This window comes from Nonomuraea sp. NPDC005730, assembly GCF_040630865.1.
In the GTDB taxonomy this organism is placed as follows: domain Bacteria; phylum Actinomycetota; class Actinomycetes; order Streptosporangiales; family Streptosporangiaceae; genus Nonomuraea.
In genome coordinates, this window is the sequence record NZ_JBEXYK010000013.1 from 110,508 (window position 1) to 167,023 (window position 56,516).

Below are 56,516 nucleotides of genomic sequence, written 5' to 3' on the forward strand. Positions count from 1 at the left end.
CCTCCTCGACCGCCGCGTGCACGGCAAGGCGGTGCTCGACCTGGGGTGACAGCAGGCCGGACGAGTGAGGTACGTCAACGCCAAGGCGATCGGCCTGGAGCACGAGGGTTTCCTGGCCGCCGGCGGCACCTGGTACACCGAGACGATGTCCGCACCACATCGGCTGCGACGGGGACCACCCCGAAGCGGACTGCCCGGCGCACGGAGCGGGCTCGGTCTGGCTGCACACCGAGCCGGGCGAGGGGGCGCCCCTGGTGGTGTGCTCGGGCGGCCCGGAGCCGGATCAGCCGATCGGTGGGGCGAGGTATTGCAGCGCGTAACCCTCGCCGGAGGGGGTCACGCGGGCGATGCCGGGTGAGTCGAGATGGGCGCCGGCCACGAAGTGGTGTGGCCGGCTCAGTCGTTCGAGCAGCGCCGCTCGCGCGGCGCGGGCCCGGGGCTGGTCGCCGTCGAACTCCCAGGACACCTTCGGCTGGTCGAACTGGAGCGTGGGGACGTGAACGGTGTCGCCCCAGACGAGAAGGTGGCCGGCGTCGCTCCTGATCTCGTAGACGGTGTGCCCGGGGGTGTGGCCCGGCGTCGGGAGCGCGGTGGCCCACTCGTTGATCGCCACCTTCTCCGACACGGGGACGACCCGGTCGCGGATCGGCTCCAGCCGCCGCCCGGTGAAGACGGAGGTGTCGCCCGCGCCGATCCACACGCGCTCGAGTTTCGGGAACGCCTCTGAGTCGTCCGGCGCGATCAGGCCGCTCACGTGGTCTTCGTGGTTGTGGGTGATGGCCGCATCGGTCACCTCCGCGCGGTCGACCCCCGCTTCGTCGAGCGCGTCGTAGATCAACCCCATGGTGGGGTCGTGCCAGGCGTTGGACGCGCCGGTGTCGATGAGCACCGACCGCGTGCCGTCGGTGACGTAGAAGGCGTTGACCGACAGCCGCAGGTTGTCGCCGGCCAGCGGGACGGCGGCCGGCAACTCGTCGAGCGTGCGCCCGTCCTCGTCGCGGAGCCGTGTGGGCGGCATGTCGATGTACCCGTCCCGCAGCGAGATCACCTGCAGCTCGCCGAATTCGAACGTGGCATGGAGCCGGCCACTCGAGATGAAACGCATGGAACCTCCGTCATGTCGGGCACGCATCGCCCGTCTTCGATAGAAGACTCTATCTCCTTTAGAAGAAACCCTACAATGTGGGACAGCGAGGTACCAATCGATCGAGGAGCACGGTGGTCGAGAAAGACGGAAGCGTGGCCGAACCACAGCACGGTGACGACCTGGCCGGCGCGTTCGGCGTCAACGTGCGGCGACGTCGCGAGGAGGCGGGCCTGACGCTGGAGCAGCTGTCCGCGCAGTCGTCGGTCAGCCGGGCGATGTTGTCCAAGGTCGAGCGCGGTGAGAAGAGCCCGACGATCGGGGTGGCGTCCAGGATCGCCCACGCGCTCGACGCGTCGCTCTCGGACCTGATCGGTGCGCCGGCCGGGACCGCGTCCGGCGTGGCCGTCGTCATGCGCAAGAACCATCGTCCCGTGTTCCGTGACCCGGAAACCGGCTTCGAGCGGCACATGGTGTCCGCGGTACCGGGCGCGGGAGGGGCGGAGATGGTCGTCCACCACCTTCCCGCGCAGGTGTCCACCGGGCTGCTGCCCGCCTATCCGCCGGGTACGGAGAAGCAGCTCGTGGTGCTCGAAGGCACCCTCACCGTCGCGATCGGCGGCATCAACGAGACCCTGGACACAGGCGACTCCCTGTTCTTCCAGGCCGATGCCGACCACGGCTTCGCCAACCGGACGAACGCTCCGTGCGAGTACATCATGTTCATCTCGCGCCGAACCTGACGGCTCAGGAGCGCGGCCACCAGCACCCGGTCATCCACCGGCGACCGGCTACAGGCGACGGCAGTTCTGCGGGCGCTGCGGGCGGTCGTCGGTCCAGCCCGTCGTGGGCGTCCAGGTCTGGGAGTTCACGGTCTGTCCCTTGGACAGGCCCACGGTGTCCTCTCCGGCCTTGGTGACCTCCGCCAGGATCTCGCCGGTCGCCGGGTCGAGGACGGTCGTATGGTCCTCGGTCACCTCGTCGTCCGTGCCGAACTCCATGAAATACCGCTTGCCCTTGTCGAAGTCCACGGCCAGGCCCTCGCGGCTCAGCGGGTCCCTGATCACTCCCCGCACGTCGGTCGTCGGCAGGTCGGCCAGCAGGCGCAGGACGGTGGCCCGGACCGCCGGGCGCAGGGGCATCGCGCATCCTGTGCTCCGGGTTCCGGCCCGTCCCGGACCAGCAGCCGTCGGAGGGCTGATGTTGTTCATGGTGATCGAACGATTCCGCGGTCAGGACGCGAAGGCCGTCTATCGGCGATTCCGCGAGAAGGGCCGCATGACCGAAGAGGGTCTGGTGTTCGTCTCCAGTTGGGTGGCGGCCGATCTGAGCCGGTGCTTCCAGCTCATGGAATGTGACGACATCGCACTCCTGCAGCGCTGGGTCGCCGAATGGTCGGACCTCACCGAGTTCGAGATCGTGCCGGTGGTGCCCGGTGCCACGACCGCCGCAGCGCTCGACGACTGATCCGGACGTCGCCGGTCAGAGCATCGGACGTGGGTAACCGGCCGGGGGAGTGCTCAGCCGCCACGGCTGGTGGACGTCGGCGGCCGGTACGCCGTCGAGCTCGGGGACGTGGCGGCGTACGTAGTCGCCCGCCGGGTCGAACCGCTGCGCCTGGCGCAACGGGTTGAAGCCGCGGTCGGGACGCGTGTCGTTGCCGGTCCCGGCGATCCACTGCCAGTTGCCCGAGTTGATGGCCACGTCGCCGTCGAGGAGGTGCTCGAAGAAGTGCCGGGCGCCGGCGCGCCAGTCGACCCCGAGGACCTTGACCAGGTAGGAGGCCACGATGAGGCGGGCCCGGTTGTGCATCCAGCCCTCGGCGAGTAGCTGGCGCATGCCGGCGTCCACGATGGGGAGCCCGGTCATGCCCTCCCGCCAGGCCTGCAGCGCGTCCTCGTCGTCGCGCCAGCGGTGGCCGCGGGGGCGGTAGTCCTCCCGGTTGATGCGCGGGAAGGCGTAGGTGACCTGGTGGTAGAAGTCGCGCCAGCACAGCTGGCGGACGAACGGCTCGCTGCCCGCGGCCAGGTGGGCCAGTTCCAGCGGGGACAGGCAGCCGAACCTCAGGTACGGGCTCAGGCGGGAGGTGCGGTCACCGGCCAGATCGTCGTGGCCGTCGGCGTACCCCGGCAGGGCACGGCGGATCCACCGCCGGGCGCGGTCACGGGCGGCGGTCTCGCCGCCGGGCACGGGTCCCGGCCGGGCCGGGGCCGGCAGCCGCCCGGGGTCGAGGTCGTGGGGCGTCGGCACGTGGCGAGGGGCCGCGAGCAGGGGACGGCGCCGGTACCGGCTCCAGGAACGCCAGTACGGCGTGAAGACCCGGTAGTGATCCCCGCCCCCGGACGGGGTGAGCGTGCCGGGCGGCACCACCGTGACCCCGGGGAAGAGCTGGTAGGAGAGGCGTTCGCGGGCCAGCCGGTCCTGCCTGCGCCTGGCCAGCAGGCTGACGTCGGCACTGGCGAAGACCGCCTCGGCTCCGGTTCCGTGGACGAGCTTCATGGTCTCGGTCACGACGTCGCCGTGCCGTACGACCAGGTCCCCGCCGCGTGCCCGGAAGGACGCCCGCAGGTCGGCCAGGCACTCCAGCAGGAAACCGCGGCGGCGGCCGGCGGGGACGGCCTCGTCCAGCACGAACAGGGGGAGCACGGCGCGGGCGCGCTCGCAGGCGGCCGTCAGTGCCGGGTGGTCGTGCACCCGCAGGTCCCTGTTGAGCAGGACGATCACCGTGTCCATCGACGGTCCCTTCACGACGAGACGGGACGCGGTCGCGGGCCGGTGCGGCGGCGGGCGCGGCTGTGGTCGCCGTCGTGCCGGACCGGCTCGCCGGGCGGGCAGCTCGGCGGCGCCGCCACCCGCGGCCATCCACAACCATGCACCTCAGCCATGCCTCACAGATGCCCCGCCGGCCGCGCCCGCACGCGCGCGCGCGCGGGGACAGTACTTGCGGGAGGGGCGGTGACCAGACCGCTCCGGCATGAGCCCCGAGGGACGGGGAAGGTGCGTGGGCATGGCATTGTGCCTGGTCACCGGGGCAACGGGGTACATCGGCGGGCGGCTGGCGCCTGAGCTGCTGGCCGCCGGTCACGACGTGCGCTGCATGGTGCGCTCGGCCGGACGCCTGCGCGATCTGCCGTGGGCGAACCGGGTGGAGGCCGTCGAGGCCGACGCCACCGACGCCGAGCGCACGCGCCGGGCGCTGGACGGGGTGGACGTCGCGTACTACCTGATCCACGCGATGGGGACGAGCGGCCGGTTCGCTGAGCGGGACCGGCTGGCGGCGCGCACGTTCGCGGCCGCGGCGGCCGAGGCGGGAGTGCGGCGGATCGTCTATCTGGGCGGGTCGACCGCGGACGAGAGGCTCTCGCCGCACCTGTCGTCGCGGGCCGAGGTGGGGGAGATCTTCCTGCGGGGCGCGGTGCCGGCGGTGGTGCTGCGTGCCGCGGTGATCATCGGGTCGGGGTCGGCCTCGTTCGAGATGCTGCGTTACCTGACCGAGCGGTTGCCGGTGATGACGACGCCGCGCTGGGTGCGCAGCCGTACGCAGCCGATCGCGGTGCGGGACGTGCTGCGATATCTGGTGGCGTGGGCGGAGGTGCCGGGAACGGTCAACCGGGGGTTCGACATCGGCGGCCCTGATGTCCTCACGTATGCCGACATGATGCACGGCTATGCCGCGGTGGCCGGGTTGCCGCCGAGGTTGATCATTCCGGTGCCGCTGCTCACCCCCCGGCTGTCGAGCCTGTGGGTGGGGCTGGTCACGCCCGTCCCCGCGAGCATCGCCCGCCCGCTGGTGGAGTCGCTGCGCAACGAGGCCGTGTGCGGCGAGCACGACATCGCCCGCCACGTACCCGACCCCGAGGGCGGGCTGGTCGGCTTCCACCAGGCGGTGTCCCTGGCGCTGATGAAGATCAAGGAGGCCGACGTCGCCACGCGCTGGTCCTCGGCGTCCACGCCGGGCGCGCCGAGCGACCCGCTGCCCACCGATCCCGACTGGGCGGGCGGCAGCCTGTTCGTGGACGATCGCCGCCTGGCCGTGCAGGCGAGCCCGGAGGCGTTGTGGCAGGTGATCGAGGGCATCGGCGGCCGTAACGGCTGGTACTCGCTGCCGGTGGCGTGGCAGTTGCGGGGCTTGGCCGACCGGCTGGTGGGCGGGGTCGGGCTGCGGCGCGGCCGGCGCGATCAGGCCCGGCTGCGGGTGGGCGACTCGATCGACTTCTGGCGGGTGGAGGAGGTGCTTCCCGGACGGCTGCTGCGGCTGCGCGCCGAGATGCGGCTGCCCGGACTGGCCTGGCTGGAGCTCGGCGTCACCCGCTCCGGCGGCCGGACGATCTACACCCAGCGTGCCGTCTTCCATCCGCACGGCCTGCTCGGCCATCTGTACTGGTGGGCGATCTCGCCCTTCCACGGCCTGATCTTCGGCCGGATGCCGGTCAACGTGGCCGCCGCGGCCCGGCGCAGGGATCAGTCCCCGGCTACGAGCTGACCAGCGCCAGATCGAGCACGTCGATGCCGACCGGGGTGCGCTCGGTCGCGAGCCGGCCCAGCGACCACCGACCGGGGAACCGGTGCAGCAGTGCGTGCACCGCTGTCGCGACCTCGTGCCGGGCCAGGTGCGCGCCGAGGCAGAAGTGCACACCGTGGCCGAAGGAGAGGTGCTCGTTGGGCGTCCGGTCCAGCCGGAACTCCTGCGGCTCGGCGAACACCCGGGGATCCCGGTTGGCCGAGAGCACCATGGCGACCACCCGCCGGCCGGCCTCCACGGGGTGCCCGGCGATGCCGGTCGGGCCGGTGGTGAACCGGTCGGTGCCGCCGATCGGGGGCAGGAACCGCAGCACCTCCTCGACGGCGGCGGGCACCAGCCAAGGGGCGGCACGCAGCCGGGCCGGCGCCTCCGGGTGGGCGGCCAGGCACAACACGAGGTTGACGAGCAGGGTCCTGGTCGTCTCGTGGCCGTTGACGAGCAGCAGCGTGCAGAAGTCGAGCAGTTCCTCGTCGGAGAGCCGGCTGCCGTCCGGTTCGGCGGCCAGCAGGGTGTCGATCACGTCGCCTCGGGGGCGGGCGCGGTGTTCGGCGAACACCTGGCCGAAGTACTCGGCCAGTTCGGCGTGCGCGGCGCGGAAGGCGGCCCGGCGCGCCGGGTCCTCGCTGAACGCGCCCGCGAAGGAGGTGATCGCCTCGGTCCAGCGCACGAAGTCCGGCTGCCGGTCCGCTTCCACGCCGAGCAGCGCGGAGATGGTGCGCACAGGCAACGGTCGACCGAGCCGGCCGATCACGTCCAGCTCACCGTCCACCCCGGCCAGTTGCGTCCGCACGGTATCGGTGATCGAGGGCAGCAACGCCTGGATCGCGCGGGGCGTGAAGGCCCGGCTGACCAGCCGGCGCAGCAGGTGGTGCCGGGGCGGGTCGATCGCCGACAGGCTGCCGAGAAGCGGGTTGTCCCGGTGCGGCGGGGGTTGCGCGCTGTGGCGCAGCTCGTCGGACGAGAACGTCCGGTAGTCGGTGAGCACCTGTTTCACCTCGGTGTAACCGTGCACCAGCCAGGCCCGCAACGGCTCGGCGTAGCGCACCCCGTCCCCGGCCAGACCGTCCTGTGCGGTCTGCCGGTACCAGTCGAGGATCTCCTTGACGACGTCATCGGTCATGCGCCGAGTGTGTTAGCCCCGGCTGGTCACGGCTTGGAGAAAACGGCCATCCGGCGAGCAACGCGGTCGGCGGCGCGCCCACCGCGTGCCGGAACTCGGCGAGCAGGTGTGACTGGTCGTAGCAGCCGCTGCGCACGGCGATGGCCGCCCAGTCCGGGCGCTCGCCCCTGGCCACCGCGGCACGTGCGGCGGCGAGCGCGTGGTGCAGCCGCACCACCCGCGCGTAGGACTTGGGCCGCAGCCCGACCGCCACCCCGAACCGCCGCCGTAGCTGCCGCTCGGACAACCCGGCCCGGGCGGCATGCTGCTCCACGGGCGCACCTGGCGCCGCGTGCATCGCCGCCAGGACGACGCGCACCCGCTCGTCGACCCGGCATCGCCCGGCGCGCGCCCGTACCAGGGCCAGCGCCCCGGCCAGCCGCTCACCCACCGCCCCGGCCGGCCGCCCGACCTCGATGGGCCACCCGGCCGGCGTCCCGGCCTCGATGGGCGCCCCGGACAGCGGCACCTCGTCGGCCGCGACCCCGAACAGCCCGGTCACCGTCCCCGGTCGCAGCCGCACTCCGACCAGGGGCCCGCCCCCGGGCAGCGGTCCCTGCCGGACGCGTGTCTCAGGACCGGCCAGCCGGTATTCACCGTCAGGCATGACCAGCAGGTCGACAGCCGGGTGCGGCAACCCTCTCGGCACCGCGTCGCCGTCCAGCGCCCAACTCCCGGCCACGAGGTGGGCCAGGTCGGCGGGCACGGGCAACGCGGTCACCCGTGCAGTCAACCCGGCGACCCCCGCGTCCGCCACCGGTTAACCGGGCCGCGGACGCGCGACGGGTGCCCAGCCGCGGGACTCGGCGAGGCCCGCCTGATCAGTCGTGCGAGCTCTGCGGAGCGGCGTCCAGCTTGACCTCGTTCAGCCGGCCCGTGGCCACGTCGTAGACGAACCCGCGGACGGAGTCCTTGTGCGGGATGAACGGGTCGGCCTGGATGCGCCTGACCGACTGGCGCACGTCCGCCTCCAGGTCCTGGAACGCCTCGGCGGACCAGTCGGGCTTGACGCCGACCTCCTGGTAGATGTCGTGCTTGAAGCCGTCGTCGGTGAAGGTCAGCATGCCGCAGTCGGTGTGGTGGATGAGGATGATCTCGCGGGTGCCCAGGAGGCGCTGGCTGATGGCCAGGCTGCGACGTTCGCCGGCGGTGACGACGCCGCCGGCGTTGCGGATCACGTGCGCGTCGCCCTCGCGCAGGCCGAGCAGGCCGTAGACGTTGAGCCGGGCGTCCATGCAGGCCACCACGGCCACCCCCTGGGCGGGCGGCAGCGGCAGGTCGCCGGAGTCGAAGGCGGCGGCATAGCGTTCGGAGTTGGCGATCAGCTGGTCGGTGACGCTCATGGGGGACGCCCTCCTGTCACGTGCCGCGGCCCGCGGCCATAGTCCACATTCCCTACTGACTGTACATGTTATTGCCTCGCTGTGTAGCCCTGTCGGCGACGGCGGAGGCGGACAGGAGGGTCGCGGCGGAGAGGGGGCCCCAGAGGGCGGTCGGGCCGTGGGAGGCGAGTGTGGTGATGACCGCAGGGGAGACGGCGAGGCCGAAGCCGGTGGAGAGCTGGAAGCGGGCGAGGGCGCGTCCCAGGAGATGGGCCGGCGCGAGGGCGGTGACGAGCGCCGTCGCGCTGCCGGCGTAGATGATCTCGCCGATGGTGCAGACCACGGACACCATGGCGACGGCCGGGGCACCCCAGCCGGGTCCCAGTGAGGTGGCCGCGAGGAAGCCGAGGTAGGACGCGGCGAGCACCACGCCGGCGAGAGCCAGCACGGTCCGCCGGGAGAAGCGGGACAGCAGGACGGTGACCGGCACCTGCAGGGTGACCACCAGCACCGTGTTGGCCACGAAGACGGCTGCCGGCCACACCGGGGACGCGTGCAGCTGTGTCACCAGGATCAGGGGCACCGCGATCTCGGGGACGTTGAGGCAGAAGACGTACACCACGTTGGCGGCCAGCAGCGCCCGCATCCGGGGCGCGGGCCCGCCGATCATGTCCTTGGCCGGAGCGGCGGCCGGACGCGCACGCAGGTGGACCGACCACGCCAAGGCCGCCGCGGCGAGATAGGCGAGCCCGGTGACGGCCGCCAGCGCCCGCAACGCGGTGGTGCCGCCCGCCAGGCACGCGGTGGCGAGGAGGGCGCCCGCCCCCAGAGCGGCGTTGCGCAGGGCGCGGCCTGCGGCGAGGGCGGCATCGCGTTCGCGGCCGTGGGCGACCGTGGCCACGAGGGCCGCGTGGGCGGCCGGCCAGGCCTGGTTGCCGATGCCGAGGAAGAGCGCCGCCGTCGCGAACAGCCAGACGTGCCCCGCGGGGGCGGCCAGCAGCAGCGCCACGCCCAGCACCCGCACCAGCATCGACGCCGCCACGACCGTGCTGCGTGCGCCCCGGTCCAGCCATCGGCCGACCGCGGGCATGCACACCAGACCCACGACCACGCCGGCCGTCATGGCGATGCCGGTGACCGGCGCGGACAGCTTCAGCACCGTCACCCCGTAGAGCAGCAGGAAGGGCCGCAACAGGCCGGTGCCGAGCGCGTCCACGGCCAGGGCCACGGCATAGCGGGGGCCTCCGGAGGCGCGGACGAGGGCGCGCGGCCGGATCTTGGTGGTGGTTGCCATGGCGTCAACGATGCGTTCGGCCGCCGGGGCGGCTCCGTCAGTTGACGGACACCGTCAATCGACGCGGTCGTCGGCCGCCCGACCAGCGATGATGTGGGGATGACGCTGAGGATCGACATCGGCGGCCTGCCGTCCGGGCGGCTGCGGTTCGCCGCCTCCCCGCTGGCCGAGCTGACCGCGATGCTGCACGTGCTGGCCGAACCGGGGCATCACCCGCAGCTCGCCGGCTGGGCCGGGGACGTCTGGGCCGGGCTGCGGCCGGAGCTGGCCGAGCGGCTCAGGGAGGCGGAGTTCCTCTGGCGTTCCTCCCGCGCCGACTTCCTGGTCCCCGCGCGTCCCCGGCCGACCCTCGCCGAGGAGCTGGACGATGTCGACCGGATCGACGACGAGACCTACGTGACCGCCGCGCTCATCACCACGTGCGGCAGCAACCGGGTCCACTTCGGCGCGCCGTCGCCGCTCACCGACGCGACGGCGCGCGAGCGGGCGCTCGACCTGGCCCAGGCGCGCGGCGCGCTCCAGGAGGCCTTCGCGGAACGGCTGCTCGCGGACCCGGCCGCCGTGCGGGCGCGGGTGCGTGACACGCTCGAACAGTGCGCCGGGGCCTTCTTCGACGCCGCCTGGACGGGCGTCGCCGCACAACTCGCCACCGACCTGCGCCTGAAGAACGACCTGCTGAAGCGCCAGGGCATCGGGGCGGCACTCGCGTCCGTCTCCGGCGCCGTCACCCTGGCGCCGGACGGAAACCGCATCATCGTGGACAAGCTGCAGGACAACGCGACCACCGCCCACGGCGCCGGGGTCACCTTCCTCCCCAGCGTCTTCGGCCGCCCGCACCTGGTGGTGGTCCACGCGCCCGGATGGCAGCCGGTGGTGCAGTACCCCGTGGCCGAGGCGGGCCCGTCCGAGCCGGTGTCGCTGGAAACGGTCACGCTGCGGCTGGAGGCGCTCGCGCATCCGGTACGACTGCGGCTGCTGCGCACCCTCGCCCGCGGCCCGCACACCACCGGCGAGCTGGCCCACGCCTGGGAACTCTCACCTCCGGAGGTCTCCCGACACCTCGCCGTCCTGCGCCGCGCGGGCCTGCTCACGGCCCGGCGGCACGGCCGTTACGTCCGCTACACCGTCAATGTCGCCGATCTGACGGCGCTGGGCGCGGACCTGCTGACGGCCGTACTGCGCTGAGCGGCTTCGGCTGTCAGGCTGAGTACGTTCGAGTCGACCGTTCGGTGGAGGTCTGATGCGTGCAGGCGTCGTGGTCACCGCACACCCCGGTGTGGAGGATCTCGCCGTGCGGGCCGAGGAGCTGGGCCTGCACAGTTTCTGGGTCAACGACAGCCCGATGGTCCACGGCGACCCCTTCGTCGCCCTGGGATTGTGCGCGAAGGCCACCAGCCGCATCAGGCTGGGCGTCGGCGTGACGTCACCGGCGCTGCGCTCGGCCCCGGCCGCGGCGAGCGGGCTGGCCAGCCTCAACGCGCTGGCGCCGGGCCGGATCAGCTGCGGGGTCGGCACCGGGAACACCGCCCGGCGCACGCTGGGCATGCGGCCGACCACGGCGGCGACGGTGGAGTCCTTCACCGCCGCGCTGCAGGACCTGTGCGCCGGGCGGAGCATCGAGTACCGCGAGGGCGACCGGGCCCGCGACGTCCGGTTCCTGCACGCCGGGGCGCACGTGAACACGGACGACCCGATCGAGTTCGTCGTGGCCGCGCTGACCGGGCCGAAGGCCGCCGCCGTCGCCGGCCGCCGCGGCACCGGCCTGATCTCCTTCGGCCTGCTCGACCCCGCCGCCTGGCGCGCACTGCACGACGCCCGCCGCGACGCCGCGCACGGCGCACCCCGCAACGCCGCCTCCTACGTGGTCACCGCACTGCACGTACGGGAGGAGGACGAAGACCCCCACAGTGACGCGGCCCGGGACGCGACCGGCCATCTCGTCCTGTCACTGCTGACCTTCGCCGCCGACACGGCCGCCGACACCGCCGCTTTCGCCGAGCGTCTCGGCCCCGGGGAACGCGAGGCCGTACGGCGACTTCTCGACCGGCGCGGCACCACCGCCACCGCACCCGACCGGCACACCAAGCTCTACACCGGCTACCTCGGACGCATCGCGCCCGAGGACCGCGACCTGATCCTGCCCTCACTGATGGACACCCTGGCCCTGGTCGGCACCCGCGACGACCTCCGCGCCCGCATCGCCACCCTGGAACAGGCCGGCGTCGACGAACTGCTCATCCAGCCGGTGATCGACCCACCCACCGAGATGGCCCGGCTGGCCGAACTCCTCACCTGAACGGCCCCGCCGTGAACGGGATCGAGGACGACCAGTTCGAGCCGCTGGGCCTGCCCGAGGCGCCGGACGGCTGGGTGTTCACCAACGCGAACCTGCCCGGCGACCAGGACACCGTGGACATCGGATGGACATCGGCCCCAAGGACAAACGACCGCGGTGCGGGCGGTGCGTCCACCGTCACCGTCTTGTGCGGCGACGGCGAATGCGGTGGACTCGCTTGATCACGACAAACCGCGGATGTGTGCCGGCGGCGGGCCAGATCCGAGAAGGGACACGCAACAATGAAGTTATCGCGGAGCGGCCAGAAGATGTCTGACATGTCGGGCCTGCGGAGCATCATGGAGGACGTCGCGACCTCCACCGCCTCAGGCGCGTCCGACTGGCTGAACCTGAGCATCGGCAACCCCGCCCAGATCAAAGAGGTCATCGACGCCTGGAGAGACCTGACCGCAACCGTCGTGGCCGAGGACTTCACCGCGACCAGCAGCCGCTACGGCCCCTCCCGCGGCATGCCCACCCTGGTCGAGGAGATCGTCACCTCCTTCAACACCCGCTACGGCTGGGGCATCACCGCCGACAACGTCGTGGTGGGACCGGGCAGCCAGATGCTCTTCTTCATCGCCACCGCGCTGTTCGCCGGCCAGACCGCCGACGGCTCCAACCAGCGCGTGGTCCTGCCCATGACCCCCGACTACCCCGGCTACCTGGGCCTGTCCATGGACCCCGACGGCGTGACCGGCATCGCCCCCCAGATCGAACTGACCGGCGACAGGTCCTTCCGCTACGCCTTCGACTTCGAGGCAGTGGAGCGATGCCCCGACATCGGCATGCTCCTGCTGTCCAGCCCCAGCAACCCCACCGGCCGCAGCATCGACGGCGACGAACTCACCCGGCTGATCGACGTGGCCCGGCGCCGAGACGTGCCCCTCATCGTCGACCACGCCTACGGCACCCCCTTCCCCCGCGTCGCCGCCTCCCGCGTGGCCCCGCAGTGGGACGACCACCTGATCAACTGCTTCACCCTGTCCAAGGCCGGCCTGCCCGCCGAACGCGTCGGATTCGCCATCGGGCCCTCCCGCTACATCCGCGCGATGGTGTCGTTCATGGCCAACTCCGTCCTGCACGCCCCGCAGCTCATGCAGCGGGTGGCGGCAAGAGCGCTGTCCTCGGGGCTGCTGGACCGGCTCGCCGCCACGGTGATCAACCCCTTCTACCAGGCCCGCCGCCTGTACGCCGAACGCCTGCTGGCCGACCTGCTGCCCGAGTCCGTCACCTGGCGGCTGCACGCCGGACAGGGCGGCATGTTCTGCTGGTTGTGGATCGACCACGACTGGTTCGACGACATGGCCCTGTACCGGCTGATGAAGACCAAGAAGGTCTTCGTCGTCCCCGGCCGCCACTTCTTCGCAACCCCGACGCCGGACGCCCCAGCGGCGCCCCACGCCAGGCGATGCTTCCGGATCAGCCTCACCGCCGACGAGCACGTGATCGCCGAGGGCGTCGCAAGGATCGCCGAAGGCCTCCTGGAACTGCGCCGCGGCTCCTGAGGCTCGTGCCGCCCGGACCTGCCGCCTCCCATGGGCCCAGGCCCGGCGCGGCCCGCCACCATGACGCGCTACTTGGCGAGGCCGAGCCCTCGGACCAGCACGGTGGCCGCCTTGGCGATCACGCTGTTGTCCATGGTCGCGGTGGGGTCGGTGCGATTGGTGTAGATCGCGATGATCACCGGCGCGCCGGAGGGCGGCCAGGCGACGGCGATGTCGCTGCCCGGCGCGTACGCGCCGACGCCGCCCCCGGTCTTGTCGCCGACGACCCAGTCCCGCGGAACCCCGGCGCGGATGCGCTCGGTGCCGGTGATGCCGGCCCGTAGCCACTCGTTCAGCCGCTGCCGGTCCTCAGGGACGAGAGCGTCGCCCAGGCTGAGCTTCTGCAGGTTGCGTGCCATGAACGCGGGCTTGACGGTGTCGCGCTTCTCGCCCGGCTTCCAGTCGTTGAGTTCCGGCTCATGGCGGTCGAGCCGCCCGATCGGGTCCCCGAGCGAGCGGTAGTAGCGGGTCAGCCCCGCGGGGCCGCCGATCTGCTTGAGGAGCACGTTCGCCGCGGTGTTGTCGCTGGCGGTGACGGTCGCGTGGCACAGCCGGTCCGCGGTCATGCCGTTCTTGACGTTCTCCGGCCGTCCGGTGATCGGCGAGTTCACGACCACGTCCTTGGCCGTCCAGCGCAGCGTGCGGTCCAGCAGGCCGGGGTCGGTCGTCCGGGCCTTGTTCAGGATGGCGCCGCACAGGATGGCCTTGAAGGTGGAGGCGCTGGCGAATCGTTCGCCGCCCCGGTAGGAGAGGGTCTTCCCGGTGCCGGTGTCGATCGCGTAGGCCCCGATGCGTCCCTGGTAGGAGTTCTCGAGCGCGCGCAGTTGCTTCTTGACGTCGGCCGTGCCGCTCTCCGGCTGCGCGACGGCGGACGCCGAACGTGTGTCGGCGCCTGCCGAACCCGCCAGGCCGACGACAGCCGCCATCGCCGTGGAGGTCGCCAGCACGGAGGCGCCGAGCCTGGTACGCAGCCCCCTGTGATGATCGTGTCTCATCCCGACTCCCCGATCTCGATCCGGATCTTCATGAGCGCGACCCAGAAGACCAGAGGCGGCAGCGGCATGTCCAATAGCGATATGAGACCCCGAACAATAAGGATTCCGATATTTCCCCAGGTAATCGCCTCCCGCACCTCGACGCTCAGGCGACGATCGCGGCCAACTCCGCCCGCGAGGAGATCCCCAGCTTGGGGAAGGCCTTGTAGAGGTGGTAGCCGACGGCGCGCGGGCTGAGGTACAGCTGGGCCGCGATGCCGGTCGCGTCAGACGCCCCGGACGCCGTGCCGGTGGGCTCCGGGCGGTGGGTTCGCGGCGAAGCCCTTTGCCATCAACCACACGGCGAAGACGAAGGTCTGCAGGGCCAGTGGCGCGTTCATGGCCAGGTAGAGCGGTGTGACCACGTCAGTCCTGCGAAGCAGCACCAGGAAACTCGCCGATACGGCTGCTGCGATCGCCAGGAATCCCCATCCGGACAACCATCGAGGGACGGATCTCGACCGCCACAGGATGCGGAACAACAGGAGATCTCCAAGGCTCAGCGAGATGATCAATGCGACGTGATTGACCAAGTCGCGCGCCGTCCGCAGTAATTCGCCCACGACCTCGATGCCGGATGCGGCCGCAGCGCCGGCTTGGGTGAGTTCCTGACCCAGCACGAGAAACAGGGGCAGGATGATGACGCCGATGAAGTGGAACGTCGCAGCGATCAGCCTGAACCCGAGGAAACCGAGGCTGAGCGCCTCGTTCTCCGCCCTCAACATCGGATACAGGTACAGCGCGAACCCGACATAGGCGGGGATCATGATGGACTGAGCGACTGCGCCGACGATGACCTGGCCCTCGTGTGCGGAAATGAGAGCGAGACGGCCTGGTTCGTCGACAGCCGGAACGACGCTCAGCGCACCGGCGACCATGCCCAAGATGACCAGCGTGCCGGCGATTGCGGTTGCCCGCCTGTTCGTGTGCACGATTCATGTCCAGAGATTGTCGTGGTGGTCAGCGTGTGAGCAGGTCCATGCGGAGGAACTCGGTGATGCGGAGCACCTTCGGCGGGCGTGCCACCTCGGCGGGGAGGGCCTGGAACGCCTCGTCCGTCCCGACAAGGCGTGGGGCGGTGAGTTCCACCTCTCTCCCGTCGACCCGGAGCCGCGCATTTCTGGCCGCCAGGACGTTCTGCACCCAGTCGGAGCGCGATCCGTACACCAGAACGAACAGGTAACCGCCGTCGACGGGATGCGCGTCGAGCGGCGTGCGGTAGGTGGCGCCGGAGATGCGCCCGACGTGAACCAGCACCGGCCATCGCCCGCCGGTTATCGCGCGGGGGTTGAACACCTTCTTGTTCACGTGCCCCCACCATTTCGGCATCGGCATGGAAATCTCCTTCTCCGCGCTCCGCAAGCGCCAGGACGGCCTTACGTCTGTAAGGCCACTTACGGCTGTAAGGTTGGCTTACGCTTGTAAGGCTGTCAACCCGCCCACACCCCGGAGCCGTCATGCCGCCGCAACCGCTCAGCAGAGTCCTCGTCCTGGAAGCCGCGATCCGGGTCGCGGACGGCGGCGGCGTGGAGGCGATCACGATGCGCCGGGTGGCGCAGGAACTGGGCGTGGAGGCGATGTCGCTCTACCACCACGTGCCGAACAAGGACGCGATCCTCGACGGCGTGGTCGACATGGTGTTCGCGGCGATCAAGCTGCCCGGTGCCGAAGGCGACGACTGGCGCGACGCGATCCGTACGCGAGCCGTCTCCGCACGCGCGATCCTGTCGCAGCACAGCTGGGCCCTCGGCCTCATGGACTCCCGCCGCGACCCTGGGCCGGCGACGCTGCGCCACCACGACGCCGTCCTGGGCGTCCTGCGGGAGGCGGGGTTCACACTGCCGATGGCGGCGCACGCCGTCTCGTTGATCGACAGCTACGTCTACGGGTTCGTCCTGCAGGAGGCGAACCTGCCGATGGCGACGCCGGACGATGTCGAGGAAGTGGCCGGCGGCATCCTCCAGCGGCTGCCGGAGAAGGAGCTGCCGTACCTCACCGAGATGATCCGCGACCACGCCCTGCGACCGGGCTACGACTACACCAGCGAGTTCGGCTACGGCCTGGACCTGATCCTGGACGTCCTCGAAGCGCGCCGGAGGGCCCCGCGTCCGGGCGAAGTCGGGTGAGCTTCTTCGGTACGGGCGGCGACGTCGGCGGGGTCGGGGCAGAGACCGGGCGGGTCCGGCTGGGCCGATGGTGGTGTCAGTGGCGGTGGTGGTTGTCGGGCTGTGCGGGGTCGCCCGGGTGTTCAAGGCCCGGCACCAGTCGCAGCCGGTGGGCGCGCGCGTGGTCGAGCCAGCGTACGAACGCCACCCTGCGCGCGGAGTCGAGGAGGCCGTCGGCGGGTGCGGTCGAGGCCGTACCCGGGGTCGGGTTGTGACAGGCGACGAGGGTGGCGGTCCAAGGGCCGGCCGTCACCGTCCGGCCCGGTACGGCGGCGGCCAGAGCCTCGGCCAGGGCGACGGGCAGCGAACCTGGCTCGGCGTCGAACTCGCCGTCCGGGGTGCGTAGCCGCCATGTCGGTCCGGTGGTCGGCCGCGCGGTGGCCTCCCGATACGCGGCCGCCTCCGCCGCGGAGACGGTGACGTCGGCGGTGACGGCCTCGTAGACGGCGCGGACGGCGGCGCTGCCCTCGTAGGCCGCCGCGGCGATCGAACCCAGCTCGACAGCCGCCCGCTGGTCGAGCCGTACCGCGATGGCGTCGGTGGCTCGCCGGCCGGGCCGTACCGCGATGGCGTCGGTGGCCTGGCCGGGCCGTGCCGCGATGGCGTCGGTGGTGGGCTGGTCGGGGCGGGGTGATGGGGGCTTCTCCAGGGGCAGTCCGCGGGCTGTGGCCTCGGCGGCGCACAGGTGCTCGGTCAGCACCACCTGGGCCACCCAGCGCGTGAGCTGCCGGTCCTCGGCCGTGCCCGGCGCCGGGAGCGCCGCGGACCTCGGGCCGGCCCGCAGGGCTGCGAGCCGTCGGTCCAGCTCGGAGCGGGGGAGCGGGCAGCCGTCGAGCCAGCCGAGCACCGGCCCCACACCGGGCGCGACCAGCTCACCAGCGCCCGGCTCACCAGCGCCCGGCTCACCAGCGTCCGGCTCACCAGTGCCCGGCTCGCCAGTGCCCGGCTCGCCGGTGACGGGCGCGTGGGCGAAGTGCGGACGGCCGGCATGGGCAGCGTGGGCGGTGATCGGATGGTCGGTTTGGGGAGGCTGGGCGGAGGTCGGGCGGTCGGTCTCGGGCGTGGGGGCGGGGGGCGGATGGTTGGTGCGGGGCGTGTGGGTCACGGGGTCACCACCAGTTCGACGGTCGGCGCGTACTGGCAGCGGCCGAACCACATGACCTTGCCCAGGGCCCACGCGGAGCCGGGGGCGGCGTCGCGCGGTGCGGACACCTCGAACTCGGCGACCGTGCTCTCGCCGGCCGCCAGGACGAACCCGCGGACCGGGGCGGCGATCAGGTCCCACGTGCCCCAGGGCGAGACGACCTGCAGCTCGCCCCGGATCTCACCGTACGTACGGTTGTGCAGCGCCAGCCCCAGCACGGCACGCCCGCCGGGAGCGACGCGCACCGACGGCGTGGTCACCTCCACCGACAGGCCGGTGTCGCGGCCGGGGTGGTCCTTGCTGCCCTGCGCGGCCACCCAGTCCTCGGGGACGTCACCGGGCACGGGCAGCACGCCGGGCAGGTCGCCGACGGCGATGGTGACCACGTCCTCGACGGTCTGGCCGTCGTGCCGGATCCGGGCGGCGACGAAGTACAGGCCGGGCTCGACGCCCGGGGGAGGGGTCGCCGTCACGGGGAACCGTACGTGCCCGCCCGCCACCAGCCGGTACGGGCGCCGCGTCAGACCGGCCGTCCAGCCCTCGGGGACGATGATCTCCACGGCTCCTTCCACGTCGGCGTCGAGCAGGTGCGAGGAGAGCACCACCGACAGTTCGGCGGGCTCGCCCGCGGTCCGCACCAGGCCCGGCGACGCCGTGACGCTCACCGGCAGGTAGCCCATCGGCGCCGGCCCCCGGTTGTGCAGCCAGTACCGCGCATGCACCGGCTGCGCCACCTCGACCGCCGGCCCCAGCACCGCACCGCCGCGGGCCGAGCCACCCGGACGGATGGCGGGCACGGTCGGCAGGGCGGGCACGGCGATCACGGTGGCGACCTCGGCGCCGGTCAGCGCGACGGCGCCCTGGACGGGGTCGCGCCGCCGTTCGAGCAGGTCGGCGTGGTGCGCCTCGGTCAGGGCGAGCGCACCGGTCAGGACGGCGTCGCGGCCGAGCCCGGTGGACTCCATCAGGCGCACGGTCACCCCGGAGGCCGGGTCCGCCGCGGCGGCCGACCCGTGGGCGGTCGGGTTGCCGGCCGGCTTGACGGTGCCGACCAGCACCTCCCGGGCGGGCTCGACCTTCAGGTACGACCGGGTCGGCGGCAGCGGGCCCCCGTGCGGCTCGGCGAGCACGGCGTACAGCGGATGGTTGAACTCCTGCCCCCGGGCGGGCAGCGTCAGCGTGCGCCAGTCGCCCTCGCCGGAGACCAGCGCGTAACGGAACTCGTGGGTCCAGTGCATGAGCTGGAAGCCCGCCCCGTCGGGCAGCGTACGGCGGGGCGGGTCGATCCACACCCCGGACGGCCACCCGGTGCACGAGCGCATCAGCGACAGGTGCAACGTGCCGGCCGGATCGACGGCGAAGCCCGGCAGGCCGTAGGTGAGCAGCGCGACGGTGTGGCCGGTGAGCAGCTCGGACTCCGGGACCGCGCCGGGGCAGGCGGAGCTCACGCGGGCGTCGGCGAGGTCGGCGGTCAGCGCGGCGGGATCGGTGGTGACCAGGGCGGGCAGCGCCCGCAGGTCACGCAGGTCGGCGTTGGGCCGCCAGACCTCGCGCAGCGGCCGGGCGGCGGGCACCCAGACGCGCCCGTCCCGCTCCAGGACCTCGGCGTAGGCCGGGCCCGCGCGTTCCAGCAACTCGCGCACCGCGTCGTTCTCCCGCGGCCCGCCGATCATGATGCGGAAGTCGGGGAGGTTGGAGTCGACGTCGAGCCAGCCGTACCTGGACCAGTCCGCCCCGGCCGTGGTCGCGGTGACCCCGGCCCTGACCAGTGCGACCAGCAGGTCGCGCACGTCGGCGGCGTCGTCCGGGCCGGGCACGACCACCTCCGCCACGCCGAGCGCGCGCTCGCCCAGCGGCCGGCCGTCGGGGCCGGTGAGGCTGACGCGGGCGGTGGAGCCCAGGCCGAACCAGGTGTTGGCGGGGTTGTCGAGCGTCCACGGCGCCTCGGCGGCGTCCACGTCCGGCAGGGCGAACCCGCGGCCGACCACGGCCCCGGCCACCTCGCTCACCGGCAGCGCGCCGGGCAGGTCGGCGGGGAAGCTCAGCCGCAGCAGCCGGTCCGCGCCGCGGTAGTCCAGGACGCGGGTGGCGAGGTCCACGTGATCCACGCCGTCCCAGAGCGTGACGGTCTGCTCGTAGCCGATGCCGTCCACCGTTCCGGTGATCACCAGGCGTTCCCCGAGCGGGCAGGTCTCGCGCCGCACCTGGGCCGTGCCCTGTGCCGCGCCGACGACCGGGCCCTTGGGCACCAGGTGCCAGGGGCCCTCGCCGAAGTCGGGGTGGGCCGGGTACTCCTCGTAGACGCGCAGCTCGTTGCCGACGCATCCGGGCCGTAGCAGCTCGCGCCCCGCCTTCTTGTCCAGGACGCCGGACAGGCAGCCGCCGCGGTGGGGGTCGGCGGTGACGCGGTAGCGGGCGTTCTCCACGGTCACGCCGGGCGCGGGCGTCCATGCGGCCGCACCGCGCCGGGACGATCCCGGGAGGAGGCGCCAGGTGCGCCAGCCGGTCGCGGGCACGTCCTCGGCCAGGAAACGCAGGGTCCCCCGGTCCACGACGCACGGCACCTCCGCGCCGGCGTCGTCGAGCACCCGTCCGCCGTCGAGCCCCGCGGGCAGCCGTACGGCCACGGGCGCGGACCGGTCGAACGACAGCGTGTTCGCGACGACGACCGCGACGCCGTCGCCGCTGGTGTCCACGCGGGCGACGAGCGAGGCGAGCGAGACGTCGCGCACCTCGCCCGCCAGGTCGTACGCCTCGCGCCAGCCGGACAACAAGTCCAGGTAGACCTGGTCGGACTCGCTGCCGGTGATCGCGTCGTGGTGTGCCCCGTAGGCGAGCTGACGCCACACCTTGTCCATCGCGGCCTCGGGGTAGGTCCCGAGCCCTTCGAGCGCGGCGAGGGTGGCCAGCTTCTCCGCGTCCACGGCGGCCACCTCGCCCGCCCGCTGCGCCTGCTTGGTGTCGATGTAGGAGACGTCCTTGCCGGTGTAGACCGGGTTCATGTCGCGGGTCTGCGGGCTGGGGCGGCGTCCGGTGGCCGCCAGCTCGGCCCGGACCGCGTCGAGGAAGTCGCGCGGGGTGGCGCAGACGAAGCGCGGCCAGACGTAGCGGGCGTTCCAGGAGCGGTGGATCTCGGTGACCCACTTGTTGGGCGGGGTGTAGTCGGTGCCCACGGGCAGCAGCAGGTTCCGCGTCGCCCCGACCGGCTTGAGCTTGCGGTACAGCTCGTACACCGCGTTCTCGGCGGTCGCCAGGTCGGGGGCGGAGTCCATCCACCAGCCGGCCGAGTAGTGGTGCGGCATGAAGTGCGTCAGCACGCCCAGCCCCGACGGCGCGATCCACTCGAACTCGCTCGGGAACTGCATCACCCGGGCGTCGTCCTTGGCCTCGCGGAAGTTCTTCTGGATCGGCCCCCACTGGTGGAACGGCCCGCGCGCCCACGCGCTCCCGGTCAGCCCCGCCGCGGCGAGGTATCCGGGGAACTGCGGGTCGTGCCCGAACGCGTCGAGCTGCCACGCCGTCGCCGGCTCGCCGCCCAGGATGTCGCGCTGGTAGCCGATGCCGTACACGATGTTCCTGATCGTGACCTCGGCTCCGGTCAGGTTGGTGTTGGGCTCGTTGTACGTCCCCCCGACCAGCTCGACCTGCCCGCGCTCCATCAGCAGCCGCAGATCGGCCCGGCGCTCGGGATGCACGTCGAAGTACGGCTTGAGATAGTCGATCTCGGCCAGCACGAACTTGTAGACCGGATCGCGCAGCGCCAGGTCCAGGTGCGCCTCCACCAGCGCGAACCCGTTGCGTTCCCACAGCGGGCGGGTGGTGGCGTCCCCGGACAGCAGCTCCCACGGCGAGGTGTAGGCCGCCTGCGTGTTCCACCACACCGGGTCGTAGTGGAAGTGGGAGACCATGAACATCGTCCAGCCGGGCTCGGCCACGACCACCACGGCCTCGGCCCGCGCGCCGCCCGCCGTCACCACGACCGGCAGCTCGGCCCCCGGGACCGGGTCGGCGATCTCCAGCGGGACCTCGACCTCGCCCGAGCCCGCCGCCTCCCCGGACACACCCGGGCCGGTGACCGCGACCCGGGCGGGCGGGCCGTCGAGCGTCACGCGCAGCACCTGGCGCGGGGCGTCCTCGGTGCCCGCGAACAAGTCCGTGGACTCCACGGAGACGATGGCGACTGACACGGTCTTCCTCTCTGGAAATCGATGATCACGTGGTCGGCCCGGTGAGGGGCGTTGCCGCAGCCGGCCCGCCGCTCACTCCGGAGCGAGGACGGTGCCGATCCCCCGGGCCGTGAGGTGGCCGGGGTCGTCGGCGCGGTCGCCGGCGACGATGGCCACGGGCCCGGCCTGGCGCAGCCGGACCCATGCGGCGTGGAAGGCGCTGCCCGGCGCGACCTCGGCCCGGCGTCCGGGCTCGGTCCGCAGGTCGACGTCGCACCGCAGGGCGGGGCGCCGCGTCTCGGTACGGCCGCGGCGCTCGTCGATGATCGCGGCGAGCTCCTTGGCCGCCGGCTTGGGACGGTGGTCCACGGTGAACAGGCCCAGCTCGTACTCCCGCTCGGGGAAGTCGGAGAGGGAACGGTCCAGGTCGTGGGAGCACCACCAGGTGACACCCCACAGCGCGGGATTGACGGTCACCGCGTCGAGCGTGCGGCGGACGAACTCGGCGGTCCGGGCCTCGGGCACGTCGGGCCTGGGCACCCCGATCTCCTGCAGCCAGACGGGCCTGGCCGGGTCGAGCGAGGTGGCCGCGGCCAGCTCGACCAGGTAGTCGGCGTGCGAGACGGTGGCCGGGCCGAGCGGGCCGTCGATCGCGGAGACCCCGTTGAACACCCAGGAGTGCACCGTGGTCAGGTCGCCCAGGTCCACGTTGTCGGCGGGGTGGAACGGGTGCTCCGGGTCGTACCAGGTGGCGTCGTACAGGGAGTGGAGGGCGAGCAGGCCGGGCGCGGCCGAGCGCACGACGTCGATCAGCTCGGCGGCCCACGCCGTGGACGCCTCGGCGGTGGTGGCGTTGCTGGGGTAGAGGTTGTTGACCTCGTTGCCGAGCGTGACGGCGAACACGTTGCCGCGGGTGGCGACGGCGCGGGCGAGCCGGTCGGCGTACGCGGCGACGGCGTCGCGCGCCCCGCGGTCGGTGAACAGGCTGCGCCGGTGCCAGGTGAGCACCCAGGAGGGCAGGAAGTCGAAGCTGGACAGGTGCCCCTGGAGCAGGTCCACGGCGACGGACAGGCCGAACTCGGCCGCGACGTCGATCACCGCCAGCAGGTCCTCCACGCCGCGCTGCCGGACCAGCCCCGGATTGGGCTGGATCCACGGCCAGATCGGGAACACGCGCACGTGGTCCAGGCCGATCGAGGCCAGGTCCTCGAAGTCGCGGCGGACCGCGTCGAGCGACAGGTCGAGCCAGCTGTGGAACCAGCCGGCGGAGGGCACGTAGTTGGCGCCGTGGCGGATGGGATCGAGCAGGGGCACGCGTCCTCCGGGGGTCGTACGATCTCCCGGCGGAGCCTAAAGCGATTTAGTCGCCCTGCCAAGCCCCCGGGGCCGCGGTGCTCTCCCGGACGGTCAGCCGGGGGGTCTCGGTCTTGACGTCCTTGCGCTGCTCCGGATCGGCGATGACCTCCAGGATCACCTCGGCCAGCCGCTTGCCGAAGGCGAAGGTGTCGCGGGAGAGCGCGGTGATCGCGGGGTGCGTGATCCGCGTGAGCACCGAGTCGTCGAAGGCCACGATGGACAGGTCGTCGGGCACCTTCACCCCCATCTCGCCGGCCACCCCCAGCCCGGCCAGGGCCATCACGTCGCTGTCGTAGACGATGGCCGTGGGCCGGCGGGGCCGCGACAGCAGCGCGCGCGTCGCGGCGGCGCCCTCGGAGTCGCTGAAGTCGGTGTGCACCGACACCGCCTCCTCCAGGGCCAGCCGCCCCGCCCGGTCACGCAGCGCGCGGGCGCGCCGCTGGGTGTGCCGGAACGCCGGCAGGCCCGCGACGTGCGCGATCCTGCGGTGGCCGAGCGCGGCCAGGTAGTCCACGATCGACAACATGGCCTCCCGGTCGTCGGCCCAGACGCTCGACAGCGACCCGTGCTGGCCCGGTCCGCCCAGGACCACGGCGGGCACGCCCAGCTCCTCCAGCACCGCGATGCGCGGGTCGCGGACCATGAGGTCCACCATGACGAAACCGTCCACCCGGTGGGCGGAGGTCCACTCGCGGTAGATCTCCATCTCGGCCTCGGCGTCCTCCACGATCAGCAACTGCAGCGCGACGGCCTGGGCCGACAGCCCCGACTGCAGGCCGGACAGTAACTGGGCGAAGAACGGCTCCACGCCGAGGGCGCTGGCGGGCCGGGCGATGACCAGGCCCACCGCCTCCGCGCGCGCCCCGCCCAGGGCCCGCGCGGCGCTGTGCGGACGCCAGTTCATCTCCTTCGCGACCTGCAGGATTCGCGCGCGGGTGGCCTCTCCGACCCCCGGGCGGCCGTTGAGCGCGAAGGACACCGCGCCCTTGGAAACCCCGACCCGCTCGGCGATGTCGGTGATCGTCGGTCGGCGCACCACTGCTCCTTCACGAATTCGTCTCAGCTATTGACACACGAGTCTAGCCAGGTGAATAGTCCCGCAACTAGAGCGATTTAGTAACCAAGGAGAGCGCCATGCGTAGGTACTGGACGGGACCGGCGGTGGCAGCCGTCATGGTCGTCTCGGGCTGCGGCCTCGGCGGGTCCGGCGAGTCGGGAGCCGCCGCCCCGACCGCGGCGGCCACGGGAGAGGTGAAGGGCACTGTCAGCCTCCAGACGTGGGCACTGAAGCCCAAGTTCACCGCGTACGTCGAAGGCGTCATCGCCGCCTTCGAGAAGAAGTACCCCGGCACGAAGGTCGAATGGCTCGACCAGCCGGCGGACGCCTACTCCGAGAAGGTACTCAACCAGGCCGCCTCAGGAACACTCCCGGACGTCACCAACCTGCCGCCGGACTTCGCCAGGCCGCTGGTCCAGCAGGGCATGCTGCTCGACGTCGCCGCCGCCGACCCCGAGCTCGCCGACGAGTACGTCGCGGGCGGCATCGAGGCCTACACCTTCCGCGGCCACCCCGGCACGTACGGCTATCCCTGGTACCTCAACACCGACGTCAACTACTGGAACTCCGAGTTGATGAAGAAGAACGGCCTCGACCCGGCCAAGCCGCCGACGACGTTCGACGAGCTGGTCGAGCAGGCCAGGACCTTCAAGGAGAAGTCCGGCGGCAAGATCTACCTGATGAGCCGCCGCCCCGAGCTCGGCGACCTGGCCCAGGCGGGCGTGAAACTGATGTCCGACGACGGCAAGAGCTTCGTCTTCAACACCCCTGAGGCCGTCGCGGTGATCGACAAGTACCGGGCCGCCTTCAAGGAGGGCTTACTGCCACGCGACGTGCTGACCGACACCTACGCGGGCAACGCCAAGCTGTTCAACGAGGGCACCGTGGCCTGGACGACGGCCGGCGCCAACCACATCATCGCCGTCAAGACCGACAACCCCTCCCTCGCGCCCAAGGTCGTGCCCTCGACCGCGATGGGCACCCCGCCGCTGTACGTGCAGGGCCTGTCGGTGTCGAAGAAGAGCAAGAACCCGGCCGCGGCGATCGCGCTCGCCCGCTGGGTGACCAGCGCCGAGAACCAGGCGGCGTTCGCGCACGAGGTCAGCGTGTTCCCCAGCACCAAGGCCTCGGCCGGCGACCCGTTCTTCACCCAGAGCGACGGCACCAACGCCGGCGACGCCAAGGTCATCGCCTTCAAGTCGCTGGCCACGGCCAAGATGCTGCAGCCGGTCGAGGTGACCGACGCGATGAGCAAGTTCATCCGCCAGCAGATCGCCCTCGCGCTCAACGGCGAGGTCTCCGCCAAGGAGGCGCTGGACGCCGCGGTCGCCAAGTGCAACGAGCTGCTCAACCAGTGATCACCCCCGCGTTCCCCGCACAGGGCGCCCTCCGCCGCCGGCTCACCCCCTGGCTGCTGGTGGCGCCCGCCGCGCTGTGGCTGCTCGTCTTCAACGTCTGGCCCTCGCTGAACACGCTGGTGCTGGCCTTCACCAACGCCAAGCCGCTCAGCGGGGGGCACTTCACCGGACTGGCCAACTTCGGCCGCATGCTCGACGACGACCAGCTCGGCAACGCGCTGCTCAACAGCGTCGTCTTCATGCTGGTCTGCCTGCCGGTGCTCACCCTGCTGCCGCTGCTGCTGGCGATCCTGGTGGAGAAGAAGATCCCCGGCATCACGTTCTTCCGCACCGCCTTCTACACGCCGGTCGTCGCCTCCGCGGTCGTGGTCGCGCTGATCTGGAGCTGGCTGCTGAGCGACCGGGGCCTGATCAACGGGCTCATCCAGGCGCTGGGGGTGCTGCAGGGGCCGCTGCCGTTCCTGACCGACCGGTGGTTGCTGGTCCTCAGCGCCATCACCCTGACGGTGTGGAAGGGGCTGGGCTACTACATGATCATCTACCTGTCGGCGCTCGGCAACGTGCGGCGCGAACTGCACGAGGCCGCGGCCGTGGACGGGGCGGGGGCCGTACGCCGCTTCTGGAGCGTGACGGTGCCCGGCGTGCGCAACACGATGTTGCTGGTGTCGGTGCTGGTCTCGGTGTCGGCCCTGCGCGTGTTCTCCGAGCTGTTCGTGCTCTCCAACGGCACGGGCGGCCCGGGCGGGCGGGCGATGTCGCTGGTCATGCTGATCCAGATGTACAGCCGCGGCTTCTACGGGCACTTCGGCTACGCCTCGGCGCTGAGCATCCTGCTCTTCGTCATCACGATCGGCCCGATGCTCCTGCTGACCCGGCTCAACAGGAAGGCGGACTGACATGGCGGCCATGAAGGCCAGCGACGCGAGCGCGCGACCTGCCGCCGCGGTGGCCCGCCCGGGGCGGCACGGCCGCCGCCGGGGCCGGGGCGGCTTCGGCGCCACCAGGCCGGGTGAGCTGGCCTTGCGGTACGCGCTGCTGCTGCTCGTCCTGGCGATCACGATCCTGCCGTTCCTGTGGCAGTTGTCCACCTCGCTGAAGGGCCCGTACGAGGACGTCTTCGCACAGACCCCGAGCTTCGTCCCGCTCCAGCCGACGCTGGAGAACTACGCGCGCGTCGCGGACACCATCCCCGTGTGGACGTACGCGCTCAACTCGGTGATCGTGGCGGTCATCGTGGTGGGCGGCAACGCGGTCGGCGCGACGCTGGCCGGGTTCGCGCTGGCCCGGCTGGAGTTCCGGGGCGCCAAGCTGCTCCTGGTGCTGTTCCTGTCCACGCTCGTGCTGCCGGGCGAGGTGACGATCGTCTCCCAGTACGTCACCGTCCGCGGCATGGGCCTGGCCGACACGCTGCTGGGCGTGGCCCTGCCCGGCGCGATCGGCATGCTGAACGTGCTGCTGATGCGCACCGCCTTCCAGGCCATCCCCAAGGAGATGGACGAGGCGGCGGTCATCGACGGGGCGACCCCCTGGCAGCGGCTCATCCGGCTCGGGCTGCCGAACGTGCGCGGCATGCTGAGCGTGATCACGATCTTCGCGTTCATCGGCGCCTGGGACGACTTCCTGTGGCCGCTCATCGTGCTCAACGACCCGAAGAACTTCACGCTGACCGTCGGCCTGCAGTACCTCAACGGCACGTTCAGCGCCAACCCCCGTCTCATCGCCGCTGGGACAATGATCTCCTTCCTGCCCATCGTGCTCCTGTTCGCCTCGCTGCAGCGCTTCTTCTTCCGTGGCGTCGCCGAGGGCGCGATCAAGGGCTGAGCCGGTTCCGAGAACGAGGAGTCTCTCTCCATGCATGACGACCGCACACTGGTCGAAGCCCGTCTCAAGCGCGTGCTGGACGAACGTCTGCGCCCGGCCGTCCACCCCGAGTCCGTGCCGATGGACGTGCGCGTCTGGACCGCGCCGGACGAGCCCGTACCCGTCGCCGAAGGGCTCGCGGCCCCCACCGAGCCGATCGCGGTCGGCGCGGCGTGGGGCGCGCCGTGGGCGACGAGCTGGTTCACGGTGACCGGCACCGTCCCGCCCGCCTGGGCGGGCCGGACCGTCGAGGCGGTGCTCGACCTCGGCTTCGACGAGAACATGCCGGGCTTCCAGTGCGAGGGCCTGGTCTACCTGCCCGACGGCACGCCCGTGAAGGGGCTCAACCCGCGTAACCAGTGGGTGCGCGTCGGCGCGCCGGTGACCGGCGGCGAGCACGTCGAGCTGCGGATCGAGGCGGCCTCCAACCCGGTCGTGCTCGACTACAAGCCGTTCGTGCCCACCCTGCTCGGCGACAAGGAGACGGCGGGCAGCGAGCCGCAGTACCGGCTGGCGCGCATGGACCTGGCCGTGTTCGACGAGACGGTGTGGAACCTGATCCTCGACCTGGAGGTGGCCGGGGAGCTGATGCACGAGCTGCCCGCCGACAGCGGCCGCCGCGCGGAGCTGACCCGGGCGATCGACCGCGCCCTGGACGCGATCGACCTCCAGGACGTCAACGCCACCGCCGAGGCGGCCCGCGCCGAGCTGGCCGGCGTGCTGTCCTCGCCCGCCGTGCCCTCGGCGCACCGGATCAGCGCGGTCGGGCACGCCCACATCGACTCGGCCTGGCTCTGGCCGCTGCGCGAGACCGTCCGCAAGGTCGCCCGTACGGCCTCCAACATGACGGCGCTGCTGGCCGACGAGCCGGAGTTCGTGTTCGCGATGTCGCAGGCCCAGCAGTGGGCGTGGATCAAGGAGCACCGGCCCGAGGTGTGGGCCAAGGTGACCAGGGCCGTGGCGGCCGGGCGGTTCGTCCCGACCGGCGGCATGTGGGTGGAGTCCGACACGAACATGCCCGGCTCCGAGGCCATGGCCCGCCAGTTCGTGCACGGCAAACGCTTCTTCATCGACGAGTTCGGCGTCGACAACGAGGAGGTGTGGCTGCCGGACACGTTCGGCTTCGCGGCCGGGCTGCCGCAGATCATCAAGGCGGCGGGCTCGAAGCGGCTGCTCACGCAGAAGATCTCGTGGAGCCGGACGAACACGTTCCCGCACCACACGTTCCTGTGGGAGGGCATCGACGGGACGCGGGTGTTCACCCACTTCCCGCCGGTCGACACCTACAACTGCTCGATGAACGGCCGGGAGATCGCGCACGCGGCCCGCAACTTCAAGGACAAGGGCGTCGCCCGGCACTCGCTGGCCCCCACCGGGTGGGGCGACGGCGGCGGCGGCACCACCCGCGAGATGGTGGCCAAGGCCGCCCGGCTGCGCGACCTGGAGGGCTCGGCCACCGTCACCTGGGAGACCCCCGCCGGCTTCTTCGACAAGGCGGAAGCCGAGTACCCCAACCCGCCGGTCTGGGTGGGCGAGCTCTACCTGGAGCTGCACCGGGCCACGCTGACCAGCCAGGCCAAGACCAAGCAGGGCAACCGGCGCAGCGAGTCGCTGCTGCGCGAGGCCGAGCTGTGGGCTGCCACGGCCGCCGTACGGGCCGGCGCGCCCTACCCGTACGAGCAGCTGGACCGCATCTGGAAGACGGTGCTGCTGCACCAGTTCCACGACATCCTGCCCGGCTCGTCGATCGCCTGGGTGCACCGCGAGGCCAGGAACACCTACGCGGCGCTGGCCGAGGAGCTGACCGGCCTGATCGACGACGCCCAGCGGGCCCTGGCCGGAGACGGCTCCCACGAGCTGGTCTTCAACGCGGCCCCGCACGCCCGCAACGGCGTCCCGGCCGGCGGCGCGGCCCCGGCCGCACCGGGGGCCCCGACGAGCAGGGAGCCCCGCGAGGACGGCGGCTTCGTACTGGACAACGGCCTGCTCCGGGTCGAGGTGGACGGGCGCGGCCTGATCGTCTCCGCCTACGACCTGCGCGCCCGGCGCGAGACCCTGCCACCCGGCCAGGCCGCCAACCTGCTCCAGCTGCACCAGGACTTCCCCAACATGTGGGACGCCTGGGACGTGGACGAGTTCTACCGCAACACGGTCGTCGACCTCACCGCGGCCGACGAGGTGACGGCCGGCGAGCAGCCCGGCTCGGTCCGCGTCACCCGCTCGTTCGGCGGCTCGTCCGTCACGCAGGTGATCTCGCTGGACGGGCGGCGGGTCGACATCGCCACCGAGGTCGACTGGCACGAGACGGAGAAGTTCCTCAAACTGGCCTTCCCCCTCGACGTGCGCGCCGAGCGCTACGCCAGCGAGAGCCAGTACGGCCACGCCTACCGCGCCACCCACACCAACACGAGCTGGGAGGCGGCCAAGTTCGAGGCGTGCAACCACAAGTTCGTGCACCTGGAGGAGCCCGGCTGGGGCGTGGCCGTGGTCAACGACTCCACCTACGGCCACGACGTGACCCGGACCGTGCGCGAGGACGGCGGCACCACCACGACCCTGCGGGTGTCGCTGCTGCGCGCCCCCCGCTTCCCCGACCCCGAGACCGACCAGGGCAGGCACACCTTCCGGCACGCGCTGCTGCCCGGCGCGACGATCGGCGACGCGGTGCGCGAGGGCTGGTTCCTCAACCTGCCCGAGCGGGTGCTGTCCGGCGCCGCCGAGGTGACGCCGCTGGTCACGGTGGACGACGACGCGGTCGTGATCACCGCGGTCAAGCTGGCCGACGACGGCAGCGGCGACGTCGTGGTGCGCTTCCACGAGTCGCGCGGCGGCCGGGCGGCGGCCACGCTCACGGCCGGCTTCCCCGTCACCTCGGTGACCGTGACCGACCTGCTGGAGCGCCCGCTGGCCGAGCCCGAGCGGCCCGGCCGGTCGATCCCGGTGACGTTGCGGCCGTTCGAGCTGGTCACCCTGCGGCTCAGCCGCTGACCTTACGTTCCCGGTGAGGGGCACCCGTCCGGGTGCCCCTCACGTGCGTCCACGGGGGAGACGTCAGGGGGTGTAGACGGCGGAGCTCCCGTACAGCTTGTTGGTGAACGCCGAGATGTAGGAGGCGGTGTTCGCCGAGGTGAGGTTGTAGGTGAGGAAGACGCCGTACCCCTCGGTGACCGTACGGCGGGCGAGGTACGCGGCGGTGGACGAACTGGTGCCGGTGAACGACACGGCGGCCGGCGACAGGCGGGACTTGGAGGTCGGGCCGTTCGGCACGGACCAGGTGCCGTACCAGGGGTTCCAGGCGTAGTTGAAGGTGTTGGCGATGCTCACGCCGTTGTAGGACAGGCGATCGGCGGCCGGGCCGATGTCGTACAGCGTGATGAGCTTGTTCGGCAGCTTCTGGCGCAGGGCCTGGACCAGGTAGACGAAGGAGAAGGCGTTCGGCTGGCCGGTGCCGTTGTTGCCGTACTCGACGTACTCGTCGTCGAAGTCGATGCCGTCGAGCCCGTACGTCGTCACCACGTCGGCCAGTTCCTGGGCGAACGCGTCGGCGGCCTGCTGGGACGGGAAGTTCGCGAAGCCGGCGCCCTGGTGGTTGCCGAGGATGGACAGCAGGACCTTGATGCCCTTCTGCTGCAGCGGGCGGACCTCGGTCGCCACGTTGTCGAGCACCCGCTGCACGTTCTCGTTGCAGTGGAGGTAGGCCTTCGTGCCGTCGTAGTTGATGTTGGCGGCGAAGATGACCGCGATGTCGAACACCTGCGCGCCGCCTCTGGCGAGCGTGTACTTCGCGACGTTGGTCATGCTCTCGCTGTTGACCTCGATGTAGACCACCGAGAGCGGGCCGGTCTTGGCGGCCGCGCGGCGCTCGGCGTGTGCCGCCGTGGGTAACGCGGCGCCCACGGTGGTGGCGGCCAGCGCTGACAGCAGGGTCCTTCTCCGCATGAGCGGTGAACTCACGATCGGCTCCTCAGTGCATGGGGGATGATTTGCTATATCGGTTAAGTCCAGTCCACTCGTCCGGGCGAGGCTGTGTGGGGGCTGGAGATAAATCGGTATAGCGCCTCGATCATCGGCAGCCCGAGGCTCGCTGTCAAGGTGTCGCCGGCGCGGAAAGACGCCGCGGACGCCGGAGATTTCTGCGATGGTAATGTTCCGTATATCCAAATATTTAGATGTATGGAGCAGTGATGACGAAGGTGCTGATTGTCGGTGCCGGCGCACTGGGGCAGGTCTTCGGGGCGTGGCTGGCCGCGGGTGGGGCCCGGGTCAGCTATCTCGTGCGGCCGGGCCGGGAGGGCTGGGAAGGGGCTCCGCTGTACCGGCTCAGGAGGGGGCGGGCGCCGGTGACCGAGCGGATCACGCCGTACGAGGTGCGCAGCGAGCCGCCCCGCGAACAGTGGGACATGGTGTGGCTCTGCGTGGACTCGCCGGCGCTGCGCGGGGAGTGGACGGCCGCGCTGCGCGCGGTGACCGGCACCGCGACGGTGGTCACCATCGGCCAGGATCCGGGCGATCTGCGCACCCTCGCCGGTGTCTGGCCGCAGGAGCAGATCGTCCAGGTGGCCCCGACGCTGCTCGCCTACCACGCGCCGCTGGAGCGCGAGGTTCCCGCACCGGGGGTGGCGTACTGGGTTCCGCCCGGTGCGGCGACGGGCGTCACCGGAGCGCGCGCCCCGCAGGTCGTCGCCGCGCTTCGGGCCGGCGGCGTGCGGGCCAGGCGGGTGACGCGGGCCGGCGCGGGGGAGCTCACCGCCGCCCGGATGATCCCCTACATCGCCGAGCTGGAGTCCTCCGGCTGGCGGCTGCCCGCGTCGGCCACGCGGCTGCGGGACGCCGCCGCGGCCGTCCGGGAGGCCGTCGCGGTGGTCTCCGCCCAGCACGGGCTGCGCGCCCCCGTCACGCTTCCCTCCTGGGCCGTGGGACTGGCGTTGCGGGTACTGCCCTGGCTGCTCCCCTTCGACCTGCGTGCCTACCTGGAGACGCACTTCACGAAGGTGGGCGCGCAGACGCGACTGATGCTGGACGGCTGGATCGCCGAAGGCGCCGCCAGGGCGTTGCCGGTCGGCCGCCTGTCCGCCGTGCGCGACTCGTTGCCCGCATGAGCGGCCCGATCGAGGCCCGGGACGTGCTCGCGCTGTTCGCACGGACCCGGCCGCTGTTCACCGCCCTGGGGGACGAGCGCAGGCAGGAGATCGTCGTCCACCTCCTGGAGTCCGCGGCCCCCCGCAGCGTCGGTGACATCGCCGCGCACCTGGAGCTGTCCCAGCCCGCCACCTCCCACCACCTCAAGATCCTGCGCGACGCGGATCTGCTGACGGTACGGCGCAAGGGCACCCTGCGCCTGTACGACCTCAACGCCGACGCCTATCCGGAGCTCCTGACCCCCATGCGCGACCTCATCACGTTGATCATCTCCTGCGCCTCCGGCCTCGGCGAACAGCCGGGCGGCCACTAGCGGCCGGCAACCGCCCACGACCCGATCGCGCGCCTTCCCCGCCCCGGTCCGTCACATCGGGACCGGCTGTCCCGTCCTCGTGATGCTGTCCATCCAGCTGAGGAGATCTCCGTGACACACGGGCGACGGGTGAAGGAGCAGGGGCGATGAAGGTACTGCTGGCCGGGGCGACCGGCGCGATCGGGGTTCCGCTGCTGTCGGCGCTGGCCGCGTCGGGGCACGAGGTGGTCGCCGTCGTCCGCGATCCCGCCAAACGGCGGCTCGTCACCGATCGTGGCGCGGTCGCCGTCGTCGCCGACGTGCTCGACCGGGACGCGCTGCTGCGCGCGGTCGACGGGCACGCCGCCGACGTGGTCATGCATCAGGCCACGGCGCTGCGCGACGCCTCGCGCAGGCTGCGGCCCGACGACCCCACCATCGCCCTGCGCGACCGGGGGACCGCGCACCTGCTCGACGCCGCGCGGGCCGTCGGCGCGCGCCGGTTCGTCACCCAGTCGCTGATCACCGGGTACGGCTACCGCGACCACGGCGACCACGTGCTGACCGAGGACGACGAGTTCGGCGTGCGCGTCGGCACTGTCGCCGACCTGGTGACCGACTCCAGCGTGGCGACCGAGAGCCAGGTGTTCAACGCGGACGGCATCGAGGGCATCGCCCTGCGCTACGGCATGTTCTACGGCAGGAACGCCTTCAGCGACATGTTCGCCGACCTGATGCGCAGGCGGGCGCCGGTGCTGCCGCGCGGCAGGACGGGCACCACGTCCTTCGTCCACGTGGACGACGCCGCGGCGGCCGCGGTCGCGGCCATGGAACACGGCGGCGCGGGGCAGGCGTACAACATCGTGGACGACCGGCCGATGAGCTGGCGCGACTTCCTGACCGCGGTCGCCCGCGCGCACGGCACGCCGCGCCCCGTCGTGACGCCGAGATGGCTGATCAGGCTGGCCGTGCCGTACCTGGGCTGCCTGCTGATCGACACCACGATGCGGGTCTCGCACGCCAAGGCCACCCGCGACCTGGGCTGGACCCCGGTGCACCGGAGCGTGCCCGACGGGCTGAAGGCGCGTTGAGAACCCGCCCGGCCGAGCGGTGTCACACGCCGCCGTCGGTGTTCGTCCTCTCACCAGAGCAGGCACAGGAAAAGGACACGACATGATGAACGGCTACAGCGGGCCGGCCAGGATCTTCGTCCAGGTGGCCGTGGTGGTCGGCGCGCTGACGATGCTGGTCTTCGGCGTGTGGATGCGCATCGACCCGGCGGGCTTCGCGGTCTTCGCCCGATTCCCCGATCACGTGCACTTCCTGCACGACGCCGGGGTCTTCCAGATCGGCATCGGGCTGATGATGCTGAGCGCGCTGGTGTGGCGCGACGTGCTGTCGGTCGTGCTGGTCGGGTTCTTCGTAGCCAACACGCTGCACGCGGTGAACCACGCGGCCGACCTGGACCTCGGCGGCAGCCCGGACAACTGGTGGCAGCTCGGTCTCGTCTCGCTGCTGACCCTGGCCGGCCTCGTGGTGCACCGCAGACAACTCGGCCGCCGATCACGGGCCCACGGGTAGTCGTACGCCTGCCCGGCCCGTCCCCGGTCGAGGGCCGCCGCCGGTGCGCCGCGCGCTCAGGCCGGAGGCCCGTCGTCGACGCCCGCGAGGTCAAGGCGGCGGGCTCTCGTCCAGGGGGTCGTCCTCCGCACCCTCGTCGTACGGCTCGTGTTCCGCACCCTCGTCAGGCGGCGCGTCCCGTTCCAGCACGGCGCCGCTGGGCCCGATCCCGACCCGCCAGCCCGGCGGCCACACGTGCCCGCCGTCCGGGTGCCGCACCCGTGCTCCCGCCAGCCAGACGTGAGTGCCCCGTGTTCCCGCGAACATGGCGTCGCCGATGAAGGTCGCCCCGTTGAAACGAGCGTCGCCGGAGAAGGTCACCCTGCCGAACCAGACGTCGCCGGCCAGGTGATCGCGGGCACGGCCATCGCCGCCGCGGCCGAGGGCGCGATGAAACGCTGACCCGGCCCGCCGGGAAGTCCCGATAGTTTGCGGCAAACCGCGACATGACATGAAGGAGCGCTCATCGTGACACCCGAGACGGTTCCGGCGACCGGCCACAGTGACTGGGAGGCCGCGCTGGCCGGCGCCTTCGCGATACTGCTGGGCGGGAAGCCGGCCGTGGACCCCGCTGCCGGGTACGGCGTGTACTACGCCTCGGACCCCTTCGACGAGTTCCTGTTCCCCAACCCCTGGGCCACCCCCGAAGCGCTGTCCGACCGGAAGGCCAGGCACCTGCCGGATTCGGACGGTGAGTACCCCTTCTCTCCTTGGACCTGGCGGTTCGACCTGAGCGAGTCGCTGTTCCGGTTCGACGCCGAACTCGTGGCGGGAACGGGGGCATGGGGTGACGGCGGACACAAGGGCCCGCGGCCGTTCGGCGACGCCTTCGTCGCCGACCTGCGGGCCGTCTCCTGGGTCGATGAGGCCGACGGCGTGCTGGTGCGCGGCGCGCAGCTGGGGCCGCTGCTGGGCCGTCATGGCGTCGACCTGGCCGACCAGGAGGCCAAGAAGCTGAACGGCTGGCTGACGGTGTTGCTGCGCGTCGCCACCGACGGCACTCTGGCCGATGCGATGCGGGCCGCCACGTTCACCGAACGTGGCCCCGGACACCTGGTGTCGATCTCCGACATGGGACGCGCCCGCTCCGCCGGCGAGCCCTGGGAAGAGAGGCTGGGCGCGGTCACGCATCCCGAGCTGCGCGACCACCTGCGCATGCTCTGCCTCAGCGAGGACGACGCGCGCAGCGAGGGCGGCTTCTACCGCGGCACCGGCCACTGGCCGTGGTCCGATGTCCTGGAAACGGCCGGCTGCTCCGTCGTCGCAGGCTGGGGGTTCGGCGAGGCGCAGGCCGGTGCCGCCGTCGTGCGGTTGCCGGATGAGCCGGGAACGCGCTGAGCAGGCCGCGTCCCACCCGACCGTGCGGCCCCGAAAGGGGCGCACGGCTCATCCGAGCCGTTTCTCCTTGCGAGGTGTCACGCCGGTCTGTTGCGTTTTGTGCCAGATTTCGGCAGGTCGGTAACCAAGGCCGATAATGAGAGGGGATCACGGGAAATAGGTTGATCTGCTGAGGAGACCGATGAACGAGCGAATCCTGCCGTTACCCGCCATACTGCGCGCCGCGCGAACCGTCATGTGCATTCAAGTGGTCCTGATGGCCCTGCCTCTCATCATCATGCTGACGGGCCTCGTAGAGCGGGCACTCGTCGGGCTCCTGCTGATCCCCATCCTGGTCAATGTCGTGATCGGCGTGGCCATCGGCCTGGTCGTGGCCAGGATGAGGTCGCGCCAGCCGTGGGTCCGCTGGACGGGGGTGGCCGTCGAGGTGATCCTGGCGTTCAGCCAGCTCTGGGGACTGATCAGCGGACCGAGCATCCCGGGCTTCGTCGGCCTCGCTCTGGCCGTGAGCGTGATCTACTGCCTCCTGTCGCCGCCCTCGACCGCCTGGTTCAAGCCCGCGGCTCCGGCGGCAGCGGCCCGCTGACCCGCTGCCGGCCTCCCACGCCTACGGGAGACCGCCTCGTCCCGGAGCTCACCCGACGGGCCTGCCGCGCCCGGGGACGCCGGGCCGTACGAGGCCCTGAACGACGACGGGCACCCCTTCCGAGCCCAGCGCCGGCTACACGCCGGGGCTGACCTCCCCATGACGCCTCAGGAGCCCTCACGATGACAGCCACGCCTCTGCTCGACCTGCACCGCTCGCTCGACCGCCGCATGCGTCCCGAAGACGTCGCGGACCTGATCTCGCTCGCCCTCGACGGCTCGCTCTCCTCACCGGAACGACTCGCCCTCGACCGGGCGGCAACGCACTCCTCCCGGCGCCGTGGCTACGTGACCTCCATGACGGAGGAGTTCGCGCGGCCGCGTGGCGGCGGGCAGCAGCTCGCCGCGGTGGCACGGCTGTTCGCTCACACGGAGTGGACGGCGAGGAACGCCGACGACCCTGTGTCGTTGGCGGAGGTGGCGCAGCTCGCAGGGCAGGAGATCGGGTGGAGCCCGGACCGGGCCGACTTCAGGCACGACCGGCTCAACCGGGCGGCCCGGCGGGAAGGTGGCATCGACCTGCCCAAGCGGCAGTACAACCGGAGGTTCCGCGCGCTCGGACGTCTGTCGGCCAAGGCCGCCAAGCTCGGTGACGGCCAGGAGTTGCGGCGGCTGGTGCTGGTCGGCCGCAGCGGCTTCGCCGCCGGCATCCCCCGGGACGGGTTCATGGCGGACACGGACGCTGCCTGCTTCGTGGCCTACTTCACCGCGCGCCGCAACGTGCGCCGCCAGTTCAGCCTGTACGGCAAGGAGAACCCGTTCGACGACGTCGCGCAGATGCTTCTGGCGCGCTGCGAGAAGAACCCGGACACCGACTGGGCGATGATCGCGGTCGTCTACGCCAAGCCGTCCATCCTCGCCCGGCTGTCCGACGCCGAACGAGGGGAGATGCTGGGCGCCTGGTACGCGGTGATGCGGCAGTGCGCGGAGCGGCTGGAGAAGGTGTGGTCGGTCCGTCCGCTCGACCGGGAGTCGATGGTGGTGCGCCGCGGCGACGACTCCTCCACCTGGAACACCGTCGCTCAGGCGTACAACGCCGCCCGCGCCGGCTGGCTGGCCGGCCTCCAGTCGATGGACGCCCTGCCGCTGCTGGACGCGGCCTGTCCCGGCAAGGTGATGCGGCTCATGGCCGCGGACCTGGCCTGGTGGCACCAGGGGACCGGCGGCGACCTGGACCCGAACACGAAGGTGTGGGCGGCGCTGCCGCCGCCGTGGGAGGTGCTGTCCGGGCGGGTGACGTGCACCCGCGCGGATGTGGAACGGGCGTGCGGGGAAGCGGGCCTTGACCCGGCGGAGAGCGGTTGGACCGCCAGTCCCGCCAAGCACCGGGTGGTGCGGTTCAACCCGACGCCTGAGCTGGTGCACGGGGTGACGATCGCCGATCCGGTGTGGGCGTCGCTGCTGCGCCGGGCCGGGGTGTTCAGCGGCAGGCGGATCAAGCCCGACATGGCCGATGACGCCGCTCACGGCCTGGCCGCCGGCGTGGTCGTGTCGGTTCTCCCGTCGCGCCCGAAGCCGGGTGGCGAGCAAGGGCCCTGATACGCGATAATCGGAAGATTCTCGCTGTAGCTCAGTGGTAGAGCGCCCGGCTCTTCAGCCCGGGTGGACGCTGGTTCGAGCCCAGTCAGCGAGACGACCTGGACTGCCAGCGCGAGCGCGTCCAGCAGACCGTGGCTCGGCGCGCCCCGCACATCAGGCTGCCGGATCGCTGCCGTACCGACGGTCGGGGATGGCGGGCTTGATACCGAGCCGCATCTCGCCGTCCTCCCCCCAGGAGCAACGAGTCGGGTGCCGGCCGGCACCCGTTCCAGACGTGGTCAGCAGCTGTCACGATCACCTGCCCATGCTGACAGCCCTGACCGCCGAAGGATCATCGCCGAGACGAGCGGCTCCGCAGTGACCCGGCGACGATCCGCGACCGCTGGGACGCAGGAGCGCGGGCAGGTGATCGGAGGGAAGGACCCGGAGTGAGAGGTTGTACGAGGAGGCCGAAGACGCGCGGAAGCGGGGAACGTCGGCATCGAGCGACGGGCGTCGGAACACGGCCAAGCGCTCGTGCTTCCCCAGCGCTGTGGGGTGTCTCTAGCCGAACTTGACGAAGGTCGGGAAGGGCGGGGTGAAGGTCTCGAAGTTGCGGGAGCCGACGAATCCGGCGAAGACGGTGCAGTTGCTGTCGGTGTACATGGTGGCGTCGGCGTCGGTGTCGTTGTGGGCGTCGCGGGCGCCGCCGGAGACCGGCAGGCAGGCGCCGTTGGGCGTCGGGATGTTGAGGGTGGTCTCCCGTCCGTTGCTGGCCCGGGTGTAGAAGAACGTGCCGGTGGCGGCGTGGGCGGGGACGGGGAGCGAGACCGCGACCAGCGTGGTGGCCAGGGCGCTCAGAGCGAAGGCGGGAAGACGTGTCATGCCTTCAGTTTATACGTAGAGTAAATAAGTGACAACTCTGAGTAACGGGAAGTTTCGGTACTCCCGCGCGAGAGGCGACACGCGCGAGCCGCCCCTTTCGGGGCCGTTCATGACTCCTGTCATGTGCAGCCGATGACAGCCGGGACTGACCGCGAAACCGCGTTTGGATCATGATTACGCCATGAACATCCGGACGCTTGGAAAGAACGCCTCGGCCATCGCCCTGACCGCCGGAATGGTGCTGGCGGCCAGTCCGGCCCAGGCCGCCCCGGCGCGGGAGACCGGGCTCGACCGGCAGGCGCTGCGGCAGTCGCTGGACGCCGTGCACGAGGCCGGCATGTACGGCATCTACTCGACCGTCCGCGACGGTGAGCGCAGCTGGCGGGGCGCCTCCGGCGTGGCCGACGTCGCCTCGAGACGCCCCGTGCGCCCCGGCATGCTGCACCGGGTCGGCAGCATCACCAAGACGTTCACCGCGGTGGCCCTGCTCCAGCAGGTGGCCCGCGGCGCCGTCGAGCTGGACGCCCCCATCGCCCGCTACCTGCCCGACGTGGTGCCGGGCGAGCGCGGCCAGAAGATCACCGTGCGGATGTTGCTCAACCACACGAGCCACATCGCCGACCACGTGGGCCCGGCCTTCCCCTCGCTGCTCCAGGGCACGTTCGAGAGCCTGGACGACAACCGATTCCGCACCTTCTCCCGCCGGGAGCTGGTCGAGCTGGGCCTGGCCGCCATGCCCACCGGCGAGCCGGGCGCCACGCCGGGGATCTACTCCAACACCAACTACCTGATCGCCGGCCTGCTCCTGGAGAAGGTGACGGGCGAGAACGCCGAGCGGTACATCACCCGCAACGTCATCCGCAAGGCGGGCCTGCGGCACACGTCCTTCCCGCGTACGCCGGTCATCCCCGGCCCGCACTCCAAGGCGTACGAGTCGATGTTCGGCTTCATCGACCCGCCCAAGGACTACAGCGTCTACAACATGTCGTGGATCACCACGGCGGGCGCCGTCGTGTCCACGATGGAGGACCTCAACCAGTTCTACCGGGTGCTGCTGCGCGGTGGGCTGATCGGCCCCGCCGAGCTGGCCGAGATGCAGAGGACGGTGCCCGTGGCCGGCGTGTCAGGGGCCTACGGCCTCGGCATCTACGCCACCGACCTGCCGTGCGGACGGTTCTGGGGGCACAGCGGCGGCGTCTTCGGCATGGCCACCGACTCCTACACCAGCCCGGACGGCGCCCGCCAGCTCTCCATGGGCGTCAACCGCACGAAGTACCAGAGCCTGGACGAGAACGGCAACATCGTGATCAGCCCCATCGACTACGCCACCGTCGACTACCTGCTGCTGGGGCTCTGCGGTCAGAGCCCGGCGCGCACGAAGGCGGCGCAGCCGGAGATCGTCCCGTTCGCCGTGGACCGGCTGCTCTCCGTCAAGCGCTAGCGTCACGTCGCTCGGCACGGCCCACGCCTCTGCCGCCGGCTCACCCGGCGGCATCGGCATGCCGTACGCGCAGGTCGCCGTGGATTGTCGGTGCGGTCGGCCATACTCCGCCCAGCCAGGATGATCATCAACAGGGCGAAGGCGTTGACATGGCACAGTTGCTGCGCAGGCTCGACGACGAGATCTACGTCGAGTACAACACGTTCGGGCTGGACGGCACCGACCTGCCGCCGTGGGGCTCTCCCACCGACGAGATCTACCACTTCGTCGCGGCCGTGCGCCTGGAGTCGTGGGACGCCGAGCCGGAGGCCGCCGACGCCTCGTGGACGCCGGTCAGCTCCGCGACGTTCGTCGCGGAGAGCGGCGTGGTCGCGGTCATGTCGATGACGGACGACAGAGGCCATGACTTCCTCGTCGGTCCGCCGCGCTTCGAGTACGGCGTGGACATGTACCTGCGTGAACCCGAGCCGGGCGACGGACATGGCACCGGCGAGTGCGACGAGACGTGGCTGCTGAGGTTCTGGCCGATCCGGGACGTCTTCGACCCGATCACCCACGCCGCGCCGTTCTCCTACATCGCGCGCGGCGTCCTGTACTACTCGATCGACCTCGAGCCCGAGCAGCTCGTGCAACCTCCGGCGCGGCGCGAGGTGCCGGTGCCGGTGTCGGCGGCGGCGGACTGGGCGTCGCTGCGCCCGGACCCGGACCTCGACACCTTCGACGGCTGGCTGCGCAGGACGCGCCGCAGGGCGGAGGACGGGGACGTCACCGTCCACGAGTTGCTGCGCGCGGGCGGGATCGACATCGAGGACGGCGCGGATCTCACCCCGGCCTCCTGCATCCCGCCGCGGCCGCGGGCGGGGCGGCGGTACAAGGATCCGCTGATCGACCGCTACTACGCCGAGCAGGCGCGGTGGGCCTCACGACCCGGCCGCGACCTGGGCGAGGAGCAGCTGCGCGAGTACGCCGACGGCGACCGCATCGCCAAGGAGCTGTGCCGCGACGGCACGCGCACGTTCTCGGTGCCCGTGGAAGGCCGGGGCGCCTTCCACGTGCCGGCGGGTGTCAGCCGCCGCGTGTGGCGGTGGGAGGACGACATGCTGGGTGGCGAGCTCCTGTACGAGGAGCTGACGGTGGACCGGCAGATCCTGGCCAGGAACGTGTGGACCAGGCAGATCCTCGTCTCCGGCATCGTGACGGTGCTGCGCCGCGACCGCGACAGGCCCGGCCGCGGCGACACCGCCTGGTACGTGGTGCGCGACGCCGAGCCGCAGGAGGCGGCCAGGGTCCTGTGCGTGGAGGCCACCTGGGAGGAGGACCAGGACCACCGCCGGGCCCTGGACGAGGTGGCCGGGGAGAAGCCGATCGAGCTGCGCGCCACCTACCGGAGCCGGGAGGGGTAAGGGGCGTGCGGCCGCGCACGACACGCGGACGAAGCTGGAGGCCAAGCGCGTCGCCCGCATGACGGAGCGGGGGCTGGACCACCTGGCCTCGCCGGAGCCTCGGCACGAGTGGCAGCCCGGAGAGCGGGAGCGGCTCGCGGGTGACCCTCGATCAGGACAAGGAGCTCGTCCGGCTGGGCAAGCGGTTCGCCGCGTGCCTGGGCGTCGAACCGGCCGAGCCGACCGCGCTGCACGGTCTGAGCCGCACGAAGATCGTGCGGCAGGCGTCGGACGTCGCCAGGAGGACATGGAAGGGCGAACTGCCCAAGGCGCCCAGGGGCAAGACCATCACCTTCCGCCCGAACCTGAAGCCCGCGCAGGCCAGGCCGTACCTGGACAAGGAGATCAAGGTGGCGCTGAACGACCCGGAGTGCGGCAAGGACTTCTACCCCGCCTGCTCTCCCCGGGCCATGGAGATCAGGTCGCGGGCCGACCAGGAGTTCGGCCGGTAGGGCGCGGCCCGGGGACGCCGTCGCCGCCGGCCGGGAGCGGCCTCGGCGGCGGCGTCAGTGCGGTGACGGCCCGGTGTCAGGGCTCTTCGCGAAGGTTGGCCCATGGACGCCGGCCCGGAACGGAACCGGCGGATCGACCACCGCGACAAGGAGACACGAATCATGGCAATCGGCGGGAACGGCTTCTCCGAGCAGGGGCTGCGCAGGCTGCGCGAGGTACTGGCCCGGCACGTCGACTCGGGGAAGATCCCCGGCCTGGTCGCCCTGGTGAGCCGCGGCGAGGAGACGCACGTCGAGGCGATCGGCACGATGCGGCACGACGGCGGCGCGCCCATGCGCCGCGACACCATCTTCCGGATGGCCTCCACGTCCAAGCCCGTCTCGATCGCGGCGGCCATGGTGCTGGTGGACGAGTGCCGGCTGCGCCTGGACGACGTGGTCGACCCGTGGCTGCCCGAGCTGGCCGACCGGCGCGTGCTGACCAGCCCCGGCGCGCCGCTGGACGACACCGTCCCGGCCGGCCGGCCGATCACCGTGCGGGACGTGCTGACCTCCACCTTCGGGCTCGGCATGGACTTCACCGCGCTGGGCAAGCCGATCATGAACGCGATCTTCGAGCGGGGCCTCACCCCGAACCTGCCGGTCGAGATGCCCGAGCCGGACGAGTGGATGCGCCGCCTGGGCGAGCTGCCGCTGATGTACCAGCCGGGCGAGCAGTGGCAGTACCACATCAGCAGCGACCTGGTCGGCGTGCTCGTCTCCCGGGTCACCGGCCGGCCGTTCGAGGAGTTCCTGCGCGAGCGCATCTTCGAACCGCTCGGCATGACCGACACCGGCTTCCACGTGCCCGCCGACCAGATCGACCGGCTGCCTGCCCTGTACGCCCCCGACCCGGTCACCGGCGAGTTCCTCGTCTGGGACGAGCCCCAAGGCGGACGGTGGAGCACGCCGCCGGCGTTCCAGGGAGGCGGCGGCGGCCTGGTCTCCACCGCCGACGACTACCACGCCTACTTCCGGATGTTGCTCAACGGCGGCACGCACCGGGGCACCCGCATCCTGTCCCGGCCCGCCGTCGAGCTCATGACCACCAACCGGCTCACCCCCGAGCAGAACGACGCCCGCACCGCCCTGGCCAGGAACAACGTGCACATCTCCTTCGGCCAGGGGCAGCAGGGCGGCTGGGGCATCGGCATGGCGGTGCGCACCTACCGCGGCGACTACGCCCCGATCGGCCAGTTCGGCTGGGACGGCGGCAGCGGCACCTCGGCCTACGCCGACCCGGACAACCAGCTCACCGGCATCCTGCTCTGCCAGCTCGGCTACTCCGTCCCGAACCCGGCACACCTGATGAACGACTTCTGGACCACCCTCTACCAGGCCCTCGACGACTGACCCCGAGCCGGCGGTGAGCGCGCGCCGACCGGCGGTGCAAGGTGGCATCGCCGGCGCAGGCCGCGACCGACATCAAGCTCGACTGTCACACGTACGGCAGCAAGGCGCTACGGTACGAGCTCGACGCGACCGCCACCTTCGAGAACCTGCCGGACGGGGGCCGCGCCTGAATCCACGCCGAAATGCGCGCCCGCGGCCACCGTGTTGCTCGTCCCGGCCCGGAACCCCGGCAGCGCCGCCAGCAGGCCGAGCGCGCTGCCCGCCTGGCGGAGACCCCCGGAACGGTTCTACGGCGCGGCCACGGGGGTCACTCGTGCGGCCACAGCCCGGCGAGGCGGGCGATGCGGAGACCGGCGTGCAGTTCCAGGCGGATCGATCCGTCCGTGATGTCGCAGCCGATCACCTCGCGGACGCGGTCGAGCCGGTAGTAGAGCGTGCTGCGGTGGATGCGCAGCCGCCGCGCCGCGCTCTGGATCTCGCCGCCGCTGTCGAGGTAGCCCTCCAGCGTCGCCGCGAGTTCGACGCCGTGCGGCGCGTCCAGCAGGCGCCGCACTCCGTCGGGGAACTGGCTCGGCGTCAGCCGGTCGAGCGGCAGCTGCAGGAACAGGCGGTCGAGGCCGAGCTCGTCCCAGAAGACGCGCTTGCCGTACCGCTGGGGGTCGAGTCGCGAAGCGCGGTGGGCGAGCCGGGCCTCGTGGTAGGAGTCGACCGCCTCCGCCAGCGACGGCTTCACGCTGCCCACGCCCGCCACGACCGCCTCCAGACCGGGACCGGCGAGCGCGCGTTCGAGCCTGTCGTGATTCACCGGACGTGGGAAGAGCACAATTCCTTCGGCCCCGAGAACGGCGCCGACGATTTTCACGGTGGTCGATCTCGTGGTGAATTCCAGGGTCGCCTCGACGGCCAGCCGGGTAATGGATCTGGGCGCCGACCCGGGGGCCCGGAGAACGAGCACGGAATAATGCTCGACATCGTCGATGAGATTGTCCCGCACGAGTTTCCCGGCCGCCTCCACGCGTTTCTCCGGCGATTCTCCGAGCAATTCCGCGAGCAGCTGCCGCGAATTCTCCGTGCCGTGCCGGCGATCGGAGATGCGCAGCGACAGCAGCGCGCCCATTTCCGGCGCGGCCGATTCCAGCACCGCGAGGTCGTCGGCGCGCGGCCTCTCCCGGTCCTCGACGTAATAGACGTAGCCGAGCAGTTGCTGCTCATGACGCAACGGCAGCACGACCAGCTCGCCGTCGTCCTGGGGGACCCGTACGCCGTGCCTGGCCTGGCGCAGCCGATGCTCCTCCACCAGCGACTTCGTCAGCGGGGCGGTCGAGCCGGCGAGCAACCGGGCCAGCCGGGCGAGCCGCGCGTCGGTGTCGTGGACGCTGAACGCCGCGATCCTCAGGTCGCGATCGACCACCACGAGCGCCACGCCCAGGCGATCGGCCAGATCTTGCACGGCGTCATCAAGGCTCACGGGGGTTGCTCCTCTCCTGCGACACAGCGTCGGATCGGCGCCGACAACTAACGACAGATCGTACGAAGCGCATCAACGTGGTGTCCGTCTACGGTGGTGCGACAGCGCACAAGTTAGCAATGCGAGGGGTGCGGGTGGCAAGCCCCGCCGTCGCCCCGCGGGCCGATCACAGCCGTCCGCCCGATCAACAGATCATGCCGGGCAATGCCCGTACAGCACGGGAAGGAACCCATTCCAGTGACCGAGCGCACCGTCGAGACCAACGGCTATTCCACATTTTTTCTGGAAAGCGGCGACGACCACCGCGAGACCGTGATCCTGCTGCACGGCGGCGGCCCCGGCGCCAACGCGGTGTCGAACTGGAGCGGCTTCATGCCCGCCCTGAGCGACGACTACCACGTGCTGGCCCCCGACCTCGTCGGCTACGGCCGCACCGACCATCCCGAGGACATGCCGGGCAGCCTGACCGGCTGGATGCGCATGCGGGTCGAGCAGGTGCTCGCCCTGATGGACGCCCGCGGCATCGAGCGGGCGCACCTGGTCGGCAACTCGATGGGCGGCGCCCTGGCCATGCACCTGGTGATGACGGCGCCGGCGCGCTTCGCCCGGATCTCCCTGATGGGCAGCGCGGGCGGGCACTCGCAGCCGACGCCCGAGGTCATGCGGATGGTGTCCTTCTACAAGGACCCGACGATCAGCGCGCTGGAGAACCTCACCAAGTGGTTCGTCCACGACGAGGACGCGCTCGGCACGTCGATCTCGGAGATCACCGAGACGCGTTACAAGGAGGTCATGCGGCCCGAGGTGCGGCGTTCCTTCGAGCGTTTCTTCTCCTCCTCGCCCGCCGAGATGGCCGTGCCGCCGTCGGCGCTGCGCCGGATGCCGCACCCGTTCCTCGTCGTGCACGGTCGCGAGGACCGGTTCGTCACCCCCGACTCCAGTGTCTTCCTGCAGCAGCACCTGCCCAACGCGCAGCTGCACATCTTCCCGCACTGCGGCCACTGGGTGCAGATCGAGCGCGCCGCCGAGTACGCGGCGCTGCTGCGGGGCTTCCTCAACGACGCGTTCTGACCTCGTACGACAGGAGACATCAGGCATGGACATCAAGCAGCTCGGCTACCTCGGCCTGTCCGCGCGCGAGCCGGACGCCTTCACCACCTACGCCACGGACATCCTCGGCATGCAGCGGGTCGCGGGGGAGGACGGCGCCACCCACTTCCGCATCGACGACGTGCACCACCGCATCACCGTCGAGGCAGGCGAGCAGGACGGCGGCGCCTACTACGGCTGGGAGGTCGCCGACGCCGGCGCGCTGAGCGCCGCGCTCGACGAACTGAGCGACCACGGCGTCGTGGCCCACCAGGCGACCCAGCGCGAGCTGGAGATCCGCCGCGTGGCCGGCATGGCGCACTTCCTCGACCCGGCGGGCAACCGGGTGGAGCTGTTCCACGGGGCCTCGGCGGGTGAGGGGCAGTTCACCTCGGCGCGGGACATCGAGCGGTTCGTCACGGGCGACCTCGGCCTCGGCCATGTGGTGCTGGCCAGCCCGGACGTGCCGGCCCAGCAGCGGTTCTACACCGACGTCCTGGGCTTCAAGATCAGCGACACGATGCGCAGGCCGTTCCAGGCCACGTTCCTGCACACGAACCCGCGCCACCACAGCATCGCCTTCGTGGACGGCCCGTTCTTCGGCATCCATCAGCCGTTCCTGCACCACTTCATGCTCGAGGTCCCCGACATGGACCAGGTCGGGCGTACCTACGACCTCGTGCTCGACCGCGAGGTCCCGGTCACCATGACGCTCGGCCGGCACAGCAACGACCAGATGTTCTCCTTCTACGCCGAGTCCCCGGTGGGCGTGCACACCGAGTTCGGCAGCGGCGGCGTGCTCATCGACGACGCGACCTGGCAGGTCACCGAGATCCCCGGCCCCGACCTCTGGGGCCACCGGCACTGACGTCCCCCCTTCTAGGAGCCATTGACATGGAAACCCTCACCCCCGTCGTGGAGACGGACGTGCTGATCGTCGGTGCCGGCCCGGCGGGCGCCACCGCCGCGGCGCTGCTCTCGACGTACGGCGTCGCCAACGTGGTGCTCAACAAGTACGCCGGGGTCTCGAACACGCCTCGCGCGCACATCACCAACCAGCGCGGCGTCGAGGTGCTGCGCGACCTCGGGCTGGAAGGCGAGGTGACCAAGAACGCGACCCCGCAGCACCTGATGGGCGAGCACGTCTACGCCACCAGCCTCGCCGGCCAGGAGCTCGGCCGCCTGCGCACCTGGTACACCCACCCGCATTTCAAGGCCGAGCACGACCTGGCCAGCCCGTGCTCGGTGTGCGACCTGCCGCAGCACGTGCTGGAGCCCATCCTGGTCAACGCCGCCGCCACGCGCGGGTCGTCCGTGCGCTTCAACACCGAGCTGCTGACGTTCACGCAGGACGACGACGGCGTGACCGCCCTGGTCAGGGACAGGCTGACCGGCCAGGAGTACGGCATCCGCAGCAAGTACCTGATCGGCGCGGACGGCGGCAACTCGACCGTCGCCGCGCAGGCGGGCCTGCCGCTGGTCGGCAAGATGGGACTCGGCGGCTCGATCAACGTGGTGTTCGAGGCGGACCTCACGCGCTTCGTCGAGCACCGTCCGGGCGACATGTACTGGTTCGTCCAGCCGGGCGTCGGCCACGACGGCAACGGCATCGGCGTGCTGCGCATGGTGCGCCCGTGGACCAAGTGGGTCGGCGTGTGGGGCTACGACGTCAATGCCGGGCAGCCCTCGCTCACCGAGGAGGACGGCGTCCGCATCGCCCACCAGCTGATCGGCGACGACCAGGTGCCGGTGACGGTCGAGTCGATCTCCACCTGGGCGGTCAACGACGTCTACGCCACCGACAACATGGCGGGCCGGGTCATCTGCGTCGGCGACGCCGTGCACCGGCACTCGCCCATGAACGGCCTCGGTTCGAACACCTCCGTCCAGGACAGCTACAACCTGTGCTGGAAGCTCGCCATGGTGTTGCGCGGCGAGGCCGCGCCGGCGCTGCTCGACAGCTACCGGGAGGAGCGGCTGCCGGTCGCCAGGCAGATCGTCCAGCGCGCCAAGCGCAGCGACGGGCTGATGCCGCCGATCTTCATGGCGCTGCGCCTGCCGCCCGCCTCGGGCGCGGCGGAACTGCGCGACGCCCTCGACGGCCTGCTGCGGCCGACGGCCGAGGGCGGCGAGCGGCGGCAGGCGTTCGACGCCGCGATGCAGGCCACGATCATGTGCTTCAACACGCACGGCGTCGAGACCAACCAGCACTACACGTCCGGCGCGATCGTGCCCGACGGCACGCCCGAGCAGCCCGCGCCGCGGGACGAGGAGGTCTACTACTTCGCCTCCACCCGTCCGGGACGCCACCTGCCGCACGTGTGGCTGACCAGGGACCAGCAGCGCGTCTCCACCTTCGACCTGTGCGGCCGGGGCCGGTTCACCCTGCTCACCGGCATCGGCGGCGCGGCCTGGCGGGACGCGGCCGAGCGCGTCTCCGAGCGGCTGGGCGTGCCCGTCCGGGTGCGGTCGATCGGCCGCGGCTGCGACTACGAGGACAGCTACGGCGACTACCGCGCTCTGTCCGAGGTCGGGGAGGACGGGGTGCTCCTGGTCCGTCCCGACCACATGGTCGCCTGGCGGTCCGCGTCCATGGCGGACGATCCGGAGGCGGCGCTGAGCGCCGTGCTCGGCCGGATCCTCGGCCTGGCGACCAAGGAGTAGCGGGCCATGCGCATCGCGGTGGTCGGCGGCGGCCCCGGCGGATTGTTCTTCGCCGCGCTGATCCGGCAGGCGGACCCGTCGTCCGCGGTAACCGTCTTCGAACGCAACCGCGCCGACGACACCTTCGGCTTCGGGGTGGTCTTCTCCGACCGGACCCTGGAGGCGATCCACGAGGCGGACCCCGTGCTGCGCGCGGCCCTGGCCGAGCACGGCAGGCACTGGGACGACATCGAGGTCCGGCTGAAGGGTGAGCGGATCAGGTGCGGCGGCAACGGCATGGCCGCGGTCGTCCGGCGCACGCTCCTCCTGCTTCTTCAGGAACGGGCCCGCTCGGTCGGGGCGGAGCTCCGGTTCTCCACCGAGGTGACGCTCGCCGACCTGGCCGGCTACGACCTGGTGGTGGCCGCCGACGGGGCCTCCTCGCGGATCCGCGAGGAGCTCGGCCCCGGACTCGGCTCACAGGTGGAGACCGCCACGGCCAAGTTCATCTGGTTCGGCACCGACCACCTCTTCGACGGGCTCACCTTCGTCCACGAACGCGGCCCCGACGGCGTCTTCGCGGTGCACGGGTATCCGATCTCCGACACCATGTCGACGTTCATCGTGGAGACCGACGAGGCGTCCTGGCGGCGGGCCGGTCTCGACGCCTTCGACGAGAGCCGGCCGCCGGGGGTGAGCGACCTGCGCTCCAAGGCGTACCTGGAGAAGCTGTTCGCCGAGCACATCGAGGGCGGCCGGCTGCTCACCAACAACTCCCGGTGGGCCGGCTTCCGCACCCGCCGCACCCGCCACTGGCACACGACGGCCCCGCGGCCCGTCGTGCTGCTCGGCGACGCCGCGCACACCGCGCACTTCTCCGTGGGCTCGGGCACCAAGATGGCCATGGAGGACGCCGTCGCGCTCGCGCGGGCGCTGGCCGGGCACCCCGGCGACCTGGCGGCCGCCCTCGCGACCTACGAGCGGGCCGCCCAGCCGCCGGTCCGGCACATCCAGGACTCGGCGCGGCCCAGCCTCGCCTGGTGGGAGAGCTTCGGCAGCTACCACGACGCCCTCGATCCGTGGCAGTTCGCCTACCACTTCATGTCCCGCAGCATCTCCGACGCGCGCCTGGCCAGACGCGCGCCGCAGTTCGTCGCGTCGGCCCATCGCCGGTGGCGGGACCTGCACGGCGCCGCCCCCCTGGAGACGGGCTTCGAAGCGGCCGGCTGGTCGGCGTCCGGCCGGTTGCTCGACGTCCTGCCCGGCGCGGACGGCGGTCCCGCCGCCGTCCGGGGCAAGAACGACCTGCCGCTCTCCGCGACGCCGCTGCCCGGCGCGTGGGGCGCCCTGCTGGAGGCGCCGGACACCGAGGACGGCCTGCCTGACCTGTCCGGGCCCGTCGCGGCCGGGGCGACCCTGGTCGCCGTGCACGGCGGCACGGCCCTGACCCGCACCCGGCTGTGCGAGGAGGCGCGGATGCGCGCGGGACTGCCCGCCCTGCTGATCGAACGGGAACCCGACCGCGACCGGGCGCTGACCACCGTGCTCTCCGGCCGCGCGGACCTGGTCGGAGTGCTCTCATGAACGGCCTCGGACCCGATCGCAGTGCCCGCGTGGGCGGTCTCGAATCCGGTCGGAGTGCTCGCGTGGACGACCTCGGGCCGTTGTTCGGCCCGCGGGGTGTCGCGGTCGTCGGCGCGTCTCGCGACCCGGGCAAACTCGGCGCCGCCATGGCCCGTTCGCTGTCCGGTTTCGGCGGGTTCCTGGCACTGGTGAACGCGCGCGACGACGCCATGTACCCGTCCGTCGGCGCCGCGGCCGCGGCGGGCCCCGTCGACCTCGCGCTGCTCTGCGTGCCCGCCGCGGCCTGCGCCGGCGTGCTCGCCGAGGCGGCGGACGCGGGGGTGCGGGCCGCCGTCGTGTGCGGCGGCGGGTTCGCCGAGGCGGGCGGCGCCGGGATCGAGCACCAGCGACGGCTCGGCGCCATCGCCCGGGACTCGGGCCTGCGCCTCCTCGGCCCGAACACCAGCGGCTTCCTCGCCCCGCACGCGCGGCTGACCGCCAGCTTCGTCCCCGGCGCCCACCGGGTGAGGCCGGGCGCCGTCGCCGTCGTGGCCGCCAGCGGCGGCGTCAACCACGCCCTGGCGTTCGCGCTGACCGAGGCGGGGCACGGCGTCAGCCTCGCCGTCGGCCTCGGGAACGCGGCCGGCGTCACCGCCCCCGACGTCCTCGACCACCTCGCCGGCGACCCCCGCACCGCCGCCGTCGCGCTGCACGTGGAGTCGGTGGCGGACGGGCCCCGGCTGGTCGAGAGCGTGCGCCGCCTCACCGCGACCCGGCCGGTCGTCGCCCTGGTCGTCGGACGCCACGACGTCGGGGCCTTCGCCGCCTCGCACACGGGGGCGCTGGCGACCTCCTGGCGCACCACGCGCGCCGCGCTGGCCCAGGCCGGGGCGGTCCTCGTCGACGACGAACGCGAACTCGTCGACGCCGTCGGCGCGCTCGCGGTGACGCGGGCCCGCCCGTGCGCCGACCCGGGGGTGGGTGTCGTGACCGCCCAGGCGGGTCCGGGCCTGCTGCTCCTCGACGACCTGCGCGGACGCGGGATCCGGGTGCCCGAGCTCGCGCCCGGCACCCGGGAGACCCTGGCCGGGCTGCTGCCGCCGCTGACCTTCCAGCGCAACCCGGTCGACACCGGCCGTCCGGGGCCCGAGCTGGGCGCGGTGCTCGCCGCCACCGGCGCCGATCCCGGCGTCGACGTCATCGCGGGGTACGTCCTGCACGAACCGGACGCGGTCGACGTCGTCGCGGCCGTCAGCGAAGGACTGACCGGCGGCGTCCCCGTCGTCCTCGGGCTGGCGGGCACGGGCGACGACGTCGTCCGCGACCGCAGGGCCCTGCGCGAGTCGGGCGTGCCCGTGGCCGCCGACGCCCGCGGCGTCGCCGCCGCCACCGCCGCGCTGCTGGCCGACGCCCGCGCGCGGACGGCCCGCCCGGCCGCCTCCACCCCGTGGCGGGCGCCGGCCGTCCCGGCCGGCCGGTACGACGAACACGCCGGCAAGGCCCTGCTCGGACGGCTGGGCGTGGCGACCATGCCACGCCAGGCCTGCGCGGACCGGGCCGCCGCCCACGCCGCGTTCGACTCCCTCGGGACGGCGGTCGCCGTGAAGCTGCTGGACGCCGACGTCCTGCACAAGACGGAGATCGGCGGCGTGCACCTGGGCGTGTCCACCTCCGCCGGGCTGGACGCCGCGCTCGACGCGCTGGACGCGGCGGGCGCCCGCCGCTACCTGGTGGAGGCCATGGCGCCGGCCGGGATCGATCTGGTGGCCGGCGCGCGGCGCGACCCCGTCTTCGGGCCCGTGGTGCTCGTCGGGCTGGGCGGCACGGTGGCCGAGGCCCTGGCCGACGTCGCCGTCCGGCTCGCCCCGCTGTCTCCCGGCGAAGCCGCCGGCATGGCGGCCGAACTGGCCGGGCGGGCCCTGCTCACCGGGTGGCGCGGCGGCCCCGTCCTCGACCCCGACGACCTCGGCACGATCGTCTCCAGGCTCGGCGACCTGCTCGCCGCCAACCCGCTCCTGGACGAGATCGAGGTCAATCCGCTCCGGCTCACGCAGCGAGGTCTGGTCGCGCTTGACGCCGTCATCCTCACCAGGAAGGCCGACGATGCCCACCCCGATCACTGAGCACACCGTGCCCTGGCCCGACGCCGACGTCACCCGTTTCACCGAGCAGGGCTACTGGGCCGGGGTCGCGATCGGCACCCTGCTGCGGGAGGTCGCCGGCCGCGATCCGGACGCCACGGCGCTGGTCGACGGGCCGGGGCTGCGCCTCACGTACGGCGAGCTGGCCGATCGCGCCGACGCCGCCGCCGTGCGCCTGCGCGACCTCGGCATCGCGCCGGGCGAGCGGATCATCATGCAGCTGGGCAACTCGTGGGAGTTCGTCGTCCTCCTGCTGGCGTGCCTGCGCGCGGGCGTCGTGCCGGTGATGGCGCTGCCCGCCCATCGCCGGGCGGAGCTGACGTATCTGGCCGTGCACGCCGAGGCGGTGGCGATCGCCGTCCCCGACCGGAGCAGGGACTTCGACCACCAGCGACTCGCTCACGACCTCGCGGCCGACGTGCGCGCGGCCACCGGGGCCGGATGGCAGGTGCTGGTCGCCGGGGACGACGTCGCGCCCGGCAGCGTCGACCTGCGGGCCCTGTGCGGCCCGCCCACTGGCCGGACCGGCTCCGACCTGCCCGCTCCCTCCTCCCGGGACGTGGCCGTCTTCCTGCTGTCCGGGGGCACGACGGGCCTGCCCAAGCTCATCGCCCGCACCCACGACGACTACGCCTACAACGCCCGGGCCAGCGCCGAGGTCGCCGGGGTCACCAAGGAGTCGGTCTACCTGGTCAGCCTGCCCGCCGGGCACAACTTCCCGCTCGCCTGCCCGGGGATCCTGGGCGTGCTGCTCGCCGGGGGCCGGGTGGTCATGCTGCCCTCGCCCGAGCCGGTACGGGCCTTCGCCACGATCGAGGCGGAAGGCGTCACGCACACCGCGGTGGTGCCCGCGGTCGCCGGCCGCTGGCTGGACCGGGCCGTCCAGCACGGCGCCGGGCAGCTCGCCACCCTGCGGGTCGTCCAGGTCGGCGGCGCCCGCCTCGCGGACGAGCTGGCCTGCCAGGTCGAGCCGGTGCTCGGGGCGAGGCTGCAGCAGGTGTTCGGCATGGCGGAGGGCCTGCTGAACTTCACCCGCCTCGACGACCCCGTGGAGACGGTGTGCGGCACGCAGGGCCGCCCCCTGTGCCCCGCCGACGAGATCAGGATCGTGGACGAGCGGGACCGGGACGTGCCGGACGGCCAGGCGGGGCTCCTGCTCACCCGCGGGCCGTACACCCCTCGCGGGTACTACCGGGCGGCGGAGCACAACGCCCGCTCCTTCACCGGCGACGGCTGGTTCCGCACGGGTGACATCTGCCTGCGTACCCCCGAGGGCAACCTCGTGGTGGCCGGCCGCGACAAGGACATGATCAACCGGGGCGGGGAGAAGATCTCCGCCGAGGAGATAGAGAACCTCGTGTACCGGCTTCCCGCCGTGAGCCAGGTCGCCGCCGTGGCCATGCCGGACCCCGTGCTCGGGGAGCGCGTGTGCGTGTACGTCGTGCCCCGGGACGGCGCGACGGTCACGCTGGAGGAGATCCGGGCGCGGATGGAGAGCGCGGAGGTCGCCCGTTTCAAGCTTCCCGAACGGCTGGTCGTCGTCGAGCAGCTCGCCTGGACCAAGGTCGGGAAGATCGACAAGAAGGCACTCAGGACCGACATCGCCGACCGCCTCAAGGCCGAGCTTCCCGCCGGCGCGGCCGAATGATGACGGAGGGCGTCCCGGCTTCCACGGCCGGGGGGTGGTGCGTCCTCACGTCAGCCGGGCGACGGCCTCCTGCGGAGTCAGGGCGGCGCCCTGCCGGTAGGCGGTGTCGTAGCCGGTGGGGCCGAGACGTTCGGTGAGCGTGTCCGCCAGGGAGCGCAGTTCGACGTCGCCGTGGTCGAAGGCGCCGCGGATGGCCCGGCTCAGCCCGAGCGCGGTGGCCGCGCCGGCCGCATCGCCCTCCAGGAACAGCAGCCGGGCCAGGAGATGAGCGGCCGAGGGGGCGTCCATGGTCGCCTGCGCGGCCTGGACGGCCCGGGGCAGCAACGCCCGCGCGGGCGCGGCTTCCCCGGCGGTGAGGAGGTTCGACATCCTGGCGGGCGTCAGCAGGTTCTCGATCGTCTCCGCGGTGAGGCGGGCCTGGCGGGCGAGCGTCTCCATCCGGTCGAGTTCCCGCCCGGCGCGTTCGACGTCGCCGCGGCGACGGCACAGCTCGGCCCGGCTGCCCAGGACGTCGATCTCCAGGACGGGCTGACCCCGCTCCCAGGCCGCTCGTTCGGCGGCTTCGACGTCGTGCCCGGCGCCGGTGAGGTCGCCTGAGCGCATGCGGGCCGCGGCGAGCCCGAGCCGGGCCGAGACCTCGTCCTGCGAGCCGAGCTCGGCGGCGATCGCGATGGCCCGCTCGTGGGCGGCGATCGCCCGGTCGTGCTCGCCGCCGACGGCGTGGATCTGTGCCAGCCCGTACAGCGCCTTGGCCGTCCACCACCGGTCGCCCGTCTCCTCGAACGCGCGCAGCGCCGCCGCGATCGCGGTCGCCGAGCTCTCCCGGTCGCCGCGTTCCCGGTGACGCATGGCTTCGATCATGAGGGTGCAGGCGATCGCCCAGCGGTCCGAGCCGCCGCGCACGAGGCTGATCTCCCGGTCGACCACCTCCTGCGGCCCGATCATCACCGCCACGGGCAGCACGACGGTCAGCAGCGCCGGATGACGCCGCAGCGCGCCCGTACGCGCGCAGTCGTCGATGAGCGCGCGCAGGCGCTCGGGATCCTTGATCGGGCCGCCCTCGCCGGCCACCAGGTGGATCGCGGTGAACGCGGCCCGGGCGTCGGCGGGCAGCGCGTCGCCGAACGCGGCGACCTTGGCGACGTAGGCGTCGGCCCGCGCGTCGTAGCGGAGCACCACCCAGTACCAGTACAGCGGGCCGAGGAGCCGGGCGGCCGCGTGGGCGTCGCCGGTCTCGATCGCCGTGTGCAGGGCGAACATCAGGTTGTCGTACTCGGCCTGGAACAGCGGCAGCGCCCGCGCCTGTCCGGCCGAGCGCAGCAGCCGCTCGTGCTCCTCGGCCAGATCGGCGAAGTGCCGCACGAGCCCGCGCAGGACGGCCCCGGCCTCCCCGGCGCGGCGGAGCTTGCCGGCCGAATGGGCGCGGATGGTCTCCAGCATCCGGTAGGCGTCCCCGGCCCGCTCCACGATGGACTTGCCGACCAGCGAGTCCAGCAGGTAGGCGATCTCGCTCGCGGGGAGCGTCCCGTCGGAGCAGACCGCCTCGATCGCCGCGACGCCGGTCCGGCCGGGGAAGATCGAGATCCGGCGGGCGAGCGCGCGTTCCTGGTCGGTGAGCAGGTCCCAGCTCCATTCGATGACCGCGTGGAGGGTCTGCTGGCGGGGCTGGGCGGCCCGGTTACCGGTGCTGAGCAGCCGGAAGCGGTCGTCCAGCCGCCGGGCTACCTGCTCGGCGCTCATGGTCCGCAACCGCGCGGCGGCCAGTTCGAGGGCCAGGGGCAGCCCGTCCAGCCGGCGCACGATGTCGACGACCGCGGCCGTGGTCGGCGGGTCCATGGCGAAGCCCGGCTGGACGGCCGTCGCGCGATCGCGGAACAGGCGCACCGCGTCCGACCCGGCGGCCCGGGCGGCGTCGGCGTGTGCCGGCGGCAGGGCGAGCGGGCCCAGCCGGCACAGCGTCTCGCCCATCACCTCCAGCGGCTCCCGGCTGGTGGCCAGGACGGTCAGGTGCGGCAGACGCTCCAGCAGGTGCCCGGCGAACTCCGCGACGAGGCCGGAGACCTGCTCGCAGTTGTCGAGCACCAGCACGCCCTCGCCCCCGGCCAGCAGGTTGACCACCCGCTCCAGCGGCGTGCCGGGAGGCTGGACGTCGGCGAGGCTGAGCGTGCCCAGCACCGCGTCGGCCAGCCCCTCGGCCGTGGTGACCCCGGCCAGGAGCACGAGCCAGACGCGGCCACGCTGATGGGCTCGATGCCGGCCGGCCGCCTCGACGGCCAGCCGGGTCTTCCCGACGCCTCCCGGCCCCACGACCGTGACCAGCCGGGCGGTCTCCAGTGAACCGGCCAGCAGCCTCAGCTCGTCCGCGCGGCCGACGAAGCTGGTCAGCGGGGCAGGCAG

52 protein-coding genes and 1 tRNA gene (2 of these 53 cut by a window edge) are annotated in these 56,516 nt (G+C 72.2%); 32 read left to right on the forward strand and 21 right to left on the reverse strand.

All coding sequences use genetic code 11. From position 1 onward, the window contains the following. Positions 1 to 49 carry the 3' end of a zinc-binding dehydrogenase gene (locus ABZ444_RS18610; protein ID WP_357997935.1) on the forward strand. It extends 881 nt beyond the left edge of the window, so only the last 49 of its 930 coding nucleotides appear in the window; its start codon lies beyond the left edge, outside the window; the stop codon is at positions 47 to 49. A 234-nt stretch (positions 50 to 283) separates the two neighbouring features. On the opposite strand, the gene ABZ444_RS18615 is transcribed toward ABZ444_RS18610, so the two are convergent. After that, the gene (locus ABZ444_RS18615) at positions 284 to 1,105 is read right to left on the reverse strand and encodes an MBL fold metallo-hydrolase (protein ID WP_357997938.1); all 822 of its coding nucleotides are present in this window, start codon (positions 1,103 to 1,105) and stop codon (positions 284 to 286) included. 113 nt (positions 1,106 to 1,218) lie between these two features. On the opposite strand from ABZ444_RS18615, the gene ABZ444_RS18620 reads away from it, so the two are divergent. Beyond that, complete coding sequence (locus tag ABZ444_RS18620; protein WP_357997941.1) at positions 1,219 to 1,827, forward strand: XRE family transcriptional regulator; 609 nt, start codon at positions 1,219 to 1,221, stop codon at positions 1,825 to 1,827. A 48-nt stretch (positions 1,828 to 1,875) separates the two neighbouring features. Here ABZ444_RS18620 and ABZ444_RS18625 read toward each other — a convergent pair whose 3' ends face one another. Further along, a complete protein-coding gene (locus ABZ444_RS18625; protein WP_357997944.1) occupies positions 1,876 to 2,226 on the reverse strand; it encodes a hypothetical protein in 351 nt (116 codons plus the stop codon). Between the two features lie 58 nt (positions 2,227 to 2,284). Here ABZ444_RS18625 and ABZ444_RS18630 point away from each other — a divergent pair, with 58 nt between their 5' ends. Continuing rightward, positions 2,285 to 2,551, forward strand: a complete 267-nt coding sequence (locus tag ABZ444_RS18630) for a DUF3303 family protein (RefSeq protein WP_357997947.1) — start codon at positions 2,285 to 2,287, stop codon at positions 2,549 to 2,551. A 15-nt stretch (positions 2,552 to 2,566) separates the two neighbouring features. Here the strand turns inward: ABZ444_RS18630 and ABZ444_RS18635 are convergent, their stop codons facing one another. After that, positions 2,567 to 3,817, reverse strand: a complete 1,251-nt coding sequence (locus tag ABZ444_RS18635) for a deoxyribodipyrimidine photo-lyase (protein WP_357997950.1) — start codon at positions 3,815 to 3,817, stop codon at positions 2,567 to 2,569. A gap of 11 nt (positions 3,818 to 3,828) precedes the next feature. After that, complete coding sequence (locus ABZ444_RS18640; protein ID WP_357997953.1) at positions 3,829 to 3,969, reverse strand: hypothetical protein; 141 nt, start codon at positions 3,967 to 3,969, stop codon at positions 3,829 to 3,831. 122 nt (positions 3,970 to 4,091) lie between these two features. On the opposite strand from ABZ444_RS18640, the gene ABZ444_RS18645 reads away from it, so the two are divergent. After that, entirely contained in the window at positions 4,092 to 5,567 is a 1,476-nt protein-coding gene (locus ABZ444_RS18645) for an SDR family oxidoreductase (protein ID WP_357997956.1), read from the forward strand. Here the strand turns inward: ABZ444_RS18645 and ABZ444_RS18650 are convergent. The 4 genes from ABZ444_RS18650 to ABZ444_RS18665 form a co-directional block, all read right to left on the reverse strand. Continuing rightward, a complete protein-coding gene (locus tag ABZ444_RS18650; RefSeq protein ID WP_357997959.1) occupies positions 5,557 to 6,726 on the reverse strand; it encodes a cytochrome P450 in 1,170 nt (389 codons plus the stop codon). The two genes, ABZ444_RS18645 and ABZ444_RS18650, sit on opposite strands and share 11 nt — an antisense overlap. Then, positions 6,716 to 7,486 carry a helix-turn-helix domain-containing protein gene (locus ABZ444_RS18655; protein ID WP_357997962.1) on the reverse strand — a complete coding sequence of 257 codons (771 nt, stop codon included), beginning with the start codon at positions 7,484 to 7,486 and terminating at the stop codon, positions 6,716 to 6,718. Before ABZ444_RS18655 ends, ABZ444_RS18650 begins: the two co-directional genes overlap by 11 nt. 100 nt (positions 7,487 to 7,586) lie before the next feature. Further along, on the reverse strand, positions 7,587 to 8,108 hold the full coding sequence (locus tag ABZ444_RS18660; protein WP_357997965.1) for a carbonic anhydrase: 522 nt from the start codon (positions 8,106 to 8,108) through the stop codon (positions 7,587 to 7,589). A 52-nt stretch (positions 8,109 to 8,160) separates the two neighbouring features. Next, a complete protein-coding gene (locus ABZ444_RS18665) occupies positions 8,161 to 9,381 on the reverse strand; it encodes an MFS transporter (RefSeq protein WP_357997968.1) in 1,221 nt (406 codons plus the stop codon). 99 nt (positions 9,382 to 9,480) lie between these two features. On the opposite strand from ABZ444_RS18665, the gene ABZ444_RS18670 reads away from it, so the two are divergent. Genes ABZ444_RS18670 through ABZ444_RS18685 form a run of 4 tightly spaced genes read left to right on the forward strand, consistent with a single transcriptional unit; the run spans position 9,481 to position 13,224 of the window. Next, on the forward strand, positions 9,481 to 10,566 hold the full coding sequence (locus ABZ444_RS18670; protein WP_357997971.1) for a helix-turn-helix domain-containing protein: 1,086 nt from the start codon (positions 9,481 to 9,483) through the stop codon (positions 10,564 to 10,566). 55 nt (positions 10,567 to 10,621) lie between these two features. Beyond that, entirely contained in the window at positions 10,622 to 11,677 is a 1,056-nt protein-coding gene (locus tag ABZ444_RS18675) for an LLM class flavin-dependent oxidoreductase (protein ID WP_357997974.1), read from the forward strand. 11 nt (positions 11,678 to 11,688) lie between these two features. Next, complete coding sequence (locus tag ABZ444_RS18680) at positions 11,689 to 11,898, forward strand: hypothetical protein (protein ID WP_357997978.1); 210 nt, start codon at positions 11,689 to 11,691, stop codon at positions 11,896 to 11,898. Positions 11,899 to 11,958: 60 nt separating this feature from the next. Further along, positions 11,959 to 13,224 (forward strand): valine--pyruvate transaminase, encoded by a 1,266-nt coding sequence (locus ABZ444_RS18685; RefSeq protein WP_357997981.1) that lies wholly within the window; start codon positions 11,959 to 11,961, stop codon positions 13,222 to 13,224. A 68-nt stretch (positions 13,225 to 13,292) separates the two neighbouring features. Here the strand turns inward: ABZ444_RS18685 and bla are convergent, their stop codons facing one another. The 4 genes from bla to ABZ444_RS18705 form a co-directional block, all read right to left on the reverse strand. Beyond that, a complete protein-coding gene (gene bla, locus ABZ444_RS18690; protein WP_357997984.1) occupies positions 13,293 to 14,258 on the reverse strand; it encodes a class A beta-lactamase in 966 nt (321 codons plus the stop codon). Between the two features lie 145 nt (positions 14,259 to 14,403). Continuing rightward, entirely contained in the window at positions 14,404 to 14,514 is a 111-nt protein-coding gene (locus ABZ444_RS18695) for a LuxR C-terminal-related transcriptional regulator (RefSeq protein WP_357998118.1), read from the reverse strand. A 10-nt stretch (positions 14,515 to 14,524) separates the two neighbouring features. Next, complete coding sequence (locus ABZ444_RS18700; protein WP_357997987.1) at positions 14,525 to 15,229, reverse strand: DUF4386 domain-containing protein; 705 nt, start codon at positions 15,227 to 15,229, stop codon at positions 14,525 to 14,527. 28 nt (positions 15,230 to 15,257) lie between these two features. After that, a complete protein-coding gene (locus ABZ444_RS18705; RefSeq protein ID WP_357997990.1) occupies positions 15,258 to 15,605 on the reverse strand; it encodes a nitroreductase family deazaflavin-dependent oxidoreductase in 348 nt (115 codons plus the stop codon). Positions 15,606 to 15,754: 149 nt separating this feature from the next. Here ABZ444_RS18705 and ABZ444_RS18710 point away from each other — a divergent pair, with 149 nt between their 5' ends. Next, positions 15,755 to 16,423 carry a TetR/AcrR family transcriptional regulator gene (locus ABZ444_RS18710; protein WP_357997993.1) on the forward strand — a complete coding sequence of 223 codons (669 nt, stop codon included), beginning with the start codon at positions 15,755 to 15,757 and terminating at the stop codon, positions 16,421 to 16,423. 76 nt (positions 16,424 to 16,499) lie between these two features. Here ABZ444_RS18710 and ABZ444_RS18715 read toward each other — a convergent pair whose 3' ends face one another. From ABZ444_RS18715 to ABZ444_RS18730, 4 genes are all read right to left on the reverse strand, one after another. After that, entirely contained in the window at positions 16,500 to 17,567 is a 1,068-nt protein-coding gene (locus ABZ444_RS18715; protein ID WP_357997996.1) for a hypothetical protein, read from the reverse strand. Then, positions 17,564 to 21,793, reverse strand: a complete 4,230-nt coding sequence (locus tag ABZ444_RS18720) for an NEW3 domain-containing protein (protein WP_357997999.1) — start codon at positions 21,791 to 21,793, stop codon at positions 17,564 to 17,566. The genes ABZ444_RS18715 and ABZ444_RS18720 overlap by 4 nt, the downstream gene beginning before the upstream one ends. A 72-nt stretch (positions 21,794 to 21,865) precedes the next feature. Beyond that, the gene (locus ABZ444_RS18725) at positions 21,866 to 23,086 is read right to left on the reverse strand and encodes a glycosyl hydrolase (protein WP_357998002.1); all 1,221 of its coding nucleotides are present in this window, start codon (positions 23,084 to 23,086) and stop codon (positions 21,866 to 21,868) included. Between the two features lie 46 nt (positions 23,087 to 23,132). Beyond that, a complete protein-coding gene (locus tag ABZ444_RS18730; RefSeq protein ID WP_357998005.1) occupies positions 23,133 to 24,164 on the reverse strand; it encodes a LacI family DNA-binding transcriptional regulator in 1,032 nt (343 codons plus the stop codon). A gap of 98 nt (positions 24,165 to 24,262) precedes the next feature. Here ABZ444_RS18730 and ABZ444_RS18735 point away from each other — a divergent pair, with 98 nt between their 5' ends. Genes ABZ444_RS18735 through ABZ444_RS18750 form a run of 4 tightly spaced genes read left to right on the forward strand, consistent with a single transcriptional unit; the run spans position 24,263 to position 30,391 of the window. Beyond that, positions 24,263 to 25,543: a sugar ABC transporter substrate-binding protein gene (locus tag ABZ444_RS18735; RefSeq protein WP_357998008.1), complete on the forward strand. Its 1,281-nt coding sequence runs from the start codon at positions 24,263 to 24,265 to the stop codon at positions 25,541 to 25,543. Beyond that, positions 25,540 to 26,439, forward strand: coding sequence for a sugar ABC transporter permease (locus ABZ444_RS18740; RefSeq protein ID WP_357998011.1), 900 nt, complete (start codon positions 25,540 to 25,542; stop codon positions 26,437 to 26,439). Before ABZ444_RS18735 ends, ABZ444_RS18740 begins: the two co-directional genes overlap by 4 nt. A gap of 10 nt (positions 26,440 to 26,449) precedes the next feature. Then, positions 26,450 to 27,364, forward strand: coding sequence for a carbohydrate ABC transporter permease (locus tag ABZ444_RS18745; RefSeq protein ID WP_357998014.1), 915 nt, complete (start codon positions 26,450 to 26,452; stop codon positions 27,362 to 27,364). A 30-nt stretch (positions 27,365 to 27,394) separates the two neighbouring features. Next, positions 27,395 to 30,391, forward strand: a complete 2,997-nt coding sequence (locus tag ABZ444_RS18750; RefSeq protein WP_357998017.1) for a glycoside hydrolase family 38 C-terminal domain-containing protein — start codon at positions 27,395 to 27,397, stop codon at positions 30,389 to 30,391. A 63-nt stretch (positions 30,392 to 30,454) separates the two neighbouring features. Here ABZ444_RS18750 and ABZ444_RS18755 read toward each other — a convergent pair whose 3' ends face one another. Continuing rightward, complete coding sequence (locus ABZ444_RS18755) at positions 30,455 to 31,357, reverse strand: endo-beta-N-acetylglucosaminidase H (RefSeq protein ID WP_357998020.1); 903 nt, start codon at positions 31,355 to 31,357, stop codon at positions 30,455 to 30,457. A 230-nt stretch (positions 31,358 to 31,587) separates the two neighbouring features. Between ABZ444_RS18755 and ABZ444_RS18760 the strand changes: the two genes are divergently transcribed. The 4 genes from ABZ444_RS18760 to ABZ444_RS18775 all read left to right on the forward strand — a co-directional run bounded on the left by ABZ444_RS18760 (position 31,588) and on the right by ABZ444_RS18775 (position 34,415). Continuing rightward, the gene (locus ABZ444_RS18760; protein WP_357998023.1) at positions 31,588 to 32,502 is read left to right on the forward strand and encodes a 2-dehydropantoate 2-reductase N-terminal domain-containing protein; all 915 of its coding nucleotides are present in this window, start codon (positions 31,588 to 31,590) and stop codon (positions 32,500 to 32,502) included. Beyond that, a complete protein-coding gene (locus tag ABZ444_RS18765) occupies positions 32,499 to 32,855 on the forward strand; it encodes a metalloregulator ArsR/SmtB family transcription factor (RefSeq protein ID WP_357998026.1) in 357 nt (118 codons plus the stop codon). Before ABZ444_RS18760 ends, ABZ444_RS18765 begins: the two co-directional genes overlap by 4 nt. 146 nt (positions 32,856 to 33,001) lie before the next feature. After that, positions 33,002 to 33,925 carry an NAD(P)-dependent oxidoreductase gene (locus ABZ444_RS18770; protein ID WP_357998029.1) on the forward strand — a complete coding sequence of 308 codons (924 nt, stop codon included), beginning with the start codon at positions 33,002 to 33,004 and terminating at the stop codon, positions 33,923 to 33,925. Positions 33,926 to 34,007: 82 nt separating this feature from the next. After that, positions 34,008 to 34,415, forward strand: a complete 408-nt coding sequence (locus tag ABZ444_RS18775; RefSeq protein ID WP_357998032.1) for a hypothetical protein — start codon at positions 34,008 to 34,010, stop codon at positions 34,413 to 34,415. A 90-nt stretch (positions 34,416 to 34,505) separates the two neighbouring features. Here the strand turns inward: ABZ444_RS18775 and ABZ444_RS18780 are convergent, their stop codons facing one another. After that, positions 34,506 to 34,907, reverse strand: a complete 402-nt coding sequence (locus ABZ444_RS18780; RefSeq protein WP_357998035.1) for a pentapeptide repeat-containing protein — start codon at positions 34,905 to 34,907, stop codon at positions 34,506 to 34,508. Between the two features lie 15 nt (positions 34,908 to 34,922). Here ABZ444_RS18780 and ABZ444_RS18785 point away from each other — a divergent pair, with 15 nt between their 5' ends. From ABZ444_RS18785 to ABZ444_RS18800, 4 genes are all read left to right on the forward strand, one after another. Continuing rightward, complete coding sequence (locus tag ABZ444_RS18785; RefSeq protein WP_357998038.1) at positions 34,923 to 35,792, forward strand: hypothetical protein; 870 nt, start codon at positions 34,923 to 34,925, stop codon at positions 35,790 to 35,792. A 256-nt stretch (positions 35,793 to 36,048) separates the two neighbouring features. Further along, positions 36,049 to 36,378, forward strand: coding sequence for a hypothetical protein (locus ABZ444_RS18790; RefSeq protein ID WP_357998041.1), 330 nt, complete (start codon positions 36,049 to 36,051; stop codon positions 36,376 to 36,378). 182 nt (positions 36,379 to 36,560) lie between these two features. Continuing rightward, positions 36,561 to 37,976 carry a hypothetical protein gene (locus ABZ444_RS18795; protein WP_357998044.1) on the forward strand — a complete coding sequence of 472 codons (1,416 nt, stop codon included), beginning with the start codon at positions 36,561 to 36,563 and terminating at the stop codon, positions 37,974 to 37,976. A gap of 20 nt (positions 37,977 to 37,996) precedes the next feature. After that, positions 37,997 to 38,070: transfer RNA gene (locus ABZ444_RS18800), tRNA-OTHER, on the forward strand. 449 nt (positions 38,071 to 38,519) lie between these two features. On the opposite strand, the gene ABZ444_RS18805 is transcribed toward ABZ444_RS18800, so the two are convergent. Then, on the reverse strand, positions 38,520 to 38,840 hold the full coding sequence (locus tag ABZ444_RS18805) for a hypothetical protein (protein WP_357998047.1): 321 nt from the start codon (positions 38,838 to 38,840) through the stop codon (positions 38,520 to 38,522). Positions 38,841 to 39,021: 181 nt separating this feature from the next. On the opposite strand from ABZ444_RS18805, the gene ABZ444_RS18810 reads away from it, so the two are divergent. The 5 genes from ABZ444_RS18810 to ABZ444_RS18830 all read left to right on the forward strand — a co-directional run bounded on the left by ABZ444_RS18810 (position 39,022) and on the right by ABZ444_RS18830 (position 43,737). After that, positions 39,022 to 40,281, forward strand: a complete 1,260-nt coding sequence (locus ABZ444_RS18810; protein ID WP_357998050.1) for a serine hydrolase domain-containing protein — start codon at positions 39,022 to 39,024, stop codon at positions 40,279 to 40,281. A gap of 149 nt (positions 40,282 to 40,430) precedes the next feature. After that, complete coding sequence (locus ABZ444_RS18815; protein WP_357998053.1) at positions 40,431 to 41,684, forward strand: hypothetical protein; 1,254 nt, start codon at positions 40,431 to 40,433, stop codon at positions 41,682 to 41,684. 140 nt (positions 41,685 to 41,824) lie between these two features. Beyond that, positions 41,825 to 42,175, forward strand: coding sequence for a hypothetical protein (locus tag ABZ444_RS18820; RefSeq protein ID WP_357998056.1), 351 nt, complete (start codon positions 41,825 to 41,827; stop codon positions 42,173 to 42,175). A 162-nt stretch (positions 42,176 to 42,337) separates the two neighbouring features. Next, positions 42,338 to 43,567: a serine hydrolase domain-containing protein gene (locus ABZ444_RS18825; protein ID WP_357998058.1), complete on the forward strand. Its 1,230-nt coding sequence runs from the start codon at positions 42,338 to 42,340 to the stop codon at positions 43,565 to 43,567. 41 nt (positions 43,568 to 43,608) lie between these two features. Next, positions 43,609 to 43,737 (forward strand): hypothetical protein, encoded by a 129-nt coding sequence (locus ABZ444_RS18830; protein ID WP_357998061.1) that lies wholly within the window; start codon positions 43,609 to 43,611, stop codon positions 43,735 to 43,737. Between the two features lie 137 nt (positions 43,738 to 43,874). Here ABZ444_RS18830 and ABZ444_RS18835 read toward each other — a convergent pair whose 3' ends face one another. Next, positions 43,875 to 45,035 (reverse strand): helix-turn-helix domain-containing protein, encoded by a 1,161-nt coding sequence (locus ABZ444_RS18835; RefSeq protein ID WP_357998064.1) that lies wholly within the window; start codon positions 45,033 to 45,035, stop codon positions 43,875 to 43,877. Between the two features lie 237 nt (positions 45,036 to 45,272). Between ABZ444_RS18835 and ABZ444_RS18840 the strand changes: the two genes are divergently transcribed. The 6 genes from ABZ444_RS18840 (at position 45,273) to ABZ444_RS18865 (ending at position 54,119) form a co-directional block, all read left to right on the forward strand. After that, complete coding sequence (locus tag ABZ444_RS18840; RefSeq protein ID WP_357998067.1) at positions 45,273 to 46,106, forward strand: alpha/beta fold hydrolase; 834 nt, start codon at positions 45,273 to 45,275, stop codon at positions 46,104 to 46,106. Positions 46,107 to 46,131: 25 nt separating this feature from the next. Continuing rightward, positions 46,132 to 46,992 carry a VOC family protein gene (locus ABZ444_RS18845; protein WP_357998070.1) on the forward strand — a complete coding sequence of 287 codons (861 nt, stop codon included), beginning with the start codon at positions 46,132 to 46,134 and terminating at the stop codon, positions 46,990 to 46,992. 26 nt (positions 46,993 to 47,018) lie between these two features. Then, the gene (locus tag ABZ444_RS18850) at positions 47,019 to 48,788 is read left to right on the forward strand and encodes an FAD-dependent monooxygenase (RefSeq protein ID WP_357998073.1); all 1,770 of its coding nucleotides are present in this window, start codon (positions 47,019 to 47,021) and stop codon (positions 48,786 to 48,788) included. Positions 48,789 to 48,794: 6 nt separating this feature from the next. Next, positions 48,795 to 50,351, forward strand: a complete 1,557-nt coding sequence (locus tag ABZ444_RS18855) for an FAD-dependent monooxygenase (protein ID WP_357998076.1) — start codon at positions 48,795 to 48,797, stop codon at positions 50,349 to 50,351. Between the two features lie 62 nt (positions 50,352 to 50,413). Then, positions 50,414 to 52,453: an acetate--CoA ligase family protein gene (locus tag ABZ444_RS18860; RefSeq protein ID WP_357998079.1), complete on the forward strand. Its 2,040-nt coding sequence runs from the start codon at positions 50,414 to 50,416 to the stop codon at positions 52,451 to 52,453. Next, positions 52,434 to 54,119, forward strand: a complete 1,686-nt coding sequence (locus ABZ444_RS18865; RefSeq protein ID WP_357998082.1) for an AMP-binding protein — start codon at positions 52,434 to 52,436, stop codon at positions 54,117 to 54,119. The genes ABZ444_RS18860 and ABZ444_RS18865 overlap by 20 nt, the downstream gene beginning before the upstream one ends. A gap of 45 nt (positions 54,120 to 54,164) precedes the next feature. On the opposite strand, the gene ABZ444_RS18870 is transcribed toward ABZ444_RS18865, so the two are convergent. Next, positions 54,165 to 56,516: the 3' portion of a BTAD domain-containing putative transcriptional regulator gene (locus tag ABZ444_RS18870; protein ID WP_357998085.1), read on the reverse strand. 783 nt of this gene lie beyond the right edge of the window; only the last 2,352 of its 3,135 coding nucleotides appear in the window; its start codon lies beyond the right edge, outside the window — the gene reads right to left on this strand; the stop codon is at positions 54,165 to 54,167.

Bases quoted from the DNA above. Each gene is read 5' to 3' on its own strand.
- ABZ444_RS18760 (WP_357998023.1), top strand. From the start codon at position 31,588: ATGACGAAGGTGCTGATTGTCGGTGCCGGCGCACTGGGGCAGGTCTTC.
- bla (WP_357997984.1), bottom strand. From the start codon at position 14,258: ATGAGACACGATCATCACAGGGGGCTGCGTACCAGGCTCGGCGCCTCC.
- ABZ444_RS18745 (WP_357998014.1), top strand. From the start codon at position 26,450: ATGAAGGCCAGCGACGCGAGCGCGCGACCTGCCGCCGCGGTGGCCCGC.
- ABZ444_RS18815 (WP_357998053.1), top strand. From the start codon at position 40,431: ATGGCACAGTTGCTGCGCAGGCTCGACGACGAGATCTACGTCGAGTAC.
- ABZ444_RS18795 (WP_357998044.1), top strand. From the start codon at position 36,561: ATGACAGCCACGCCTCTGCTCGACCTGCACCGCTCGCTCGACCGCCGC.
- ABZ444_RS18710 (WP_357997993.1), top strand. From the start codon at position 15,755: ATGCCGCCGCAACCGCTCAGCAGAGTCCTCGTCCTGGAAGCCGCGATC.
- ABZ444_RS18665 (WP_357997968.1), bottom strand. From the start codon at position 9,381: ATGGCAACCACCACCAAGATCCGGCCGCGCGCCCTCGTCCGCGCCTCC.
- ABZ444_RS18765 (WP_357998026.1), top strand. From the start codon at position 32,499: ATGAGCGGCCCGATCGAGGCCCGGGACGTGCTCGCGCTGTTCGCACGG.
- ABZ444_RS18635 (WP_357997950.1), bottom strand. From the start codon at position 3,817: ATGGACACGGTGATCGTCCTGCTCAACAGGGACCTGCGGGTGCACGAC.
- ABZ444_RS18670 (WP_357997971.1), top strand. From the start codon at position 9,481: ATGACGCTGAGGATCGACATCGGCGGCCTGCCGTCCGGGCGGCTGCGG.
- ABZ444_RS18615 (WP_357997938.1), bottom strand. From the start codon at position 1,105: ATGCGTTTCATCTCGAGTGGCCGGCTCCATGCCACGTTCGAATTCGGC.
- ABZ444_RS18685 (WP_357997981.1), top strand. From the start codon at position 11,959: ATGAAGTTATCGCGGAGCGGCCAGAAGATGTCTGACATGTCGGGCCTG.
- ABZ444_RS18735 (WP_357998008.1), top strand. From the start codon at position 24,263: ATGCGTAGGTACTGGACGGGACCGGCGGTGGCAGCCGTCATGGTCGTC.
- ABZ444_RS18775 (WP_357998032.1), top strand. From the start codon at position 34,008: ATGATGAACGGCTACAGCGGGCCGGCCAGGATCTTCGTCCAGGTGGCC.
- ABZ444_RS18790 (WP_357998041.1), top strand. From the start codon at position 36,049: ATGGCCCTGCCTCTCATCATCATGCTGACGGGCCTCGTAGAGCGGGCA.
- ABZ444_RS18675 (WP_357997974.1), top strand. From the start codon at position 10,622: ATGCGTGCAGGCGTCGTGGTCACCGCACACCCCGGTGTGGAGGATCTC.
- ABZ444_RS18630 (WP_357997947.1), top strand. From the start codon at position 2,285: ATGTTGTTCATGGTGATCGAACGATTCCGCGGTCAGGACGCGAAGGCC.
- ABZ444_RS18850 (WP_357998073.1), top strand. From the start codon at position 47,019: ATGGAAACCCTCACCCCCGTCGTGGAGACGGACGTGCTGATCGTCGGT.
- ABZ444_RS18855 (WP_357998076.1), top strand. From the start codon at position 48,795: ATGCGCATCGCGGTGGTCGGCGGCGGCCCCGGCGGATTGTTCTTCGCC.
- ABZ444_RS18770 (WP_357998029.1), top strand. From the start codon at position 33,002: ATGAAGGTACTGCTGGCCGGGGCGACCGGCGCGATCGGGGTTCCGCTG.
- ABZ444_RS18660 (WP_357997965.1), bottom strand. From the start codon at position 8,108: ATGAGCGTCACCGACCAGCTGATCGCCAACTCCGAACGCTATGCCGCC.
- ABZ444_RS18750 (WP_357998017.1), top strand. From the start codon at position 27,395: ATGCATGACGACCGCACACTGGTCGAAGCCCGTCTCAAGCGCGTGCTG.
- ABZ444_RS18825 (WP_357998058.1), top strand. From the start codon at position 42,338: ATGGCAATCGGCGGGAACGGCTTCTCCGAGCAGGGGCTGCGCAGGCTG.
- ABZ444_RS18650 (WP_357997959.1), bottom strand. From the start codon at position 6,726: ATGACCGATGACGTCGTCAAGGAGATCCTCGACTGGTACCGGCAGACC.
- ABZ444_RS18865 (WP_357998082.1), top strand. From the start codon at position 52,434: ATGCCCACCCCGATCACTGAGCACACCGTGCCCTGGCCCGACGCCGAC.
- ABZ444_RS18645 (WP_357997956.1), top strand. From the start codon at position 4,092: ATGGCATTGTGCCTGGTCACCGGGGCAACGGGGTACATCGGCGGGCGG.
- ABZ444_RS18845 (WP_357998070.1), top strand. From the start codon at position 46,132: ATGGACATCAAGCAGCTCGGCTACCTCGGCCTGTCCGCGCGCGAGCCG.
- ABZ444_RS18780 (WP_357998035.1), bottom strand. From the start codon at position 34,907: ATGTCATGTCGCGGTTTGCCGCAAACTATCGGGACTTCCCGGCGGGCC.
- ABZ444_RS18805 (WP_357998047.1), bottom strand. From the start codon at position 38,840: ATGACACGTCTTCCCGCCTTCGCTCTGAGCGCCCTGGCCACCACGCTG.
- ABZ444_RS18625 (WP_357997944.1), bottom strand. From the start codon at position 2,226: ATGCCCCTGCGCCCGGCGGTCCGGGCCACCGTCCTGCGCCTGCTGGCC.
- ABZ444_RS18640 (WP_357997953.1), bottom strand. From the start codon at position 3,969: ATGGCTGAGGTGCATGGTTGTGGATGGCCGCGGGTGGCGGCGCCGCCG.
- ABZ444_RS18810 (WP_357998050.1), top strand. From the start codon at position 39,022: ATGAACATCCGGACGCTTGGAAAGAACGCCTCGGCCATCGCCCTGACC.